This is a genomic window from Bradyrhizobium sp. NBAIM14, from assembly GCF_020193895.1.
GTDB classification, from domain to species: domain Bacteria; phylum Pseudomonadota; class Alphaproteobacteria; order Rhizobiales; family Xanthobacteraceae; genus Bradyrhizobium; species Bradyrhizobium yuanmingense.
In genome coordinates this window covers 112049-167779 of record NZ_JADYVQ010000015.1, presented here as the reverse complement: position 1 = coordinate 167779, position 55731 = coordinate 112049, and the positions used below count along the sequence as shown (strand labels likewise).

Here is a 55731-nt window from a genome sequence, read left to right as displayed (position 1 = left end):
AACGACTACGTCGTGCAGGCCAATGACAAATGCATTTTGAAGGTCGGAAGCCGCCGCAAGGCGGCGCAATTGATCAGCGATGCCACGGACTTGCTGAACGCGCTCACTGTTGTCGAATCCCCTGATATTGCACCGGAAGCGCCATCACTGGCGCGTGAGGCCCCGGAACTTCCTTGACGGACCTTCCCGATTCCCGTATCAGCCGCGGCGGGACACCTCCCCCCAACGGGAGGCTTACTATCTGGAAGGGTAGATCATGACTGTAGCGAAGCCCGCTTCGCGGCCGACCGTGCCGCATTTCTCCTCCGGCCCCTGCGCCAAGCGCCCCGGCTGGAACGCCCAAAATCTCAAGGACGCAGCTCTCGGCCGCTCGCATCGCGCGAAGATCGGCAAGGCCAAGCTCAAGCTAGCGATCGACCTGACGCGCGAAGTGCTTGAGGTCCCCTCCGATTACCGCATTGGCATCGTGCCGGCCTCCGATACCGGCGCGGTCGAGATGGCGCTGTGGTCGCTGCTTGGCGCACGGCCGGTCACCACGCTCGCCTGGGAATCCTTCGGCGAGGGCTGGGTCAGCGACATCGTCAAGGAATTGAAGCTCAAGGACGTCACCAAGCTCAATGCGGGCTACGGTGAGATCCCCGATCTGTCGAAGGTCGATCCCAAGAGCGACGTCGTCTTCACCTGGAACGGCACCACGTCGGGCGTGCGCGTTCCGAACGCGGACTGGATCAGCGCGAGCCGCGAAGGCCTGACCATCTGCGATGCGACCTCCGCCGCATTTGCGCAGGCGCTCGACTGGGCCAAGCTCGACGTCGTCACCTTCTCCTGGCAGAAGGCGCTCGGCGGCGAGGCCGCGCATGGCATGCTGATCCTATCGCCCCGCGCGGTGGAGCGGCTCGAAACCTACAAGCCGGCCTGGCCGCTGCCGAAGATCTTCCGCATGACCAAGGGCGGCAAGCTCAACGAAGGCATCTTCGTCGGCGAGACCATCAACACGCCGTCGATGCTCTGCGTCGAGGATTATCTCGATGCGCTGAACTGGGCCAAGTCGATCGGCGGTCTCAAGGCGCTGATCGCGCGCGCCGATGCCAACACCAAGGTGCTGGCGGACTGGAAGGGGAAGACGCCCTGGATCGACTTCCTCGCCAAGGACGCTTCGATCCGCTCCAACACCTCGGTGTGCCTGAAGTTCACCGATCCCGCGATCACCTCGCTCTCCGAGGACGCGCAGGCGGAGTTCAGCAAGAAGCTGGTGGCCCTCGTCGAGAAGGAAGGCGCGGGCTACGACTTCGCCTATTACCGCGACGCGCCGGCCGGCCTGCGCATCTGGTGCGGCGCCACGGTGGAAGCAAAGGACGTCGAGCTGCTGACGCAGTGGATCGACTGGGCCTTCGCCGAGACCAAGGCCACGCTCGCGAAGGCGGCGTAAGCAAACCTAATCCTCGTCATGGCCGGGCTTGACCCGGCCATCCATCAATCAAGAGAGATGGATCCGCGGGTCAAGACCGCGGATGACGTGCCGTAAATGCAGCACGCACAACGGATCATCCCATGACCAAACCCAAAGTTCTCATTTCCGACGCGCTCTCGCCCGCTGCCGTGCAGATCTTCAGGGATCGCGGCGTCGAGGTCGACTTCCAGCCCAATCTCGGCAAGGACAAGGACAAGCTGGCCGAGATCATCGGCAATTACGACGGCCTTGCGATCCGCTCCGCGACCAAGGCGACCGCCAAGATCCTCGAGAAGGCGGCCAGGCTGAAGGTGATCGGCCGCGCCGGCATCGGCGTCGACAATGTCGAGATCCCGGCCGCGACGGCCAAGGGCATCATCGTGATGAACACGCCGTTCGGCAATTCGATCACGACCGCCGAGCACGCCATCACCCTGATGCTCGCGCTCGCCCGCGAGATCCCGCAGGCCGATGCCTCGACGCAGGCCGGCAAGTGGGAGAAGAACCGCTTCATGGGCGTGGAGATCACCGGCAAGGTGCTGGGCGTCGTCGGCTGCGGCAATATCGGCTCGATCGTCGCCGACCGCGCGCTCGGCCTGCGCATGAAGGTGATCGCGTTCGACCCGTTCCTGTCGCCGGAGCGCGCCAAGGACATCGGCGTCGAGAAGGTCGATCTCGACGATCTGCTCAGGCGCGCCGACTTCATCACGCTGCACACGCCGCTGACCGAGAAGACCAAGAACATCATCGACGCGGCCGCGATCGCCAAGATGAAGAAGGGCGTGCGCCTGATCAATTGCGCCCGCGGCGGTCTCGTCGACGAGCAGGCGGTGGTCGATGCGCTCAACGCCAAGCACATTGCCGGCGCCGCCTTCGACGTCTTCGTCGAGGAGCCCGCGACCAAGAGCGTGCTGTTCGGCCATCCCAACGTGATCTGCACGCCGCATCTCGGCGCCTCCACCACCGAGGCTCAGGAGAACGTCGCGCTGCAGGTTGCCGAGCAGATGTCGGATTACCTGCTCACCGGCGCGATCTCGAACGCGGTCAACTTCCCCTCGATCACGGCGGAAGAAGCGCCGAAGCTGAAACCGTTCATCGCGCTCGCCGAGAAGCTCGGCTCGTTCGCCGGCCAGCTCACCGAGAGCGGCATCCTCAAGGTCGAGATCACCTATGAGGGCCACGTCGCCGAGATGAAGATCAAGGCGATCACCTCCGCGGTGCTGTCGGGCCTGCTGCGGCCCATGCTGGGCGAGGTCAACGTCGTGTCCGCGCCGGTCGTCGCCAAGGAGCGCGGCATGGTGGTGGACGAGATCGTCCGCGCCGCGCAGAGCGATTATGAGAGCCTGATCACCGTCACGGTCACCACCGAGCGGCAGGAGCGGTCGGTCTCGGGCACCGTCTATGCAGACGGCAAGCCGCGCCTCGTCGACATCAAGGGCATCCGCGTCGACGCCGAGTTCGGCAAGTCGATGATCTACGTCACCAACGAGGACAAGCCGGGCTTCATCGGCAAGTTCGCGGGGCTTCTGGGCGACGCCAAGATCAACATCGCGACCTTCCATCTCGGCCGGGTCGCTCCGGGCAGCGATGCCATTGCGCTGGTCGAGGTCGACGGTGTGGTGCCGGCCGACGTGCTCGCCAAGGTGCAGGCCCTGCCGCAGGTCAAGCAGGCCAAGGCGCTGACGTTCTGAGCGGCTCCCACCGGCGTCATGGCCGGGCATAGCAGTCCGAAGGACGGCGTCGCTTCCGCTCGCCTATGACCCGGCCATCCACGTCTTGCCGCTCGGCGCGAAGAACGTGGATGCCCGGCCCTTCGCCGCGCCGAAGCGGCTTCGGCCGCGCAGGCGGGACAAGCCCGGGCATGACGTGTGGATAGAGCGGGCGCGCACGCCCCGGAATGACGATCATCATATCATATATTCCGACACGCGGAACAACGCCGTCTCCATCGCGGGAGGCGGCGTTTTCATTTTCCCCACCCCCAATCTTTGTGTACCAATGGCGTCAGGACGCTCCGTTCCAAATCGTTCGACAAGGGAGAAAACAATGCGTGAAGCCGTCATCGTTTCCTATGCGCGCACGGGCCTGGCGAAATCCGGCCGCGGCGGGTTCAACATCACGCCGCCGATGTCGCTCGCGGCCCACGCCATTCATCACGCGGTGGACCGCGCCGGCGTCGAGAAGGACTATGTCGAGGACTGCTATCTCGGCAATTGCGCCCATGGGGCGCCGAACATCGGCCGCCAGGCCGCGCTGCTCGCGGGGCTGCCGAAGACCACCGCCGGCGTGTCGGTGAACCGCTTCTGCTCGTCGGGCCTGCAGACCATCGCGATGGCCGCCAACTCGATCCGCTCCGACGGCGCCGATTGCATCGTCGCCGGCGGCGTCGAGAGCATCTCGATTCCCGGCGGCGGCACGCCGAAGGAATCGGTCGATCCGGAACTGCTCAAGGTCGCCCCCGACATCTTCATGGCGATGATCGACACCGCCGACATCGTCGCCGAGCGCTACAAGCTCAGCCGTGAATATCAGGACGAGTTCTCGCTGGAATCGCAGCGCCGCATGGCCGCGGCCCAGCAGGCGAACAAGTTCAAGGACGAGATCGTCCCGATGAAGACCAAGATGAAGGTCGTCGACAAGCAGACCAAGGCCGAGTCGATCGTGGACTACACCGTCGATCGCGACGAATGCAATCGTCCCGAAACGACGATGGAAGGATTGGCAAAACTCGAGCCGGTGAAGGGCCCCGGCAAGTTCGTCACCGCCGGCAATGCCAGCCAGCTCTCCGACGGCGCCGCCGCGGTGGTGCTGATGGAAGCCAAGGACGCCGAGAAGCGCGGCCTCAAGCCGCTCGGCCGCTTCGTCGCCTGGGCAACCGCCGGCTGCGAGCCGGACGAGATGGGCATCGGCCCGGTGTTCGCGATTCCGAAGCTCCTGAAGCGCACCGGCCTCAAGATCGACGACATCGATCTGTGGGAGCTCAACGAGGCCTTCGCCAGCCAGTGCCTGTATTGCCGCGACCAGCTCGGCATCGATCCCGCCAAGTACAACGTCAACGGCGGCTCGATCGCGATCGGCCATCCCTTCGGCATGACCGGCGCCCGTCTCACCGGCCACCTCTTGCAGGAAGGCGCCCGCCGCAAGGCCAAGTGGGGCGTGGTGACGATGTGCATCGGCGGCGGCCAGGGCGGCGCCGGCCTGTTCGAGATCTATCACTAAAGGCCCAAGTCTCGCGCAGACAAGGAAGCACGGCGCTGGTGAAGCGCCGTGCTTCTTTTTTGGAACTGTGCCTGTGCACGTCACCGTGCACAGCGGCGAGCATTGTAGCGAAATACACGTATTAATACGTGCCCGCAAATTAACGGAAGCTTTCACCGAATATCGCTTCATCAATGGCATCGCTCACCACCAGCTTGGTTCACGATGCGGCTCCTCTCCCTGCGACTCACTCACAAGATCACCGCGATCGGCGTCATTGGCGTCATCGGCGTCGTCCTGATCGGCGGCATTCACCTCTACGGCGAGCGGAGGATGGGCGTCTATCGCGACGCGGCCGAGGATGCGCGCACCGTGTTCGAGCTGAACAACAGGATCGCGGTCGAGCTGCTCGAGGCGCGCCGCGCCGAGAAGGATTTTCTGCTGCGCAGCGATCCGGCCAGGGCGCAGCGACAGGTCGAGATCAGCCGGCAGGTGGCGCTCGACATCGAGACGCTCCGCGGCAAGATCGCAGCGCTCGGCCAGCCCGAGCTGGCGCACAAGATCGACGCGATGAATGCGTCGCTGAAGACCTATCAGGCCCGCTTCGCCGCGGTGGTCGAGGAACGGCAGCGGCTCGGCCTCGACGAGAAGTCCGGGCTCGAAGGCCGCCTGCGCGCTTCCGTCCACGGCATCGAGAGCCAGGTCGACCAGTTCCAGTATTCCGAGCTCAAGGTCATCATGCTGATGATGCGCCGGCATGAGAAGGATTTCATGCTGCGTCGGAACGCCAGATATGGCGAGGAGATGAAGAAGCGCGCGTCCGAATTTGCCGCAGGCCTCGACGCGGCAGCCATTGCCGACGGCGCCAAGGCCGAGCTGCGCCAGAAGCTCGCCGATTATCAGCGCGACTTCTCCGCCTGGATGGAGACCGCGCTGAAGCTGGCGGCCGAATCGAAGGCGATGTCCGAGGCCTTCGCGTCGGTCGAGCCCGTGATCGAGCAGGTCTCGACATCGGTTGACCGCATCCGCGCCGATGCCGACCGTCTCAACGAGGCCGAGCGCACCAGCATCCAGTTCTGGATTTCGGTGGCGATCGCGTTGATTGCGACGGGCGTGCTCGGCCTCGGCATCTTCATCGGACGTTCGGTCTCGAGGCCTTTGACCGCGATGCGCGCGGCGATGATCGAGCTTGCCAACGGCAATTTCGCCATCGTTCTTCCCGGCCTCGGCCGGCCCGACGAGATCGGCGAGATCGCGCAAGCCGTCGAGACATTCAAGATCAACGCCGAGCGGAAGGCGCAGGAGGAGGCCGAAGAGAAGATCAGGCAGGACAAGCTCGCCGCCGAGCGCCGCCGCGCCGACATGATCAGGATGGCGGACGATTTCGAAGGCGCGATCGGCGAGATCGTCGAGACCGTGTCGTCGGCGGCCAATGAGCTCGAGGCGTCGGCGACGTCGCTGACCACGACCGCCAGCCGCTCGACCGAGCTTGCCACGCTGGTCGAGGCGGCGTCCGAGGAAGCGGCGACCAACGTGCAGTCGGTGGCGTCCGCCGCCGAGGAGCTGACCGCCTCCGTGAACGAGATCAGCCGCCAGGTGCAGGCCTCCGCGCGCATGGCGGGCGAGGCCGTCACCCAGGCCGGGCAGACCAATGACCGCGTCAGCGAATTGTCCAAGGCGGCCGCGCGCATCGGCGACGTGGTCGAGCTCATCAACGCCATCGCCGGCCAGACCAATCTCTTGGCGCTGAACGCCACCATCGAGGCCGCGCGTGCGGGCGAAGCCGGACGCGGCTTTGCCGTGGTGGCCTCGGAAGTGAAGGCGCTGGCCGAGCAGACCGCGAAGGCGACCGGCGACATCGGTCAGCAGATCTCGAGCATCCAGGTCGCGACGCAAGATTCCGTCGGTGCGATCAAGACCATCGGCGGCACCATCGAGCGTCTGTCCGAAATCTCCTCCACCATCGCGGCCGCGGTGGAAGAGCAGGGCGCCGCGACCAGCGAGATCTCGCGCAACGTCCAAAGCGCCGCCGCCGGCACCACGCAGGTCAGCGCCAACATCTCCAGCGTGCGCCAGGGCGCGACCGAGACGGGATCCGCCTCCTCGCAGGTGCTGTCCGCGGCGCAATCGCTGTCGAACGACAGCAGCCGGCTGAAGATCGAGGTGAGCAGGTTCCTGGAGACGGTGCGGGCGGCGTGAGCCCCCGCCGTCGTTCCGGGGCGTCGCGAAGCGACGATCCCGGAATCCATTGCACCACCATTGATGCGGATCGATGGATTCCGGGCTCGCGCCAAGAGGCGCGCCCCGGAATGACGGCTTGAGCGTGCCGCGCCCTACGCCCCCGCCAGCGCTGGCGCGAGCACCACCTCGATCAGCGTGCCGTGGCCGGCGCTCTTGATGTTGAACCGGGCGCGGTTGGCTTCGACCAGCGCTTTGGTCAGCGACAGGCTCAGCGCCGAGCTGTCGGCGGCATCGCCCGGCGGCGGCGTGCGGAACGGCTCCATCGCGGCGGCGACTTCGCGCTCGGAAAGGCCATGGCCGGTGTCGCGGATGCGCAGCGCAATCTCGCCGCGATCGGTCAGCGCGGTCGAGACGATGACCTGGCCGCCGGCGCTGGCGAGCCGGATCGAGTTCGAGATCAGGTTCATGGTGATCTGCCGCATCGCGCGCGCGTCGACGCTCACCTGCGGCAGCGCATGGGCGAGCGAGGTGCGGATGATGATGCGCTCGCGGTTGGCCTGCGGCTGCATCACCGTCACGCAGGCCTCGACCAAATCGTTCAGGTTCAAATTCGCGAAATTCAGGTCGAGCTTGCCGGTCTCGATCCGCGACAGCTCCAGGAGGTCGTCGATGATGGCGATGACACGCTCGCCGGAAGCGCGGATGTCCTTCATGTATTCGCCGTAGCGCTCGTTGCCGAGCGCGCCGAAGCGCTCGGAGATCATCACCTCGGCAAAGCCGATGATGGCGTTGAGCGGCGTGCGGATCTCGTGGCTGATCCGCGCCAGCATGTCGGCCTTGGCGTTCGCCGCGCCGTCGACGAGGCGGCGGGCCTTCGTCAATTCGCTCTCGCCCTTCTTCGCGTGCGAGAGATCGCGGAACACGGCGAAGAAGTTCGGCCCGTCGGGGCGGGTGCGGCCCATGATCATCGCAAGCGGAATGACGCCGCCCTTCTTCTCGCGGCCCAGCACCTCGCGGCCGTGATCGAGCAGGCTGGAGATGTCCTGGCTCTTCAGGCTTTCCAGATAATCCGCGACGATCTGCTGGCTCTCGGGGGCGAACAGCGTCAGCAAATTCTGCTGCAGCAGCGCCTCGCCGTCATAGCCGAACAGCGCCTCCGCGCTGCGGTTACAGGCGTGGATGTTGCCTTCGGCGTCGAACATCACGATGCCCTCGGCCGTGGTGTCGAGGATGGCGGCGAGATCCTCGGCATCGGCATCGCCGGCCGCGGGCTCCGCGTCCGCGGCGTCAGGCTCTGCGGCCACCACGGTCTCTGCGACGGCAGCCGCCGCGATCGGCGCCGCCTGCGGCAGCGCGCAGATCAGCGCATGCGCGCTGTCGCCGTCCCACTCGATCGTGTGCAGATGCGCTTCCGTCGCGGGCGGCGGCGTTTCGCCGTTCGCGATTGTCGCGCTGATCGTCACAGGCGTGCCGCCTTGCGTGGTGCTGCTGGCCGCCGACACGCCCGGCTCGACATAGAGCGCATCCAGCCCGCCGGCATGCTCCAGCGCGTTCAGGCCGTCATAGCCCATGCGCGCGAGGAAGGCGGGATTGGCGTAGAGCAGGCGGTCGAGCCGGTAGATCAGGATGCCCGTCGGCAACAGGTCGAGCAGCGTGCGGTCGCGCGCGCTCATCCCGCGCGGCGGCGGTGCGGGCTCGGTCAGCCATTCGGCGGCGGCCTGCGGCGGCTCCGGCTCCGGTGCTTCGGCGCTGGTCTCCGCCACTGGTCCGGCCGCGTCGGTCGTGATGGTCTCGCGCTCGCGTTCGAGCCGCTCGGACAATTGCCGCGCGAGCTCGTTGAACGCGCTGTTCTCGACCGGCGTCAACGTCGGCGGCCGCGTATCGCCGGCGACGCGGAACGGCACGACATTGGGAGGCGTTTCCACGGGCGTGTCCAGTTGGGTTGGGTGTGAAGTCTCGCTTGTGGGCTCTGGCAGGTCGGGTTCGGCTTGCGGTTCAGGCTCGGCTTGCGGCTCAGGCTCGGATGGCGCGATCGGCGGTGCCTCTGCTTCGCCCTCCGCCTCAGCTTCCGCCGCCGCTTCAGGCTCGGGCTCCGCATCGAACGCGACGGCCTCAGTGGAGCGATCCTGTGCCGGCGGCTCGACGAGCAGCTCGAAGCGCCTGAGCGCCTCGAGCCGGTTGAGCGCGTCGAGATCGCGGCAGACGCCGAAGCCGCGGAAGCCGGCGAATTCACGGTTGTGGTCGTAGACCGGCAGGCCCGCGAGCTCGACCGGAATGTGCTCGCCGCCGTCGGCCGGCCAGTTCACTGTGATGCCGGCCCAGGTATCCTTGCTTTCCAGCGCCTTCGCCACGCGGCCCTCGGGATCGAGCGAGAATTCCGCGGCGATCTCGCGCCAGGGGCGGCCGAAGCCGGCGGCCGTGTGCGTGCCGATCAGGCGGATGAATTCATCGGAGCCGAGCACAAAGCGGCCCTCTTCATCCATCTGCCAGAGGAAGCGCAGCGGATGCTGACGCGGTGCGGGCGGCTCTGGGTGGCTAGAAGAGTCCTGGCCCGAAGTCGGCTCGACCATGCCCGCATTGATCGGCGCGGGCTGCGGCGACACAATGGCTTGCGGCTGGTTTTCAACCGGAGTTTTGGCCGCCGCGGGGACGACCGGCTCCGGCGTCGGCGCAATCGTCTCGGCGGGCGGTTCGGCCGGCTCAGTGAATGCGTCGAACAGCGCAATCGCAGACGGTGCCTCGTCTGGCGCAGGCTGTGCGTCCTCCGGCACCGCGGCCGGAGGCTGCGCGGGCGTGACGTCGGGCGCGGCCTCGTGCGCCGCCGTGGAGGCGGCCGGCTCGATCAGCGCGACCAGGCCGATATCGGCGCCGCTGCCGACCCGCTGCAGAACCATCTGGCCGATGCCGATCGGCGTCGCAGCGCGGCCGGTTGCCAGCGCATCGCTGCGGGCGCGGTCGAGCCCGGCCTCGAGCAGATCGCGGAAGCCGAGCAGGGGGCGCGCGGCCTCGCTCGCGCCGACGAACAGCCCGTCCGGCGCGAACGCCGCCATCGGCACCTTCGCGCCGGCGACCAGCCGATGCAGCCGCTCGACCAGCGGCATGGTGCGCAGCGTCGGGTCCATCGCGATGACCAGCACCGCATGGCCGCCGTCGGCAAAGTCGAGCCGCGCGCAAGCACAGGTCATCAGCGCCCCTAACCGGGCGCCGAAGCCGCGCAGCCGCTGCAGCCGCATTGCGCCGTTCGCCGGCAGCTGGGGGGCGAGCCTGACGATTTGGCGGCGATGGCTGTCGGCGGGGCCGAACACCTTGTCCGCAAGGCCGGCGCTGTTGGCCGCGCCGAACAGTTTTGCGCCGACCGGATTGGCCCACAGCACGCGCGCGCCGTCGGTCGACCATAGCCAGGCCGGCAGGGCAGAGGTCGCATGCACGGCCAGCCGCGGATCGCCCACCCCTCGCAACTGGAAATCCGAACGCGTCATCAGGCCGGCTGCATCTCACGCTTCACGAGTGGCGGCTGCCGGGAATGACAGCCTTAAGAAAGGGTTAGTATCGCCCGGAAGCCGCGACCAGGTCCACGGCCCAAAGCCCGCGATGGATTCCCAAGCGGCGATAACCTTAATCCCGCCAACCCCGCAAGCCGAGCCGACGTTGCATCCAAGGGATTCAAGGCGTGGGCGCTTGCGAAGAGACGCAGGGCTCGCGGCATCTACGGCGCCCATCCTCCCCTGGAGGGCCCGGGACGAGCGTAGCTCGCCCGTGGATCGGTTCGCACGCAGCGAAGCGGAGAGCGAACCGAGGTGGGGTGACAGTCTCTCCCCACAGGCGGTCCCCGAGCGGAGAGATCACCCCACCCGGCTCGCGCTGCGCGCGATCGACCTACGGGCGAGCTACGCTCGTCCCGGACCCCTCGAGGGGAGGGTAAGAGCGCGTGGGTTGCCGGGCGCATCCCACTACCTCACCCCCGGTTCCCCCGCCTGGGAACCTCATCCTCCCCGAGATTAAATTTCGCATCGCACCCCTCTGCCGCGTTGCGATGCACAATGTTGACATGATAGGCAGCCATAATTCTGGCGCTGGGCGAGCCATCACCTTTGTTTCGCGTTTCCAGTCTTCGTACCCGCTCAATGCGCAGGGCCCATGGTCGGGGCCGGCGGGCGCGCCAGAAAGGCTCACTCCATTTTTTCAATTAGCGTGAGGGACCAACATGACAGGTGCGACTGATCCGTTTTCTGCCTCGATCATCCCGTTCGAGGTTCCCGAGCAGGTGCGTGCGTTCGCCGAGAAGGGCGCGGCGCAGGCCCGCGAGAACTACGCCAAGTTCAAGGACGCCGCCGAGACCCACAACGGCACCGTCGAGGCCGTGTTCACCTGCGCTTCCAAGGGCGCGAGCGAGTACACCGCCAAGCTGGTCGAGTTCATGAAGGCCAATTCGAGCGCCCAGCTCGACTTCGCCCAGCAGCTGTTCGGCGCCAAGTCACCGACTGAAGCGATGGAGCTGTGGACCGGCCACGCCCGCAAGCAGCTCGAGACCTACCAGGCCCAGGCCAAGGAGCTGGTCGAGCTCACCCAGCGCGTCGCCAACGAGACCGCCGAGCCGATCAAAGCCAGCGCCTCGAAGTACTATCCGTCCGCCGCCTGAGCGGAGCGGTTCGGTGTGAGATGCGAAACCCGGGCCCGAAAGGCCCGGGTTTTTTCTTCGCCTCTCCCGCTTCCCCATGTGGAAATCCAAGAATGGTCGTCATCCCCGGGCTTGTCCCGCCTGCGCGGCCGAAGCGCTTCGGCGCGGCGAAGGCCCGGGCATCCACGTTCTAGGTGCCCCGGGCAGAAGCCGTGGATGGCCGGGACAAGCCTGGCCATGACGATGTGGAGACGAAGCGCCATAACCGCGTCATATGCGGCCGCGCTAGCGGCACAGGGGAGCGCAACTCTCCGAGCCCGCCACCCCGCCCGATTTCCCCGCACCGACGATGATTTCACCCGGTTTTTCACCCCATTGCGGCCTTGCCAAACCGGGCCGTTGCACCTAGTTTCCGCCCCGTCCAGCCCCCTCAGGCATCAAGCCTTTTCAGGCAGCCCAAGGCGCGGCTCGCAAGGATGCAGTTGTAGCTCAGTTGGTTAGAGCGCCTGTCTGTGGAACAGGAGGTCGGTGGTTCGAGCCCACCCAACTGTACCAGCGCCTGACGTGATAGAGCCAGCCTCCAAGATCATTGGCCATAAGTCCAAGGTATTCCGCTTGGGCAAGGCGCGAACGTCTGTTGTGCGAATTTGAGCATAAGCTCGGGCCGCGGTTTCGCGTGGGCCTAGGCGGTGGCAGCCCTCGTGTTGGGGGCTAATCCAAGCGGACTTTGGTTCTCGCCAGCCTAGCTGAGAGGCTTTTGCAGATACTTGTCTATCTCTGAGCTTGTGGCATCCCCGAGTTGACGAAGTGCCGCGATGACAGCGAACTGATCGTCGGTCAACTTGTAGCCCTTGGCAACGATTTCGGTGTAGGCTTTATAGAGACCGTGTATCCCATCGGTGATCGCAGCTATGCCAGCCGGAGTGCCAACTCCTGCGAAACCCGCGACGAGCTTTGTTACGGTCTTCAATAACGAGAGGAACGTTTCCAAGCTAAGTAATACATCGTTACGGATAACAAATCGCCCGACTAGTGCCGGTTGAAGCTGGCGCGGCAAAACTGCGCCTGATGAACTCTCTTCAACTAAGTTTGCTTTTTTACTCAACGCTGCAATGATTTCATCGGGCAAGTCACTCGCTTTCGAGAGGGTCGCCGCCGCGATGCTCAAAGCCTCGCTTTTAGAATCATAAACAATATCGCTCATCGCAGCCTCGGACGAATAGATTGAAAATTGAGATGGCAAAATTTACCCGTGACAGTTGAAATTAGCAAAAATGGTTCGATTTGCAATAGATAGACAATACTCAAACTCTGATTTCAGCATTTGGTCTATGCGTGTGCGATCAGAACACTGGCAAAGGCCAAATCTGTGCATTGGACTGCACCCCTGAAGTGAGACACGATAATTACAGAGACAGGCATTTCGAGGATGACCTGTGGCAGGACGAGGGAATCCGACGGCTTACAAAATCAAGGCGATCAAGCGGGTCGAGCGGTGAGAAGGCGTGCTCCCCATGGCTCGCGAACGTGGAATCTCCCGCAAGAGTCTCCATTCGCTCCCCTGAACGCTCATATCCAAGCCGCGCGATCGAATTGTGGGCCTGCGTTCGGCTGGACATTCGCCATTAAAGTAGCCTTTTCAGACACAGCAACATGTTAGCGGAGGTTCTCCGTGGAACATCGGGGCGTAAGCTTCTCGGTCGTTCAGATGAGCTACCCGGCTAGTTGGAAGTGGACTGTCGGAAAGGGCCGAACAGTGTCGGTCGGTGTCTGTGCGACGAGGCTCGACGCGATCCGCCAGGCTCAGACCTTCATCGACGCGATCATGGACTGGGCTGCCTAGGCTAAAGTCAAAATGCTCGCCGTCGATTGGTTATGCCGAGCACCGTAAACCCGGCAGCTGAGTTTCTGTCGGCGCGGCGCTACCTCCCCCGGCATTACGGTGACAGTGCACCAAACCCCGATTTCGTAGGGCGTTCATTACACCACTGGCGAAGCACAAATTTTCTGCACTGTCACGTAACTGTAGCTGCCTCACGTCTGGGACAACGTCCCGAGATCAGCCAACATCAGACAACCTTTGGAGCCTGAGAAAATGATCTCAGCCGACTACTGCCGGCTTATGGCCCGCTACAACACTTGGCAGAACGCCTCTTTGGTAGCTGCCGCCGACCGGCTGACCCACGAGGATCGCTGGAAGGATCGGGGGGCGTTCTTCCAGTCGATTGCAGCTACGTTGAACCATCTCTATTGGGCTGATGCCTTGATACTGGAGCGGCTGAAAGGTAACGCGCGTCCGGAGGAAACCATCAAGCACTCCCTCGCAAATCCCTCGGATTGGGAGGCCTTCAAGGCGCTCCGCTTGCAACGGAACGAGGAAATCGAAGCGTGGTCAGCGCGATTGCGCGACGCGGACCTGAACGGGATGCTTTTCTGGTACCCTGGGGACGGTTCAACTCGAATCGAGAAGCCAAAGACGCTCGTTGCTATTCAACTCTTCAATCACCAGACCCACCATCGAGGTCAGGTCCACGCGATGTTGACGGCCGCGGGTGCAGCCCCGGAGCCGACTGACATTCATCTTCTGGCGTAACGCGAGGACGCTTCGATTCATCCCATTGCGCGTCAGGAGATCATCGCCTTGATCTGCGCCGTATCCGCAAACTCGACCAGCTCCGCGATCTTGCCATCCTGAAATGTGAACAGGTCCACGATCTCGGTGCTGACCGCTTTCCCGGTCGGGTGGTAGCGCACGGTGACGCGGGAGTGGACGGCGACGCGATCGCCGTCGACCAGCTCGGCGAGGATCTCGCGGCCTTCGAAGCCGAAGCCTTCGGTGAATTGATGGAAAGCTTCGCGCAGGGTCGGGTGGCCCTGCATGCGTCCTGTCAATTCGAGCGCGCCCTTGTCACCCATCAGGGTGAATGCGCCCTCTGGATGAAAGGCCGTCACCAGACTATCGGTGTCGCCGCCGTCGCGCGCTGCGTAGCCGGCCCTAATCAATGCGAGCATGTCTTCGCGGTTTGCCATGTGCCCCTCCCTGCAAGACGTATCGAGGCAGCCTAGCGACCTTTGCGTGCAAAGGCAAAGTGATTGCAATCGTGCTGCGATTGCTCAGCGTGGCGCGATCTAGGCCCGTTAGCTGGCTGTACAGCGACACCGCCTGAGCGCGCGTTTCGGCCCCTACGACCCCAGCTCGATGATCCGGCGCGCCATCCGCACATTGGCGTAGTCGATCATCTTGCCGTCCAGCGTCACCGCGCCTTGGCCCTGCGCCTCGGCTTGCTCCATGGCTTCGACGATCCGCCGCGCCTGGGCCAGCTCTTCGGCCGAGGGCGTGAACGCGCGCAGCGTCGGCTCGATCTGGTCGGGGTGGATCACCTGCTTGCCGTCAAAGCCCATCGCCGCGGCCTTTTGCGCGCTGGCCTCGGTCAGCCCAGCATCGCGGAACGCGCCGCAGGGGCCGTCGATCGCGCGCAGGCCGCAGGCGCGGGCGGCGACCAGCAGGCGCATCATCGGATAGGCGAACAGGTCGAGCGGCGCTGAGGCGTAGCCGCTTTGCGCGGAGCCGACGTGGCGGTAGCCATCCGGCGAGATGCCGATGTCGGAGGTACGGGCGCCGAGCGAGGCCGCGAGGTCGCCGACGCCGAGATGCAGTGCGGCCACGCTGTCGTGGCACGCGGCGAGGGCGTCGACATTGACGAGGCCGAGCGCGGTCTCGATCAGCAGCTCGAGCGTAACAGGCGCGGCCCGATCGGGCGCGGCCGCGTGCAGCTGACCGGCGATGGCAACGATGTCACTCAACCGCTCCGCCTTCGGCACGATCAAAGCATCCAGCCGGGGCAGGGCCGCCAAGCTGCGGATCTCCTCTGCGATGAACGGGCTGTCGACGGCATTGAGCCTGACCGCGACGTGCTTGCTGCCCCAGTCGAGCGAGGACAGCGCGCGGGCGGCTTCCGTCAGCGCAACGCCCTTCTCCGCGGGCGGCACGGCGTCTTCGAGGTCCATGAACACCGCGTCCGCCGATGATGCCGCCGCCTTGGCGACGACACGGGCGCGATGCGCGGGAACGGCGAGATAAGCCCGCGTCGGGCGCTGCGAGGCCATTCTCACGTTCCCTTAACGAGGCCAAGTTCGCCGAGGATCTTCTCGTTGTGCTCGCCGACATCAGGCACCGGATCCATCCGCGGCGTCACGCCGGGAATGGTGAGCGCGGGCAGGAAGCTCATCACCGGCCCGCACGGCGATCCCACGCTTCTCACCCGCGCGCGGGCATGCAGCTGCTCATGCTGCAGGAACGCCTCGACCGAGTTCAGGTGCGCATTCGCGATCGCGGCTTCGTCCAGCAGCCGCAGCACCTCCTCGCTGGTCATCGAGGCAAAGCGCCGCTCGATATGCGCTTGCAGCTCGTCGCGGTTCTGCATGCGCAGCGGATTGGTGCGGAAGCGCAGGTCGTCGGCGAAGTCGGGGTCGCCCAGCACGATGCGGCACAGCGACCGCCATTCCCGGTCGTTCTGGATGCCGAAGAAAATGGTGTTGCCGTCGCCGACGCGGAACGGGCCGTAAGGCGCGATCGTCGCATGCTTGGCGCCGGTGCGCGGCAGCGGCCGGCCCGTACTCTCGGTGTAGAAGGCGGGATAGCTCATCCAGTCCGTGATGGAATCGAACAGCGAGGCCTGGAACGCCGTGCCCTTGCCGGTCCGTTCGCGCCGATATAGCGCCATCAGCACGCCGTTGAGGATGTACATGCCGGTGGCGATATCGACGACGGAAAGCCCGACCTTGGCCGGCTCGGCCTCCGTGCCGTTGATGGCGAGCACGCCGGCCTCGCACTGCACCAGGAGATCATAGGCCTTCTTGTCGCTGTAGGGGCCATCAGTGCCATAGCCCGAGACGTCGCAGGCAATCAGGCGCGGAAATCTGCGCAGCAGCGAAGCGGCATCGAGGCCGAGTCGCTCCGCCGCGCCCGGCGCGAGGTTCTGGATGAACACGTCCGCCCGCGGCAGCAGGGCGTCGAGCACCTTGCGGCCCTCGGGACTCTTGATGTCGATCGCAAGGCTTTCCTTGGAACGGTTGGTCCAGACGAACTGGCTCGACATGCCGTTCATGACGTGATCGTAGTCGCGGCAGAAATCGCCGCTGCCCGGCCGCTCGATCTTGATCACCCGCGCGCCCCAATCGGCGAGATGCCGGCTCGCCAGCGGCGCCGCGATCGCCTGCTCCAGCGAAACCACCGTCACACCCGACAGCGGCAGCTCCGCTTCATTCCCCGTCATGTGATTGTCCTCCTCGTGTGCGCTTTTCGACCAGCGCAGGAGACAGGCCGGCCACCCCACGCGCATCTTCTTGAGGGTGACATGATGCCCCTGTTTTGCCCGACAAGTCAAATTTGGCTTCGAAAAATCCTAAAATTTGGCGACCTGAGTGTTTGCAATGACTTGGCTACTGTGCATGGGGTTGTTTTCGCACTTTTGGTTTGGGGCCGACAACGGCGCCTTCGTTTCGTTTCCCGGAACTGCCAAGGCCCCTGACCTGTTGCCGAGAGCGCACACGTGCCGGCTTTCGCACTTGCCCTCGGTTGCCAACGAACCGCCGTTCACCCACTATTCGCGCTGACTCGTGATGGGGGGGATCGATGCCGGCGTTTCGCTTCAAGTCCTTTGCAAAGCCCGTGGCCGTTGCAAGCCTCGCGCTTGCCCTGGCCATCCTGGCGCTGCCGCGCGCCGGTTTCGCCTACACCCAGGAGGAGCAGCAGGCCTGCACGCCGGACGCGATGCGGCTGTGCGGTGAGTTCGTCCCGAACGTCGATGCCATCACCGCCTGCATGATCAAGAAGAAGGCGCAGCTCTCGCCGCAATGCGCGGTGTTCTTCCGCCGCGGACCGGCGCCGCGCGAGCAGCGCGCCGGCAAGCCGACCCAGATCGCGCCCAAGGCTGCGAAGAAGACCGCCAAGCCGGCGCCGAAGAAGAAATCCAGCCAAGGCTGAGCGCCCAGCGACCAAAGCCGCGCCATCGCGCGCTTTCCTCGTTCCGGCCCTGACATCGGCTTCGCGACAGATTGCGGACTCGTTTTGTTCGCACGAGGCCGGAAGGCTTGCATCGATTGACGGGCGTGCGCCCCTGAAAAGAAAGCGCGCGGCAGGTTGCGCGGCAAGGTTGCATTCCGCTTTTGTCCCGCGCATTGCTCAAAAAACGCACAGACGCGCGCCCGAGCGGCATTTCGATGCGGCCCGTGTCTCCGTCCTGCGAAGCAGTGTGACTCAAAAGCCAACACGTCTTGTTATTTCGTGGCTGTCGCGCAGCTCCCGACAAATTTTTCTTTCACGAATCAGCGCGCTGATTCATTTTCGCGCCCTGGGGTCAATCTGGAGGCGGAAGGTATGAACGTCATTGTTTTCGCATCACGTAAAGGCGGTTCGGGCAAGAGTACCCTCGCCGCGCATCTCGCCGCGCAGATCAAGGCGAGCAAGCAGGTCATGCTGGTTGACGCCGATCCGCAGGGCTCCCTGACGCTGTGGCACAAGCTCCGCGGCACCAACGAGCCCCCGATCAAGGCTGCCGTCAACTCCGTCAGCGGCATCGTCTCCGCGGCCAAGCGCGACGGTTATGAATGGGTGTTGATCGACACGCCGCCGAACCTGTCGGCCGTCGTCGACGACGCGATCAAGAACGCCACCATGGTGGTCATCCCGGCGCGTCCCGGCGTGTTCGACGTCAACGCCGTGCAGGAAACCATCCAGATGTGTCGCGCCGCGCGCAAGCCCTACGCGGTCGTGCTCAACGGTGCCCCGGCCAAGCGCGACGAAGCCGAAAGCCCGATCGTGACCATCGCCCGCGAAGCACTGGCGAAATTCCGCGCTCCGGTGTGGGGCGGCCAGATCACCAATCGTTCGGATTTGTTGATGGCGCTCAGCCACGGCGAAGGCGCGCGCGAATATCAGGCCGAGAGCCGTGCGGCTCAGGAAATCGCAAGACTGTGGGCGGCGATCGAGCGTTCGGTGAAGGCTATCCGCGGCACCGCGTCGGCCTCCGGCGCAATGCACAAGCAGGCAGCTTAATTTTCATTGATTATGTCGAACGGCGAAAAACGCGCGGAAGTCCGCGCGTTTTGCGTTTCTGATTTCGCTCACGCTACCATCAGCATGTAGAACACGATGACCGGCGACAGAGTCAGGATCACCGACCAGATGCCGACGGCCCAGAGAATGTCCTCGGTGCTGAAGCCCTGCTGTTCGGCGTCGAAATGCGACGCCATTTCATTCTGACTATTCACAAACGCCCCCGCGATTTCTTCGCTTATGGACGTCAGTGATAGCAGCGATGTTTTAAGATCCGGATCGCATCTGCCCGTGCATTTTGAACACAGGTGCTACCACGGATTAACCATCCTGCGCGCGCAGCTTCAGCCGACCAGCCAGACGCGAAACAGCAGCACCGGCATCAGGCCGAGCATCACGGCCCAGAACCCGAACGACGAGACGACGAGAATTCCCTTCAAGAGATCGGCGGGCGCGAACTGGCTCGCGGCCGTAGGCCGGGTGCGATACCCCATGGTCATTTCCCCTTCGGTAACTTTGGACAGAACGATAGGCGCGATTGCGTAAACGAGACGTGGATACGGATTGCAGCAGCTGCGAAGGCCGTTGGGGCGCGGTTAACCCAACGGGCACGCTTCACCCTCTCCTCTTGTGGGAGAGGGTGGCTCGCCGCGGAGCGGCGAGACGGGTGAGGGGTCTGTCTCCACACAAACAGTCTTGCGCTTGGAGAAAACCCCTCATCCGGCGCTTCGCGCCACCTTCTCCCACAAGGGGAGAAGGAAGAGCAGCGTGCACGGAGAGAAAACTACGCCGCGATCGTCATCCGTCGCTCGATCTCGCGATCGATCGTTGCCGCGAGTTCGCTGCTCACTTCCACCATCGGCAGGCGCACCTCCGGGCTGTCGATCAGGCCGGATCGCCACAGCCAGTACTTCGCCGGCGCGGGGCTCGGCTCGGCGAACAACAGCCGCGTCAGCTCGGCGACCTCGTGCCAGCGCGCCAGCGCCGCATCGTGGTTGCCGCGCTTGTGCTCGCTATAGATTGCCGCAAACGTTGCGGTCTCGACATGGGCTGAGAGCACGATGCCGCCGTCGGCGCCGTCACTGAGTGCCTCGAAGAAATTGGCGTCCTCGCCGGTGAGCACGCGAAAGCCCTTCGGCCGGTCGCGCAAGAGCGCGATCGATTGCTCCCGGCTCGCGCCGCAATCCTTCAGGCCGACGATGTTCTTGTGCTCGGCAAGGCGCAGCATGGTCTGGTTGGTGATGTTGACGGCGCAGCGATAGGGAATGTTGTAGAGCGCGATCGGCCATGCGGCGTGGTCGGCGAGCGTCTCGAAATGCGCCAGCAGGCCGCGCTGCGACGGCCGCACATAATAGGGACTGGCGATCAGGTAACCGTCGATCGGCCAGTCCGCGGTCTCGTCGAGGCGCTCTTGCAGACGCGAGGTGTCCGCACCGGACAGTCCGAGGCAGATCGGCAAGTTGCGGCCGGCGGTCGCCATCTCCTCGCGCACCACGGCGACGAGACGTTCGAGCTCGGCCGCGCGCAGTGTCATGCCTTCACCGGAGGTCGCGCCCAGGATGAGGCCGTCGATGCCGTGCGCGCAATAGTGCCGGGTCAGCCGCCGCAGCGACCTCTCGTCCAGCGCGCCGTCCTGGAACGGCGTCACCAGCGGCAACCACAGCCCGTGCAATTGGTCTCGTAGTCCGGTCATGTTTCCATCTCCTTCTCGGGAAAAATGCCTGAGACGGAGGGCACATGAAAAAACCCCGTCCAGGCGGCGGGGTTTTCGGGATTGGCTCGCGATGACGAAGTCAGCTTAGCGCGCGCAATATTCCGAGGCCCCGGGATGGGGGCCCTTTTTCGAAACGATTGCGCACGACTTCGTGATCATGGGCGAATGATGCGGGGTATGCGCGGAACTGTCAACACACGCGGAGAGCGAAGCACATTTTGACGAAAAAAAGCCGGACCCGAGGGCCCGGCTTAGGTATTGGCCACGTGAGGCCGACACAATCACCTTCCAAGAGGGATTACTGAACTCCCGCGCCACTGGAGGAGGGGGACAAATGCGCAACGCGAAGGCTCAGCGTGCAAACATTATGGGCTTGCCGAGTGCCTTGCAGCAACAGCCGAGGCCGCATGTCAGTCATGCGGAAATCAGGACGGCCAGCGTTGCGCCTTGCTCACCACGAAGTCACGGAACACCTGCACGCGCGCGACCGTCTTCAACTCCTCGGGATAGACGAAGTAGGTGTCGAGCTGGATCGAGTCCGACTCGCCGAACAGCTGCACGAGCTTGCTCTGCTCCTCGACCAGGTAATCGGGCAGGGCGGCGATGCCGAGGCCCTGCGCGCAGGCGCGCACGAGACCGAGGATGTTGTTGACCTTGAAATAGGCCTCGCGCGGACCCGAGCCGTTGCGCCCGGCTTCGATCAGCCAGTTGCGGTTCTGCAGGTGCGGCGCGAAGTTGCCGTCCGAGAGCGTGATGATGCGGTGGGAGTCGAGCTCCTCCAGCGTGCGCGGCGTGCCGAAGCGCTTGATGTATTCCGGCGAGCAATAGGCGTGGAAGCCCATCGCGAACAGCTTGCGCTGGATCAGATCCGGCTGCGTCGGCTTGCGGGTGCGGATCGCGACGTCAGCCTCGCGCATCGACAGATCGAGCTCCTCGTCGGTGACGATCAGCGAGATGCGGATCTCCGGATAGAGCGCGGTGAACTCGCCGAGCCGCGGGATCAGCCAGTTGATGCCGACGCCGGGCGTGGTGGTGATCTTGAGATCGCCGCTCGGCCGTTCGCGGCTGTCGGTCAGCTTGGCGCGCGCCGCCTGCAGCTGCATGAACACGTCATGCGCCGTGCGGAACAACAGGTCGCCCTGCTCGGTAAGGATCAGGCCGCGGGCGTGGCGGTGGAACAGCGAGACCGAGAGCTCCTGCTCCAGCGCCGAGACCTGGCGCGACACCGCCGATTGCGACAGGCCAAGCTGCTCGCCCGCATGCGTGAAGCTGCCCGCTTCCGCTGCGGCGTGAAACACCTTCAGCTTGTCCCAGTCCATATCCGTAAATCCGTCGCGTGTTCGGGGCATGATTCTATTCCGCTGCCGCGCGCTCGCTGGCGCGAAGGGCCAAGAAACGTTCGGCTTCGAGTGCGGCCATGCAGCCGAGGCCGGCGGCCGTCACGGCCTGGCGATAGGTTTCGTCGGCGACGTCGCCGGCGGCGAACAGGCCGGGCATCGAGGTCGCGGTCGAGTTCGGGGCGACCTCGATATAGCCGGAGGGTTTCAGCTTGACCTGATCCTTGACCAGCTCGGTCGCGGGCGCATGCCCGATGGCGATGAAGATGCCGTCGGCCTTGACGTCCGTGAGCGCGCCGGTCTTGACGTTCTTGAGCCGGACATGAGTGACCTTGTTGGGGTTCTCGGTGCCGCAGATCTCGTCGACCGCGGCGTCCCAGATCACCTTGATCTTCGGATGCTTGAACAGGCGCTCCTGCAGGATGCGCTCGGCCCGGAAATGATCGCGACGATGCACGATCGTGACCTGCGAGGCATGGTTGGTGAGGTACAGGGCTTCCTCGACTGCGGTGTTACCGCCGCCGACCACGATCACCTCCTTGCCACGGTAGAAGAAGCCGTCGCAGGTGGCGCAGGCCGACACGCCGCCGCCCTGGAACTTGGCTTCCGACGGCAGCCCGAGCCAGCGCGCCTGCGCGCCGGTGGCCAGGATCACGGTCTCGGCGAGATAGACGTCGCCAGAGTCGCAGGTGAGGCGGAACGGCCGCTGCGCCGTCTCCAGCTTGGTCACCAGGTCGGAGACGATCTTGGTGCCGACATGGACCGCCTGCTTCTCCATCTGCTCCATCAGCCAGGGGCCCTGGATCACGTCGGCGAAGCCTGGATAGTTCTCGACGTCGGTCGTGATAGTGAGCTGGCCGCCGGGCTGGATGCCTTGGATCAGGATCGGCTCAAGCATCGCGCGCGCGGCGTAGATCGCGGCGGTGTAGCCAGCCGGGCCGGAGCCGATGATGACGACCTTTGCATGAACAGGAGCGGACATTTCGATGGACGCCTTTCACGGGGGATTTGCAGCGCGAGCGCGGAATGTGCCGGGAGGCCTAGCGGAGGCGCTGAAATATCAGAGCTAATCTAAGCAATCTGGCGAGCCATGCAAGAATTGCATTCCCTATCGGCGGATTTTTCCAACAGGGAACAAAAGTCGATTGCGCTGCACGCGCAATAAAATTGCGCCGGCGGTGCGGATTGGGCTATGAGGATTTCGACAAGTCCACCCAATACCGCCGCAAAGGCCAGGAGTTCCAATCACGTGTCGCGGAGCCTAGACGAGATCGACCTGAAAATTCTCACCGAGATTCAGGCCGACGGTCGAATCACCAATGTCGAACTGGCCAAGCGCGTCGGCATCTCGCCGCCCCCCTGTCTGCGCCGCGTCCGGGCGCTGGAGGAGGAGGGTTACATCCACGGCTATCGCGGCCTCCTGGACGCACGCAAGCTGGGCTTCGACGTGACCGTTTTCGCCTCCGTGCACCTGTCCAGCCAGGCCGAAGCGGATTTGCGCGCGTTCGAGGAGTTCGTCCGCGCCGAGCCCCTGGTGCGGGAATGCTGGATGCTGTCCGGCGAGGTCGATTTCATCCTGAAATGCGTCGCACCCGACATGGCGACCTTCCAGGATTTCGTCACGCATCTGACGGCGGCACCGCATGTCCGCAACGTGCGCACGTCATTGGTGCTGCACAATTCGAAGTACGAGGCGGCCGTGCCGCTCGAGGTGAAGGGACGACGGTAGGGTCTTCTCCCTCTCCCCGTTCTTACGGGGAGAGGTGAAGACCAGTCCACGGTCCTCTCCGTCATTGCGAGCGGAGCGAAGCAATCCAGTGTCTTTCCGCAGAGGCAGTCTGGATTGCTTCGCTCCGCTCGCAATGACGTGTGGTGAGAACGTGTGTCCGCCACAACTCCAGCAACACGCCAAAAAGGCCGCGCACTGCGCGGCCTTTTCGAAACGTCAGCAGACGCAGCGGCAAGTCCTTACCGCCACTCCACCTTGGTGATCTCGTACGCCTTGGCGCCGCCCGGCGTGTTGACCTCGACCGTGGCGCCCTTCTTCTTGCCGATCAATGCGCGCGCGAGCGGCGAGGTGATCGAGATCCGGCCCTTCTTGGCGTCCGCCTCGACCTCGCCGACGATCTGCCACACCGTCTTCTTCTCGGTGTCTTCATCGACCAGCGTCACGGTGGCGCCGAACTTGATGGTGTCGCCGGAGAGCTTGGAGATGTCGATGATGTCGGCGCGCGCGAGCTTGTCCTCGAGCTCGGCGATGCGACCCTCATTGTGCGACTGCTCTTCCTTCGCGGCATGATATTCCGCGTTCTCCGACAGGTCTCCGTGCGAGCGCGCCTCCGCGATATGCTCGATGATCCGCGGACGGTCCACGGACTGGCGCTGCTTCAATTCTTCCCCGAGCGCGACAAAGCCGGCCTGGGTCATCGGAACCTTTTCCATCGTCTCTCTCGTCCTTCGATCGTGCGCCCCAGAATGCGGATGGGCGCCGCAACCTTGATTCGTCAGTCCTCCAGAGCCCAAAGATGGGCTGCCGGACCTTGACAGATATGGGCTTTAGCGCCGGAACAGAACCAACACCTGGCCGGATCGGTTCCTCCGGCCATTGTGGCTTCATTGCCAATCACTTAGCGGAAGCTTCGCTGCCGCTAGCGATCAGGTTTCCGAAAAGTAGCTCTGCAGGGTACGAACCTCAAGGTCCCCACCCAAATAGGCGCGGATGCCCTGCGCGGCCGCCACGGCCCCGGAAAGAGTGGTGTAATATGGCACTTTATGCAAGAGGGCCGCGCGCCGCAGCGAGCGGCTGTCGGCCAGCGCCTGCGGGCCTTCGGTGGTGTTGAAGACGAGCTGGACGTCGCCATTGGTGATGGCATCGACGATGTGCGGCCGCCCCTCCAGCACCTTGTTCACCTTCTCGGTCGGGATGCCTTGATCGGTCAGGAAGCGCGCCGTGCCCGAGGTCGCCAGCACCTTGAAGCCGAGCGAATGCAATTCGCGCACGGCATCCGCGATGCGCGTCTTGTCGCTTTCGCGCACCGAGACGAACACAGTGCCCTTGCGCGGCACCCGCGTGCCGCCGCCGAGCTGACTCTTGGCGAAGGCGACCGCAAACGAGCGGTCGATTCCCATGACCTCGCCGGTCGAGCGCATCTCGGGGCCGAGCACAGTGTCGACGCCGGGGAAGCGTGCGAACGGGAAGACCGATTCCTTGACGCCGACGTGCTTGAGCGCCGCCTTCTTCAGCTTGAAATCGGCAAGCTTCTCGCCGGCCATGATGCGCGCGGCGATCTTGGCGACCGGCGTTCCGACCACCTTGGCGACGAACGGCACGGTGCGCGAGGCACGCGGATTGACCTCGAGCACGTAGATCTCGCCGTCCTTGATGGCGTATTGCACGTTCATCAGGCCAATGACGTCGAGGCCGAGCGCGAGTTCGCGGGTCTGCCGCTCCAGCTCCTCGATCATTTTCTCATCGAGCGAGTGCGGCGGCAGCGAGCAGGCGCTGTCGCCGGAATGGATGCCGGCTTCCTCGATGTGCTCCATGATGCCGACGATGAAAGTGTCCTTGCCGTCGCACAGGCAGTCGACGTCGATTTCCGTGGCGTCCGACAGATAGCGGTCGAACAGCAGCGGGTTCTTGCCGAGCACGGTGTTGATCTGCCCGGTCTTGTCGTTCGGATAGCGCGCCTTGACATCGGCCGGCACCAGCTCCGGCAGCGTGCCGAGCAGATAATCATTGAGCTGGTTCTCCTCGCGGATGATCTGCATCGCACGGCCGCCGAGCACGTAGGACGGGCGCACCACCAGCGGCAGGCCGAGATCGGCGGAGACGAGGCGGGCCTGCTCGACCGAATAGGCGATGCCGTTCTTCGGTTGCTTGAGGCGCAGCTTGTCGAGCACGCGCTTGAAGCGGTCGCGGTCCTCGGCGAGGTCGATGGCGTCGGGTGAGGTGCCGAGAATCGGCACTTCGGCGGCTTCCAGCGCACGCGCCAGCTTCAGCGGGGTCTGGCCGCCGAACTGCACGATCACGCCGTGCAGGGTGCCGTTGCTGCGCTCCTTGGCGATGATCTCCAGCACGTCCTCGGCGGTGAGCGGCTCGAAATAGAGCCGGTCGGCGGTGTCGTAGTCGGTCGACACCGTCTCCGGATTGCAGTTGATCATGATGGATTCGTAGCCGGCGTCATGCAGCGCGAAGCAGGCGTGACAGCAGCAATAGTCGAACTCGATGCCCTGGCCGATGCGGTTGGGACCGCCGCCGAGAATGATGACCTTCTTCTTGTCGGACGGCGCGCTCTCGTCCGCGGGCAGGCCGGCGAACGGCGCCTCATAGGTCGAGTACATGTAGGCGGTCGGCGAGGCGAACTCGGCCGCGCAGGTGTCGATGCGCTTGTACACCGGGTGGACGCCGAGCGCGTGGCGCTTGGCCTTGACTTCGGCCTCCGTCGTCTCGGCCAGCACGGCGAGCCGCGCGTCGGAGAAGCCCATGGCCTTCAGCGTGCGCATGCCGAAGGCATTGCCAGGCAGGCCGTTCTTCCTGACCTTCTCCTCCATCTCGACGATGCCACGCATCTCGGCGAGGAACCACGGATCGATCTTGCAGGAGTTGAAGATGTCCTCGTTCGACCAGCCGAGCCGCATGGCCTGGGCGACCTGGAGGATGCGGTTCGGCGTCGGAGTGCCGAGCGCGGCGCGGATCGCGTTCTTGTCGTCGTCGCGGCCGAGGCCCTCGATCTCGATCTCGTCGAGGCCGGTCAATCCCGTCTCGAGCCCGCGCAGCGCCTTTTGCAGGCTTTCCTGGAAGGTGCGGCCGATCGCCATGACCTCGCCGACCGATTTCATCGAGGTGGTCAGCGTGGTCGAGGCGCCCGGGAATTTCTCGAAGGCAAAACGCGGCACCTTGGTGACGACGTAGTCGATGGTCGGCTCGAATGACGCCGGCGTGGCACCGCCGGTGATGTCATTGGCGATCTCGTCGAGCGTGTAGCCGACCGCGAGCTTGGCGGCGACCTTGGCGATCGGAAAGCCGGTGGCTTTCGAGGCCAGCGCGGAGGAGCGCGACACGCGCGGATTCATCTCGATGACGACCATGCGGCCGTCTTCGGGATTGACGCCGAACTGAACGTTGGAGCCGCCGGTCTCGACCCCGATCTCGCGCAGCACCGCCAGCGAGGCGTCGCGCATGATCTGGTATTCCTTGTCGGTCAGCGTCAGCGCCGGCGCCACCGTGATGGAATCGCCGGTGTGCACGCCCATCGGATCGAGGTTCTCGATCGAGCAGACGATGATGCAATTGTCTTTCTTGTCGCGCACCACCTCCATCTCGTACTCTTTCCAGCCGAGCACGGACTCCTCGATCAGCACTTCGTTGGTGGGAGACGCGTCAAGGCCGCGCTCGATGATGTCGAGGAACTCTTCCTTGTTGTAGGCGATGCCGCCGCCGGTGCCACCCATCGTGAAGGAGGGGCGGATGATCGCGGGCAGGCCGATCTCGGACAGCGCCATCATGGCCTGGCCGAAGGCGTATTCCTGGTAGCGCTTGCGACGCTCGCTCTCGCCGAGCGTCCACTGCCGGTCGAGCTCTTCGAGCGCGGCGCCCGACAGCTTCTCGCGTTCGGCCTGGTACTTCTCGCGGAACGACTTCTTCAGCTCGGAGGCGTTGGCGAGCCGAGACTTCGGCGTCTCGAGCCCGATCTTGGTCATGGCCTCGCGGAAGAGCTGGCGGTCTTCCGCCTTGTCGATGGCATCGGCGGTGGCGCCGATCATCTCGACGTCGAACTTCTCCAGCGTGCCCTGGCGGCGCAGCGACAGCGCGCAGTTCAGCGCGGTCTGGCCACCCATGGTCGGCAGCAGCGCGAAGCCGCCGGGGACGACGTGACGTTCCTTCTCGATGATCTTGGCGACGATCTCGGGCGTGATCGGCTCGATATAGGTCGCATCCGCCAATTCCGGGTCGGTCATGATGGTGGCCGGGTTGGAATTGACGAGGACGATGCGATAGCCCTCTTCCTTCAGCGTCTTCACCGCCTGCGTGCCCGAATAGTCGAACTCGCAGGCCTGGCCGATCACGATGGGACCGGCGCCGATGATCAGGATGGTCGAGATGTCGGTTCGTTTGGGCATCACCGCTCACGGGCTGGGATCTGGGCACAAAAAAAGGGCGCGCTTGCCGCGCGTCCCCATTTGGCGAGAGCGCGGGGTCTCCCTCGCGCGCGGGTGGGTCTTAAACCAGTTTTTGGAGCGGCGAAACCCCGAAAAACGCCCATCAACCGCCAATTTTCAGGGGTTTGACGGTGCGTTGCCGGCATCGTCGGGGCGGGCGGGCAGTCCGTCTCCGCTTCCGCTATGCTCCAGCTACGCCGGACACGCTTCGCCCCTTCGGGTCTTGCGTGGCTGCGCCACGCGTAGCCCCGCAGGGGCGAAGCGTGGAGACCCGGCCTGGATTTGAACCAGGATGAAGAGCGATGCACCGCCCCCGCGTAGACATTTCCGCCACCGGGCCATCAGGATTATTCCCGATCGGCGTGCGCCAGGCCACCTCAGCTGATCGTTATGCTTAACGGACCAGAGGCGGCCTCGCGATGAAGGTCATGCGCCAGCGGTTGTGCCCGATATTGCTGTGGGCGCGCTGGACCGCGAAGCCCGCCGCCTTCAGCTTGGCCGTGATCTCGTCCTCGCTGTAGCGCTGCAGTCCGATCTTCGAGCGCAGCTGGCGATAATCCGACAGCGCGGTGCTGATCAGCCCGATCAGCGCGTCCTTCAGAAATCCGTGACGCAGGCCGAACCCGAGCAGCGCCATCACGTCCCTGACCATGCCGACATTGGGCTGTAGAATGTCGCCCAGCACCAGCTTGCCGGAGGGTTTCAGGATGCGGCGGGTGTTCAATAGCGCCGCATCGAGCTCGTCCGGCGTCATGTATTGTGCGACCGAGTTCATCACGACGAGATCGATCGACTGATCCTGCATCTTGCGGACGTCCTCGAGCGAGCGGACGCGGATCTTGGTGTTTGGGGCAAACCGCGCGATCAGCCGGCCGCGCACGCCCGGCGCGGGCTCGGCCAGGATCAGCATGCCGCAGGCGGCCGCCACCTGGCTCGCCGACAGCGCTTCGCCGCAGGCATAGTCCAGCACCGTCGCATCGGGCGAGGGGATGTAGCCGATGATGTCCCGCGCAATGATCTGGAAGTGCAAGTCGCGATGCAGCTTGCTGACATAGATCGTATGCGTCGAGTCGTAATAATCGATCCAATCGTCCATTGGTATCCCGCCCAGGGGTTCCTATCTAGGAACCGCGCTGCCCACCTTGCGTTAGGGGTGCGGCGGCGCGCCGTCAATGTCCGCGTCCTAACAGGAAGGTCTCCCGTGAGCAAAACCAACAACAAGGTCTCGCCCGAACTCGATACCCCCACGGATCTGTCGCCCGACGGGGTCAAGAAAGTCTCTGAGGCGCTCAACGTGCTTCTGGCCGACGCGTTCGCGCTTTATCTGAAGACCAAGAATTTTCACTGGCACATCAGCGGGCGCCACTTCCGCGATTACCACCTGCTGCTCGACGAGCAGTCCGACCAGATCTTCGCCACCACCGACCAGCTCGCCGAGCGCGTCCGCAAGATCGGCGGCACCACGCTGAGGTCGATCGGCCAGGTCGCAAAGCTCCAGACCATCAAGGACAACAACGAGGACTACGTCCCGCCGCGCGAGATGCTGCGCGAGCTGATGCAGGACAACAAGCACGTCGCTGCCGCGATGCGCAAGGCGCACGACGTCTGCGACGAGGCCGGCGACGTCGCCAGCGCCAGCATTTTGGAGAACTTCATCGACGAGACCGAGCGCCGCACCTGGTTCCTGTTTGAAGCGACGAGGCAGGAGGGCGGCAACGAGGCGTAACGGGATGCGTAGGGTGGGTTAGCCTCACAGAAGCGCGAAGCGCATCTGCAAGGCGTAACCCACCACTGTCTCTGTCCGCGGAAACAGAAGAGGTGGATTACGCCTTTGGCTAACCTACCCTACTGCACCACGCTTGTGGCTACCGCCACAGCCGCATCAGCGCGCCGTCCTTTCCCGTTACGGGATCAGCGGGCGGCAGCGCCACTTGCGGAATCGTCTTCAGCGCTTTCGCATGGTTCTCCGGCGTTGCGCGCGTGATCTCCATTTTTGCGCCTGGCGGATAGGCGCCGATCACGCAAAAATCATCGCTCGCCTTGATGCATTGATGTCCGGTGCCGGCGGGCAGGATCGCAACGTCGCCGGCCTTGATCTGAAGCTCCTGGCCGTGATCGCCGCCGAAACGCACGCGGGCGCTGCCGCGCGCGACGCCGAGCACCTCATGCACCGTCGCATGATAATGCAGATAATCGTAGACGCCGTTGCGCCACGTCCCGCCCCAGCCGTTCGCTTCGAACAGATTCTCGATGGTCTCTTCCGGGCGCTTTGGGTCGAGCTTCACCGCGCCCTGGTAGACCAGGAACGGAAGGATGTTGTTCGGCACGAGCCCGTCATCCTCGAAAACAATGGCGAGCGGCTCGGCCTTGTCGCGGACGACGGACATGGCTGTGCTCCTGCGCAAGAATAGCAGGGATCAACCAAACGCGTGCGGCGACGTTCCTCGTTCCACCGTCATTCCGGGGCGACGCGCAGCGTCGAGCTATGATGCGCAATTGCGCATCAGAGAATCCATCGCGCTGCAAAGTCTGTTGCCAGATGGATTCCGGGCTCGCGCTACGCGCGCCCCGGAATGACGAAAAAGTCCCGGCGAGCCCGGACTTTTGTGGTGAAGTATCCGTGGAGAACGCGCCTTACGCCCTCTTCCTCTGCCGCATCAGGTCGGCGAAGCGCTGGAACAGGTAATGCGAGTCGCGCGGGCCGGGTGAGGCCTCGGGATGGTATTGCACGGAGAATACCGGCTTGCCGTCGAGCTGGATGCCGCAATTGGATCCATCAAACAAGGAAATGTGGGTCTGCGTCGCGCCCTTCGGCAGCGTCGTCTCGTCCACGGCAAAGCCGTGGTTCATCGAGGTGATCTCGACCTTGCCGGTGGTCTCGTCCTTCACGGGGTGATTCGCCCCGTGATGGCCCTGATGCATCTTCTTGGTCTTGGCGCCGACGGCAAGGCCCAGCATCTGGTGGCCGAGGCAGATGCCGAAGGTCGGCGTGCCCGACTTGATCACGTCGCGGATCACGGGCACCGCATATTTGCCGGTCGCAGCCGGATCGCCCGGACCGTTGGACAGGAACACGCCGTCCGGCTTCATTGCCAGGATGTCTTCGGCCGGGGTCGTCGCCGGCACCACCGTCACCTTGCAGCCGACGCCGGCGAGCAGGCGCAGGATGTTGCGCTTGATGCCGTAGTCGATGGCGACGACGTTGAACTCGGGCTTGTCCTGGCGGCCGAAGCCCTTGTCCCAGGCCCAGGGTGTCTCGTCCCAGGTGAAGCGCTGGCCGCTCGTCACCATCGGCACGAGGTCCATGCCTTCGAGCCCCGGCCACTCGCGCGCCTCTTCCTTGAGGCCGTGCAAATCGAACTCGCCAGACTTCGAGTGCGCGATCACGGCGTTGGGCATGCCCTTGGAGCGGATCAGCGCGGTCAGCGCGCGGGTGTCGATGCCGGAGAGGCCGATGATGCCGCGGGCCTTGAGCCAGGCATCGAGATGCTTGGTGGCGCGGTAGTTCGAGGGATTGGTGATCGCGGTGCGCAGGATCACGCCGCGCGCGCCGGGCGTCGCGGCCATGTTCACCGTCTCGATGTCGTCCTCATTGGTGCCGACATTGCCGATATGCGGGAAGGTGAAGGTGATGAGCTGGCCGGCATAGGAGGGATCGGTCAGGATCTCCTCATAGCCGGTCATTGCGGTGTTGAAGCAGACCTCGCCGACGGCGTGGCCCTCGGCGCCGAGACCAAAGCCCTCCAGCACCGTGCCGTCGGCAAGCACGAGGAGCGCGGTCGGTTTGTGGTCCGGCCAGGCGGGATCGTTGTCATGTTGTGTCATGAGCCCGCTTCATAAGCCCCCCGCGTGTGCACGTCAAAGCGAGAGAGGGCCGATTCACATGCGTTTTTGCATATTTGACAGGCCTCCTCCCACCCTTAAGCTCGGACGCACAATTTCCGGCAATTTCCTGGGCTTGCGAGGCAATAATGGACCAGACCACCCCCATTGTGCTGGTTCCGGGGCTGGCGTCCTCGGCCCGGATCTATGCGCCCGTGATCCCTGCGCTCTGGCGTTTCGGGCCGGTGACTGTCGCCAACCACATCCGCGACGACAGCATGGTTGCGATCGCCCGCCGCATCCTCGCCGAGGCGCCGCCGCGCTTCGCCCTCGCCGGCCATTCCATGGGTGGCTACATCGCCTTCGAGATCATGCGCCAGGCCAGCGAGCGCGTGACAAAACTCGCGCTGATCAACACGCAGGCGCGGCCCGACTCGCCGGAGGCCACCGCGCGCCGCCGCGCTCAGATGGAGCGCGCCAGACGCGGCGAGCTGCGCGCCGTGCGCGAGGAGAGTTTTCCGGAGCTCGTGCATCCGTCGCGGCGCGACGATGCCGAGATTCTCAGGCTCGTGCATGCGCAGGACGAGGACGTCGGCGTCGAAGGCTATCTGCGGCAGCAGACCGCGATCATCGCACGGGTGGATTCGCGCTCCTTGCTGGCGACGATCACATGCCCGACGCTGGTGCTGACGGGCGATGCCGACAACACCATCCCCAACGCCTTCTCCAAGGAGATGGCCGAAGGCATCGCCGGCGCCAGGCTCGTGATTCTCGATCGCTGCGGGCACCTGCCGCAAGCCGAACAGCCGGAGGCGACGGTTCAGGCGCTGACCGAATGGCTGGGGAGCTAGGTTGTGCGACGGCCGCAAAGGGCCTAGATCAGGCGTTTATATCGAAGGGATCACGATGATGCTGCGCGACGACATCAACAATGCGGTCAAGGAGGCCATGAAGGCCAAGGACGAGCGCAAGCTGTCCACGCTGCGCATGGTCAACTCGACCATCAAGAACGCCGACATCGACGCGCGCGGCAGCGGCAAGCCGCCGTTGTCGGACGCTGACATACTCGCGGTGCTGCAGAAGATGATCAAGCAGCGTCAGGAGGCGGTCGAGCTCTACGACAAGGGCGGCCGCGCCGAGCTTGCCGCGCAGGAGCGCGAGGAGATCGCGGTGATCTCGGCGTATCTGCCGAAGCAGATGTCCGATGACGACGTGAAGAAGGCGATCGCGGATGCGATTGCCGAGACCGGCGCTGCCGGCATGAAGGACATGGGCAAGGTGATCGCCGTGCTGCGCGCGAAGTACGCAGGGCAAATGGATTTCGGCAAGGCGTCTGGTCTCGTGAAGGCAGCGCTGTCGGGCTAGCTTCTTCCCCTCTCCCCTTGTGGGAGAGGGTGGCTCGCCGCGTAGCGGCGAGACGGGTGAGGGGTCTTTCTCCGCGAGCGATCCTCTCCCAGTAGTTCACGCGGATAGAGACCCCTCATCCGGCGCTTCGCGCCCCCTTCTCCCACAAGGGGAGAAGGGGCACCTTTGATGCCGCATAGGTTCGGTCTACTCTCCCGGCAGAAACAAATCGGGAGCAACCGATGACCGCCATCAATCCATTTCGCATCGCCATCGGCGACGACGTCCTCGCCGACCTGAAGTCACGCCTCGCCCGCACGCGCTGGCCGGAGGCCGAGCTGGTCGACGACTGGAGCCAGGGCGCGCCGCTGAAATGGATCCAGGAGATCTGCACCTATTGGGCCAACGCGTATGACTGGCGCTCGCGCGAGGCAAAGCTCAATCGCTTTGCGCAGTTCACCACCGAGATCGACGGCCTCGACATCCACTTCATTCATGCGCGCTCGAAAGAAGCCAACGCGCTTCCGTTGATCATCACCCATGGCTGGCCCGGGTCGATCGTCGAGTTCCAGAAGGTGATCGCGCCGCTCACCGATCCCGCCGCGCATGGCGGCAATCCCGCCGACGCCTTTCACGTGATCTGCCCCTCGCTGCCGGGCTTCGGCTTCTCGGCCAAGCCAAGGACCACCGGCTGGGGCGTCGATCGCATTGCCGCGACCTGGGGCAAGCTGATGGACCGCCTGGGCTACGCGCGCTACGGCGCGCAAGGCGGCGACTGGGGCTCGGCGGTGACGACCTCGCTCGGCGCGCAGGACGCTGAGCATTGCGCCGGCATCCACATCACGCTCGCCTTCAACGCGGCGCCGAAGATCGAGAGCGAGCCGACGCCAGAGGAGAAGCGGGCGCTGGTCGGCCTCAAGCATTATGTCGATCTCGATTCCGGCTATTCCAAGCAGCAATCGACGCGGCCGCAGACGCTCGGCTATGGCCTGACCGATTCGCCGAGCGGGCAGGCCGCGTGGATCCTGGAAAAATTCTGGGCCTGGACCGATTGCAATGGCCACCCCGAGAACATCTTCAGCAAGGACGAGCTGCTCGACAACGTCATGCTCTATTGGGCGACGCAGACGGCGACCTCGTCGGCGCGGCTCTATTGGGAGAGCTTTGGCAAGCGCCGCACCACGCCGGTGGTGAAGGTGCCGACGGGCGTCGCGGTGTTTCCGAAGGAGATCATCACGCCGGTGCGGCGCTGGATGGAGCCGAACTTCCATGCCATCACACATTGGAGCGAGATGGAGAAGGGCGGTCACTTCGCGGCATTCGAGCAGCCGGAGCTGTTCGTGCAGGATGTCCGGAAGTTTTTTGCGACGGTGCGGTAGCCTCCGCCGTCATTCCGGGGCGACGCGCCAGCGTCGAACCCGGAATCCATCAAGCGGCGTTTCCTGTGGCCCGATGGATTCCGGGCTCGCCCTTCGGGCGCCCCGGAATGACGGCGAGGGACTTGTCCCGTGCGCCCGCGGCCCTAGACTGAACGATAATAAGACACCGGAAACGACCATACCATGCTGACCGAAGCCGCAACCTACGACGAACTCTATCGCAATTTCCGTTGGGATATCCCCGCGCGCTTCAACATCGCGGAAGCGTGCTGCGATCGCCATGCCGACGGCACCGGCCGGCTTGCGCTGATCTATGTCGACGACACCGGCGCCACCAGCCGCACCACCTTCGACGAGATCGCGGAGATGTCGCGCCGCTTCGCCAGTGTGCTGAAGGCGGACGGGCTGGTCCGCGGCGACCGCGTCGCGGTGTTCCTGTCGCAGTCGGTGGAATTGCCGATCGTGCATATGGCGGCGTTTCGCTCGGCCCTGATCTCGATCCCGCTGTTCGCCCTGTTCGGCGAGGACGCGCTGGAATTCCGTCTGTCGAATTCGCAAGCCAAGGCGATCGTCACCGACGAAGCCGGCTGGGAAAAGCTGTCCAAGATCCGCGACCGCCTGCCGGAGCTGAGGAACGTCTACATCGTCGGCGCGCGCGTGCCCGCCGGCACGACATCGTTCTGGGATGCGGTGAAGGCCGCTTCGCCCGACTTTACGCGCGCGGACACCTCGGCCGACGATCCCGCCCTGATCATCTACACCTCCGGCACGACGGGTAACCCGAAGGGCGCGCTGCATGCGCATCGTGTCGTGCTCGGCCATCTGCCGAACGTGGAGATGTGCCACAACTTCTTGCCCAAGCCCAGCGATCTCATGTGGACGCCGGCGGATTGGGCCTGGATCGGCGGGCTCATCAACGGCCTGCTCGCGTTCTGGTACCACGGCATTCCCCTGGTCGGCCATCGCGCGCGGAAATTCGAGCCGCAGGCGGCGATGCAGATGATGGCCGATCTTGCCGTCCGCAACGTCTTCCTGCCGCCGACGGCGCTGAAGCTGATGCGGCAGGCCGGCGTCAAGCATTCCGGCGTCAAGCTGCGCAGCATCTTCACCGGCGGCGAATCGCTCGGGGGTGAATTGCTCGGCTGGGTGCGCGAGACGTTTGGTGTCGACGCGCATGAGGTGTTCGGCCAGACCGAGTGCAACCTCGTGATCGGCAGCAACGCGAACCTGTTTCCGATCCGCCCGGGTTCGATGGGCAAGGCGACGCCGGGCTTCGATGTCCGCATCGTCAACGACAAGGGCGAGGAATTGCCGCGGGGGCAGCGCGGCATCATCGGCGTGCGCCAGCCGTGCCCCGTCACCATGCTCGAATATTGGCGCAATCCGGAGGCGACCGCGAAGAAATATGCCGGCGACTTCCTGCTCACCGGCGATCTCGGAGTGCAGGACGAGGACGGCTATTTCTGGTACGTCAGCCGCGAGGACGACGTCATCACCACCGCCGGCTATCGCGTCGGCCCCTCCGAGATCGAGCACACGCTGATGAAACATCCGTCGGTGGCCATGGCTGCGGTGGTCGGCATTCCCGATCCGATCCGCACCGAATCGATCAAGGCCTGGATCGTGCTGCGTCCGGGCTTTGCCGGCAGCGACACGCTCGCGCGCGAGATTCAGGACTTCGTCAAGGTGCAGCTCGCCGCGCACGAATATCCGCGCTTCGTCGAATTCACGGAGACGCTGCCGATGACGGCAACAGGCAAGGTGCTGCGCCGCGAGCTGCGGGCCAAAGGCTGACTTCTTACAAGGGCTAGCTTCCGACCATGGCAAAGACGTCTCAAGCCGCGGGGCTTCACCGCGCCTCGCTTGCAAAGCTGCACGAGCTCGATACGGCGCTGGAGCTCATGTATTACGGCTGGCGCGGCATGACGCTTGAGGCCGACGCATATCTGGCCAAGCAGGGCCTGTCGCGTCCGCACCATCGCATCCTCTACGTTGTGGCGCGCCGGCCCGACATCGCCATCGGCGCGCTGATCGAGATCCTCGGCATTTCCAAGCAGGCCCTCAACCGGCCGCTCAATCTGCTGCTGGAGCGCAAGCTCCTGACCTCGAAGCGGGCGCCGGAGCAGCACCGCTCGAAATTGCTGCGCCTGACGGAAGCGGGGCGGCGCATCGAGCAACGGGCCTCGGACCACGAGCGCCAGGTCCTGCGCGAGGCGTTCGCGCGCGCCGGGGCGAGCGGTGCGGCCGGATGGATCGGCGTGATGGAGGCGATCGCCGACAACAACTGACCTAAATCTCAAGTCAACATAGTTGACATGAGGCGCGCGCTTTGCCACCTTCCGGGCCACAAGCCGAAGGGAGGATCCGTGTCGTGAGCGGACAGGCAATGGACCGCGCGGCCGCTGCAAGCTTCGTCGCGGCATGGTGCGCGAACTGGTGCAAAGTGGACATCGACGCGGTCGTCGCCCATTTCGCCGACGATGCGCAGATGCGCAGCCCTCTCGCGCTCACCCTGACGGGGTCTCCGACCGTCACCGGCGCTGAGAACATTCGCGCCTACTGGCGGAAAGCCTACGGCCACATCGAAAGTGCCGACCTGAAGATCCTGGATTGGAGCTGGGACGAGGCGATCGCGCGACTGACGGTGTGGTGGCAGTTGGGCGATACGCGCGCCAGCGAGTTCATGGATTTCGACGATGCGGGCCGTGTGGTGCGCAGCGAAGCCTTCTACGGGAAATGACCATGCGATTTTCGGATATCGTCCTGCTTCTCAACACGCTCTGGTTCGTGGGCGCGTTCATCCAGTTCAGCATCGCGCAAACCAACACGTTGAAGATCCTGCTGCCGCGAGAGGAGCGCAGCAATCCGATCGCGCCGACCCTTGCAGCGAGCGTCGCGTTTCTCGGCGGCATGAATCTGCCGATCGGGCTCTTGTCGCTCTATCTTCTGGCCGCCCGTCCGTCCTTCTTCCAACCGGTCGAAGCGCAGCTCGCGCTGTTCCTGTTCTTTGCCGCCTGCCATTTCAGCCAGTTCGCCTATAACGTCCCGGTGCTGATGCGCGGCGGCCGCGTCGGGGTGGCCTATTGGCCGGTGTTGAAGGGCCCGATGCTCCGGATCTTCGTGATCGATGCGGCTCTGTTCGCCGCTAATCTCGCAGTGGCGCTGCAGCTCACCGTCGCGTCCTGATCTAGCGCGGCGGCTCCGAGAGGGCCGCGCGCAGCATCGCGGCGAGCTCCTTGCGCCGGAACGGCTTGGTCAGAATGCGCGCGTCGATCCCGTCGGGCGTCTTGACCGGATCCTGGCTGTAGCCGGACGTGAAGAGCACCTTGAGGCCAGGCCGCAGTTGAACGGCCTGCCTCGCCAGCTCCGGCCCGAACATGCCGCCGGGCATCACGACGTCGGTGAACAGCAGCTGGATGTCCGCGGACTGGCGCAGCACGTCCAGCGCCGCGGGTCCGTTTGCCGTCGTGATGACGCGGTAGCCGAGCGCCTTCAGCTCGTTCTCGACATAGGCGCGCACCATGTCGTCGTCCTCGACGACGAGGATCGTTTCGTATCCCTCGGGTGCGGCGACACGCGCTGCCGGTGACGGCTCCTCGCTCGACGACGTCGGCAGGCGAGGAAAGAACAGCCTGACCACGCTGCCTTGACCCGGTTCGGACTGCATCTGCACGAGTCCGCCGGATTGTTGCGCAAATCCGTAGACCATGCTGAGGCCAAGGCCGGTGCCCTTGCCGACCTCCTTGGTGGTGAAGAACGGCTCGAACGCGCGCTGCAACACCTCGCTGCTCATGCCGGACCCGGTATCCTTCACGGCCAGCATGACGTAGTCGCCGGGCCGCGGCTCGCCGTTGACGTCGAGGTCGGATTCACCGAGCGATGCATTCCGCACCTCGACCATCAGCTTGCCGCCGTCAGGCATCGCGTCGCGCGCGTTGAGCACGAGGTTGAGCACGGCCGTCGCCAATTGGCCGGGATCGACGCTGGCGAGCCAGAGATCCGGCGCGAACGTGAAGCTGGATTCGATGTGCTCGCCCAGGGTCCGCTGCAGAAGCTGCTTCATGCCGGTCACCTGCTCGGCGATGTCGATCTCGCGCGGCCGCAGCGGCTGCTTGCGCGCGAAGGCGAGCAGGCTCCGCGTCAGGTCGGATCCCCGCTCGGCGGCGGTCGCAATGTCGTCGGCGATCCGGTGCAATTCCTCGTTGCCCGCAAGCCTGTCGGCGAGGTGCTCGGAATTGCCGAGAATGACGGTCAGGAGATTGTTGAAATCGTGCGCCACGCCGCCCGTGAGCTGGCCCATGGCTTCCATCTTCTGCGACTGGCTGAGCTTGTGGCTGAGATCGGCGATGGCGGCGCGCTGCTGCTCGAGCGATTCGGCCGTGCTGTTGAGCAGCGTCATCAACCCGCCGAGCTCGCCCCCCGGGTGGGGCTCCGGAATGCGCGCGCTGAGATCGCCGTGCCCCAGGCTCTTCGCCATGGCAGCGAGCCGCCCGACCTGCCGTCCGATGCTCACCGTCGTGAGGATCCAGAGGCCGGCGAGGAGCAGCAGCGAGGCCACCGCCAGGATCGCCATGTCCTCGTAAAGCCGGCGGTTCGCTGCCGCGATCAGTCCGTCCTTGGACCGCCCCACCAAGATATAGAGTCCGGCCTTGCGGATCGCGGGCGAACGGGCAACGCCCCAGATCTGCGTGCGGCCGTCGCGATCGGCGATCTCCCGGAATGGTTCGCCGTCGGGATCTGCCGCGAAGCGGAACAGGTCGGAGCCCGCAATGGAGCCGCCGATGGGTACGCTCCAGCCGCCGCGCTTGGGGGCGGCCAGGACCGTGCCCTTGGCGTCGACGAGCAGGATGTCCTTCTCGGCGAGCAGCCGCTTGTCGTGAAACTCCGCGAACTTGTTCAGGTTGAAGGACGCCAGCAGCACGAATTTCAGCGCGCCTGTATCCGATCGCACCGGATAGGCGATCTGCAGCACCGACAGCCCGGTGAGGCGGCCGAACACCGGTTCCACCGCGACGAGGCCGTGAAGAGTCTGGACCTCTTTGAAATAGCCGCGGTCGTTCAGGTCGAGCGTGCGGTTGGTCCGCAGCGAGTCGCAGAACAGCCTGCCGTCGGGATCGATGGTCAGGATACCCGTGAACTGCGGATATTCCTCGCGGACATCCGACAGAAACGCCGAGCATGCCGCCTTGTCGCGCGTGTCGAGGTCGCGGGCGCGGGCGAGCCCGTAATGAAGCTGGGCAGTCCCCTGGATCTTCTCGCCGAGATCGCTGGCGATGTCGTCGGCGGATGCGGCGAGATTGGCCAGCGCCGCGTCGATCTCGCTCGTCCGGTTCTGCACGAAGCGCAGCCCGACCAGAATCGCCGGCACAAGCATGGCCGCGATGACGAGGATAAGTAACCGGGTACGCAGGCTCATCGGTGGGCGATCGGCTCTCGGGCGACGGTATTCGGAGGTGCAATTTGCGGCACGATCATCTGCCCCGTCCATAGCGGTCGGTGCAAAAATCGCGCGAAAGGCTAACGATTTCGCCGTGCGAGCATCGTCCCTTCGCTGCTACCCTTCGCGCCGGCCGGCTTCAAGTTGCGCCGCCGCGCGGCGGCGCTAATATCGCGGCATGCGCGCGACGAAGATCGCGCCGATGTGCGGAGGAAGCTGATGTCCATCTCGGGCAAGGTCGATCCGGTGGTGCGTCCAGTGGCGGCGGTCGACATCGCCGAGGCGCTGGTCGAGGGCCTCCGCGATTTCCAGGCGCTGCCGCTCTACGGTCTCTGCTTCGGCGCGCTCTATGCCGCCGGCGGCATCGTCATCATGCTCTGTCTCACTGCCTTCGGCATGGTCTACCTGGTCTATCCCCTCGCTGCCGGTTTTGCGCTGATCGGACCGTTCGTTGCGATCGGCCTCTACGAAGTCAGCCGGCGCCGTGAGCGCGGCGAGCCGGTCTCGTTCGCTGCGATCTGGTCCGCGATCCGCTCGCGCAGCGAGATCGGCTGGATGGCCTTCGTGACGTTGTTCGTGTTCGTGGTCTGGATGTACCAGGTGCGGCTCCTGATCGCGCTGCTGCTCGGCCTCAACGCCTCGTTCTCGAGCTTGCAGGAATTCATGACGGTGGTGCTGACGACCAGCGAGGGCCTGCTGTTCCTGGCCATCGGCAATGCGGTCGGGGCCGTGCTGTCGCTGATCCTGTTCTCGCTGACCGTGGTGTCGTTCCCGCTGCTGCTCGATCGCGAGGTCGATTTCGTCACGGCCATGGTGACGAGCGTGCGCGCGGTGGTGACGAGCCCGCTGCCGATGATCGGTTGGGCCGCATTGATCGTGATGCTGCTGATCATCTCGGCGCTGCCCTATTTTCTCGGGCTGGTGGTCACGCTGCCGGTGCTCGGGCATGCGACATGGCACCTGTACCGCCGGTTGGTGGCGCCGGTGTAGGCCGTCGCCCCCGCCTAGTGCGCGGCTGCGCACGGGGGCGGGGGCCCATAACCCCAGGGAGAAGTTGGGGCGCGAAGTCGTAACCACGAGTCTTCGCCAAACTTCATCCTGTGGTTATGGGTCCCGGGCTCGCGCTTCGCGCGCCCCGGGACGACAGCGGAGATTGCCTCGCTCAAGGCACCTTGATCCCCATCGCCTTCAGCGCCTCCAGCAACCGCACCGGCGGGGACATCTCGATATGCGGCGCCTTGCCGGTCTCCAGCAGGCTCTTCAATCCGGAGAGGATCGCGGGCCAGCCGGTGCGGCCGCCGGAAAGGATGTCGTCGCTGAGCTCGCGGTCGTGGCGTTGGCTCAGGGTGAGGCGGACGGCTTCGCCGGCCTGCTCGATCTCGTAGGTGACGATGGTGGTGCCGAGCTTTTCCACGAGGTCCGGCCAATTGACGTTCCAGCTCACCGTGAGCCTCCTCGGCGGATCGTATTCGAACACTTCGCCGCGGATGTGCTCGGAGCCGTCGGGCGCGTGCACGACGAAACTGCCGCCGAGCTTCGGCTCCATCTCCACCGCAAAGCCGGAAAAATATTTCCGGCTGAACTCGGCGGACGTCAGCGCCTCCCACACCTTCTCGGGCGTCGAGGCGATGTAGATGGTGTAGACGGTCAGCGGCTTGAATTGATCGAGGTTCATCGTGCATCAAATCCTTCGTTGAGCGGACTCACTCGTCGCCGTTCTCCAACTGACGTTTCAGCTCGTTGAGCGCGGCGAGCTTGCTGCGTTCGAACTTCCTGATCCAACGTTCGCCGATCTGATGGATCGGCACCGGGTTGAGGTAGTGCAGCTTCTCGCGTCCATGCCTGATGGTGGTGATGAGGTTCGCTTCCTCCAGGATGGCAAGGTGCTTGGTGACGGCCTGTCGTGTCATCGCAAGCCCCTCGCAGAGCTCGTTCAGTGTCTGGCCGTTTCTGGCGTGAAGCCTGTCGAGCAGCGAACGTCGCGAGCTATCCGCGAGCGCCTTGAAGACCTCATCCATGGCGGCGATAATAGGCAACTAAATGGTTGCATGTCAAGGCGGCGTGGAACGGCTCACGCGACTTCCGTTCCAGCTTCGGCCATGCATTAATGCGCCCGAACCGCAGCGAGTCCCTCCCATGATGTCCATGCAAGCCTACCTCGCCTTCGTCGCCGCCTGCATTGCGCTGGCGCTGCTGCCGGGGCCGATCGTCACCCTCGTCATCGCCAATGGCCTGCGCCACGGCACGCGTGCGGCGCTCATCAACGTGGCCGGCGCGCAGGCCGGGCTTGCCATCGTCATCGGCATCGTTGCGATCGGCCTGACCTCGCTGATGGCGACCATGGGCTATTGGTTCGACTGGGTGCGCTTTGCCGGCGCCGCATATCTGATCTGGCTCGGCATCAAGCTGATCTGGGAGCCGGTCGAAGGCGTCGACGTCGACGCGCCGCCTCCGCCGCCGCGCGGCGGCTTCTTCCTGCAGGGATTCCTGGTGCTGCTGTCGAACCCCAAGGTGCTGGTGTTCTTCGGCGCTTTCATCCCGCAGTTCATGGACATGAGCCAGCCGCATTTCCCGCAGGTTGCGCTGCTGGGTGCCACCTTCATGGTGACGGCGGTGATGACCGATGCGCTCTACGCGATTGCCGCGGGGCGCGCCCGAAAATTCTTCTCGGCGCGGCGCACGCGGATGGTGTCGCGCATCTCAGGCGGCTTCATGATCGGCGGCGGCATCTGGCTGGCACTGACGCGGGCGAAGTGACCGCTTAACTCATTCCCTGCTCGCGCAGCGTGGCGTCGATCTCGCGCAGGATCCGCGCCAGCCGCTCGGCCCATTGCTGCTGGCCGCTCTCCTCGGCGATCAGGTCCTGGCGGATCTCGATGCCGGTGTTGACGAGGCCGCGCCCCTCGCCGTGGATTGGAATCGTGTAGTCGGTCATGTCGCTCACCGCATAAGGCTGGTTGTCGCCGACGACGAGCGCGCTCTCGGCCCGCAAATGCTGCAGCATCAGCCGCGGCAGCACGGTGTCGCGGTGATAGAGCGTGCCGATGTGCCAGGGCCGCGGCTGGCCGTAATAGACCGGCGTGAAGCTGTGCAGCGCCACCAGCACTGTCGGCCTGCCCGCCCTGATGCGCGCATCGATCGCAGCGCTAATCCGGCGGTGATAGGGATCGAAGATCTCGCGCCGGCGCATCTCCTTGGCCGCGGCCGACAGATCCTCATTGCCGGGGATGGCGGTCGCCTCGGATATCATGGGAATCGAGCTTGCGACGCCGGGCGGGCGGTTGCAGTCGATCACCAGGCGCGAATAACGCTGCGCGATCAGATGCGCATCGAGCATCGCGGCGAGCCGCTCGGCGACGCCGGCGATGCCGATATCCCAGGCGATGTGCCTGACGAGATCGGTGTCCGCGACGCCGAGATCGCCGAGCGCGCGCGGCAGCACCCGTCCGTAATGGTCCGCGGTGAGCAGGAACGGCGATGTCCCCGCCGCATTCACCTCATGCACGGGCGGAATGTCGCCCTCGCCGAGCAGCTGGTCGGTCAATTCGGCCGTGTCCAAAGCCATCCTGATTTGCCTATGGAATGACAAACTGTGTAAACGGAGTAGCGGTATCGCACCGATGCCGCAACGTTGGAACGGCATGAGCTTGGATAGACTTTTCGTTTACGGCACCCTGACGCGCGGCTTCGACCACCCGATGGCGCGGCTGCTCGCGGCCCATGCGGAATTCATCAGTGAAGCCACCTGCCGCGGCCGGCTCGTTCTGGTGGAGCACTATCCGGGATTGCTGCTCTCCGAGACGCCGTCGGACATCGTCCATGGTGAGCTGTTTCAGCTGCGCGTGCCGGACGAGCTCCTGCGCGAGCTCGACATGTACGAGGCCTGCGGTGAGGGCTATCCGGAGCCGACCGAATATCTGCGGCAGATGGTGGAGGTGACGTTGCCCGACGGCGCCAGCGAAAAGGCGTGGACCTACGTCTACAATTGGCCCGTCACCGATCTGCCGATCATCGAGTCCGGGCGCTTCCTCGATCGCTAGGCCGACAGCACTTCCTTCACCACGCGCACGTCGACCTCGCGCTCGACGTAAGTCCACTCCTCGGTCCGCCGCAGCATCGCCACAAGCTCCTCGAACAGCGAGGCGTGCGCGGGGGCGAATTCGAACCAGGTCAGGAAGTCGAAGGGGCCGCCGAGGTCGCGGCAATGATAGAGCTGGCGCGCGATCGCGGGCAGAAAACGAAGACTGCTCGCAATGTGGTGCGACTTGTCCTCGAAAATCTTGCGGCGCTCTTCCTGGGTCAGCTCCCACCAGGCCTGCGACTTGCGGATCGGGATCAGCGCCGCGCTGGTGGCCTCCAGCCGGCCGAGGCCGGCCTGCACGGCGACGAGCTGCTGCTTCTCGGCCCGCTCGGTGTAGCGCAGGCTGCTGGCGACGCCGACCAGCCGCCAGGCATTGCGCGAGGGCACCAGCGGCAACGAGACGGCCTCGCTGTCGGTCACCGACAGCGCCGGCACGAAGGGCAGGGACTCGCCAGTCACAGGCGAGAGCGAGGTCACCCGCCAACCCCCGGTCTGGCCGCCCCGAAAGGTCCTGAACATGGCGGTATGGAAGCGTGGAACCGGGCGCGGTTCAAGTGGCTCGTCATTCCGGGGCGCGCGAAGCGCGAGCCCGGAATCCATTTCTCCCAGCATTCCAGTGGCTCGATGGATTCCGGGCTCGCCCCTTCGGGGCGCCCCGGAATGACGGAGAGGGCTGTGAACAGCGCGGATAAGCCCGACAAACCTGGCCTTTGACCGGGCCGTCCCTATATCCCTGATCCTTCGCCCGACTCAAACGCTCGGCTAAACTCGCCCCATGCGCTTCACGCCCCAGTTCCTCGACGAGCTTCGTGCCCGGCTTTCGGTCTCCGAGGTCGTGGGCAAGCGCGTCAAGCTGAAGAAGGCCGGGCGCGAGTGGAAGGGGCTGTCGCCGTTCCAGCAGGAGAAGACGCCGTCCTTCTACGTCAACGACCAGAAGGGTTTTTATCACGACTTCTCCTCGGGCAAGCACGGCGACATCATCACCTTCGTGATGGAGACCGACGGCCTGCCGTTCGCGGAAGCCGTGGAGCGGCTCGCCAATATGGCGGGCCTGCCGCTGCCGGCGGTGACGCCCAACGCCGCGCGCGAGGAGCAGCGGCGGCGCTCGCTGCATGACGTGATGGATCTCGCGGCGAAATTCTTCGCCGAGACGCTGGCCTCGCGCGTCGGCGCGAAAGCGCGCGGCTATCTCGCCGATCGCGCCATTTCGCCGGCGACGCAATTGCAGTTCCGCCTCGGCTATGCCCCGCCCGATCGGTTCGCGCTGAAGGAGCATCTCGGCAAGCTCGGAATCTCCGTCGAGGACATGATCGAGACCGGTCTGCTGATCGGCGGCGACGACATCCCCGTTCCTTACGACCGCTTCCGTGATCGCGTGATGTTTCCGATCACCGATCTGCGCGGCCGCGTCATCGCCTTCGGCGGGCGCGCGCTGGAGAAGGACGTTCCGGCCAAATACCTGAATTCGCCGGAGACGCCGCTCTTCCACAAGGGCGACAATCTCTACAACCACCAGACCGCGCGCAAAGCCACCCATGACGGCAGCCCGCTGATCGTGGTCGAAGGCTATGTCGACGTCATCGCCATGGTCACCGCGGGCTTTGCCGGCAGCGTCGCGCCGCTCGGCACCGCGCTCACCGAAAGCCAGCTCGCGCTGCTGTGGAAGATGGCGGACGAGCCGATCCTCTGCTTCGACGGCGACCGCGCGGGGCAGAAGGCGGCCTATCGCGCCGCCGATCTCGCGCTGCCCTTCCTCGCACCCGGCAAGAGTCTTCGCTTCGCGCTGCTGCCGGAAGGGCAGGATCCCGACGATCTCGTGCGCTCGGGCGGGCGCGGCGCGATCGAGGAGGTCATCGGCGCTGCCCGTCCGCTCGCCGACATGATCTGGTCGCGCGAGCTCGAGGGCGGCAATTTCGCCACGCCCGAACGACGCGCCGCGCTGGAGGCGCGCATCAGGGAGCTCACGAACGGCATCCGCGATGAGGTGGTGCGGCGCTATTATCGCGACGAATTCGTCGAGCGCCTGCAGCGCACCTTCGCGCCCGAAGGCGGGCGCGGCTTTGGCGGCCGGGGCAATTTCCGCCCCGGTGGCGGCCGGCCGTTTCAGCCGCGGGGCGGGGCGAATCGATTCGGCGGACAAGGGTTCGGCGGCCGCCGTGGCGCCCCGGGTCCGGCCCCGCTGCCCTCCGGGCCCTACCAGGCCGCGAGCCCGCAGCTGGCGGCAAGCCCGATCCTGCGGGGCCAGCGCAGCGCCATCTCCCGCCGGGAGGCGCTGATCCTGCAATGCCTGATCAACCACCCCTGGCTGCTGCACGAGCATCTGGAGGAGGTCGCCGCTCTGGAGCTTGCCCATCCCGAGGCCCACAAGCTCCGGGCCGGCATCATCGCCGCCTTCGCCAACGACCATCACCACTCGCCGGACCCCGGCGAGCAGGCCGAAAAGATGCGCGGCGACCTCGAAAAGGGCGGATTTTCTCAAACTCTTCAAAGGGTTGAGAATGTCATCACGACCCAGGCGGTGTGGGCCGCCCGCGAGGGCGCGGCGCGGGACGACGTTCTTGCCACCTGGCACCAGCTGGTTGCCTTGCATCGGCAATGGCATTCACTACTTAGAGAGCTGAAAGACGCCGAGCTGGCCTTGGGGGAGGATCCCAGCGAGGCCAATTTGGCGTGGCTGCGTGACGTCAAGGCTCGGATAGGTGAAGTCGACGGTACCGAGGCCCTGATCGAGGGTTTTGGCGAGCTGTCGGGCCGGCTCCAGAAGAGCATGTGATGAAAGAAACATGCGGACGGCCACGGCTGGAACCGCTAAAAGACTCGCCAAATCCTAGGTTTGGCGGCAAAAACAGGGTTAATCGAGGCTTAACGGTCTTGTAGCACTTTGGCCCAGAGGCGGCCGCAGGCATAACAGACGCGTCAGGAATGAATCCGCGCAATCGCTGTTGGCACTACACCTGCATCCGCCGCGACAAAGAGGCTGACGAAGCGTTAGGCAATTCCGGCGAGAGAAAGTTGGGGGTGGCGAGAGGTTTGTGCGCCGCCCTTTCCGTGTCGAGAGCTGCCGAAGCGAGAGCGTCGAGCAACAGGTTCATGTGAATTCACGCGAAGGCGCGGCGCGTCTCGCATGAAGCGCGTTTAGGAGCAATGGATGGCCACCAAGGCAAAGACGCTGCAGGCGAAGGACAAGGAAAAAGACGACAAGGCAGCGGATGCGCCGGAGAAGGATTCCCAGGACGCGCCCTCGCCCTTGCTCGACCTGTCCGACGCGGCCGTGAAGAAGATGATCAAGCAGGCCAAGAAGCGCGGCTTCGTGACCTTCGATCAGCTCAACGAAGTCTTGCCGTCCGACCAGACCTCGCCCGAACAGATCGAGGACATCATGTCGATGCTCTCGGACATGGGCATCAACGTCACCGAAGCCGACGACACCGAAGGCGAGGAAGAGAAGGACGAGGGCGACGACGAGACCGATAACGAGCTCGTCGAGGTCACCCAGAAGGCCGTCACCGAGGTCAAGAAGAGCGAGCCGGGCGAGCGCACCGACGATCCCGTGCGCATGTATCTGCGCGAGATGGGCACGGTCGAGCTGCTCTCCCGCGAAGGCGAAATCGCGATCGCCAAGCGCATCGAGGCCGGCCGCGAGGCGATGATCGCGGGTCTCTGCGAAAGCCCGCTGACCTTCCAGGCCATCATCATCTGGCGCGACGAGCTCAACGAAGGCAAGATCTTCCTCCGCGACATCATCGATCTCGAAGCCACCTATGCCGGCCCGGATGCCAAGGGCGGCATGAACGCCGCGATGATCGCAGGACCCAATGGCGAGGGCGGCGAAGCCTCGGCCGAGGGCGGCGAAGCCACCGCGTCCGCCGCTGCGCCCGCGCATGTCGCGCCGCCTGCCGCGCCCCCGTCGCCGACGCCGTTCCGCGCCGCGCCCGCGGCCGCCCCCGAGGGCGAGGAGAAGGATCCGGGCGAGGCCGCCGCCGAGTCCGACATGGACGACGACGAGTTCGAGAACCAGATGTCGCTCGCGGCGATCGAGGCCGAGCTCAAGCCGAAGGTGGTCGAGATCTTCGATCGCATCGCCGACAGCTACAAGAAGCTGCGCAAGCTTCAGGAGCAGGACATCCAGAACCAGCTCCAGAACGAGTCGCTCTCGCCGCACCAGGAGCGCAAGTACAAGAAGCTGAAGGACGAGATCATCGTCGAGGTGAAGTCGCTGCGCCTCAACCAGGCCCGCATCGACAGCCTTGTCGAGCAGCTCTACGACATCAACAAGCGCCTCGTCTCGCATGAGGGCCGCCTGATGCGCCTTGCCGACAGCCACGGCGTCGCGCGCGAGGATTTCCTGCGCAACTATACCGGCTCGGAGCTCGATCCGCGCTGGCTCAACCGCGTCTCGAAACTCTCGGCCAAGGGCTGGAAGAACTTCGTCCACCACGAGAAGGACCGCATCAAGGACCTCCGCCACGAGGTGCATCAGCTCGCCGCGCTGACTGGCCTTGAGATCGTCGAGTTCCGCAAGATCGTGCACTCCGTGCAGAAGGGCGAGCGCGAGGCCCGCCAGGCCAAGAAGGAGATGGTGGAAGCCAACCTCCGCCTCGTGATCTCGATCGCCAAGAAGTACACCAACCGCGGCCTGCAATTCCTCGACCTGATCCAGGAAGGCAACATCGGCCTGATGAAGGCGGTCGACAAGTTCGAGTACCGCCGCGGCTACAAGTTCTCGACCTACGCCACCTGGTGGATTCGGCAGGCGATCACCCGCTCGATCGCAGACCAGGCGCGCACCATCCGCATCCCCGTGCACATGATCGAGACGATCAACAAGATCGTGCGCACGTCCCGCCAGATGCTCAACGAGATCGGCCGCGAGCCGACCCCGGAGGAGCTCGCCGAAAAGCTCGGCATGCCCTTGGAGAAGGTGCGCAAGGTCCTCAAGATCGCCAAGGAGCCGCTGTCGCTGGAGACGCCCGTCGGTGACGAAGAGGATTCGCATCTCGGCGATTTCATCGAGGACAAGAACGCGATCCTGCCCATCGACGCCGCGATCCAGTCCAACCTCCGCGAGACCACCACGCGCGTGCTCGCCTCGCTCACCCCGCGCGAAGAGCGCGTGCTGCGCATGCGCTTCGGCATCGGCATGAACACCGATCACACGCTGGAAGAGGTGGGTCAGCAGTTCTCGGTGACGCGCGAGCGTATCCGCCAGATCGAGGCGAAGGCGCTGAGGAAGCTGAAGCATCCGTCGAGGAGCCGGAAGCTGCGGAGCTTTTTGGATAATTGATCCGATTTCAATCAGAACGAAAACGGCGGGCCAACAGCCCGCCGTTTTTCTTTGACCCGGCTCTCGCCCCGTCATTGCGAGGAGCGCTTGCGACGAAGCAATCCACCAGGCGATTGCCCTACCCATGTCCGATTCCATTCCAACAGCAACAAAAGTGCGGACGGTGCCCGACTTCCGAGATGGGCCGAAAGCGGAAGTGCCGGTCCGGGGGGCGACTTTCCTTCTTCAAAGTGCGGGATTTCGATGCAGGTAGATCTTCTCGACTACCTTCACGCCAGCTTTGTTCAGCAGGTGGAAGGTTCGAGGCTACGCAGATAACCAGCTCAGTTCGATATGTTCACGTGAGACGTTCGACCGACCCATGGTGTGTCGGCGAGATCGGCTAAGCGGCCACGCTGCTATTTTGTGATCCGCCGGGTTGATGCGACAGTTCTGGTCGGCGCTATCGGCGATATTGAGAACGTCAGCCAAGTGTTCCAGCCAGCCGGCCGATTCTCCGCAGCGAACTCGCCATATCCCTTCAGATTCAAATACCCCTGCATATCGCCTACCGGAAATAGAAAGCCAATCTGCGGACCAACTGCGAAGACTCGGGACCGAAAGCCGCCTAGGGCGGGATGCTGGCCAAAGTCATCAGTTATCTGCTGATAGGCATAACCAACGAGGCCGACGAAAGTTTGCTTTGACAGAAACTGTGAGGCTCCCCAGTCAACGTGAAGATCGATGCCGTTCTGGTACTGCGTATCCGGATTCTTGAAATTGTAGGTGAGGCCCGCCACCGCGGAAAACTCGTGGCCAGTTTGCGGATTGAAGTAGGTGTAGCCGGCGCCGCCGTCGATGGCGCCATGCCCGATGCCGAGATTGGCGAGACGGGACGAACTGTAAGCGCCGACGGGAACATCTCCGGTTACGTAGGTCATGAAGTTATGGACGCCTGCATTCCACTTGAGCGTCGCCTGCGGGTAGAGATCCCCGACTGACGTGATCGAGTCGCCGAAGCTGCCCGTGCGCGTCACGGCCAGGGGGCCGACAGTTGCGGTGAGCGTTCCTGCTAGATCAGCGCTCGATCGTCCGAACAGTCCTGTCACTCCGATGGCCAGTTGCCCGCCCAGCACGGGGGTTGCGAACGTGTATGTAGGATTGAGCAGGACGAGATCCCCCCGCCCATTCAGACGCAAGTTCAGATCGACGTTTACTGTTGCGGGGATTCTGCCGACGTGAATTTCCCTTGCGGCAGCCGCGGTGCCGAATGCACTTACGCTGGTGTGGTAGTAGACCGCTGCCATTGACCAGCCGGGGGCTTGAGGGGTGGCGGCAAGGCTGCTGAAGCGGCCAGGGAGCCAGTAGGAAACGCCACCTTCGTCGGCGTAAGCCGTGGCAGCAGGCACCGACAGCGTCATGACTGCCGAGGCAATGGCTGCATTCCTGAACGCAGAAGAGAGAGACGGCTTTGTCGCGCTCCGTCCAACGCGCTGTTTTCCTTTTCCAAGGTGAAGTGCCGACATCATGGCCTCCTGCATCGCGAATGCCGTGTCATTCGGCCCAGAAAACCCAAAGCGAGTACAGCGTGCTGTGGGGCATCTGGGAGCGGCCTAGCAATCATGCCGGCGCATGCGCGCCGGCATGATTGCCTGCTCTAGGCTCCGACTTTTCTGGCGGCCGGGACCGTCCATGTGCCGTTGATGATCGAGGGGTCCGTCTCCTGGGGCCAGTACATACGCAACATGAGGATGAAATCTCCCTCAGGCGCAGGTAGCCAGTTCGACTCCTTCTCTTTGCCGGGAGAGTCCTTCTGGATGTACAGATCAGTTGATCCGTCCGGATTCTCCTTCAAGTCTTCCCGAGCGCTGACGGAGTACCTGTTGAGCGGGTTCTTCACGAAGAAATAGCCGCTGTCGTACATCGTAAGCGACCAGAATCCCTCCGCTGGAGGCAAGTGACCTTTCGGAAATCGCATCACGTACTTGTTCGCGCCGCTGTACTTGTGACCGTCGGCGTCTTTTTGCGAGGTCGGATAGACGGCATCCTGCGGCCGGTTGGCACCAAGCCCGATCGCGGTTACCAAAGCCCGCATCAAATAGTCGGTGCCGTAGATGCCGGTCTTGGTCGTGAACGCGAACCCATTCTCGTCTTTGATGGCCTTGTTGATTTTGAACTGCAGCATGATCCGGTCGAACGACACCTCCGGCAGGCGCCTCAGAAAGTCTGCCTTCAGCTTACTCTCATCAAAATCCTGCCCTGGGACGATGCCGATGCGGGCAAACTTCGCAAGTTGAGGCGCGTCCGCGGCGTATGGCGGATTAGTCTTCATCAGCTCGCAAAGCAGCTTGAAGTATGAGACCGCGTCCATGCGATTGACCTGCTCGCGGACCGCCGTCTTCATATCGATTGTTGGATCCACCTTCCCGGGGGCGGGCGTGTAGGCTTTGCCATAAGCGCTGAGCGGAACGAGCTTGCATTCGTCTTGCAACTTGTGCACCGCAGCGTAATCGTCCGCCGTGCCGGTGCAATAGATGCGGCCGAGCAGCCACACGATATTGGTGGCCGACTTGTACTCCTTGACACCCGCCGGCAGCGTGCCCTTCCAACCCGGCCCCGTGATCGCGTAGGTCTGCGCCCCGGTGCCGGTGGTGCGCTTACCTGGCACGTGAAACACGGTGGTCCAGCCGTCCAGCATCGGCATCAGGAAATAGCGGCCCTTCATGTCCGGAATGCTGAGTATCCAGGGCTCCTTTCCGACGTCGAAGAAGGATGTCGTGTACAAGGTGTCGGCATTCGGTGCCGTCACATCCCTGAAGGTGGCGTCGGGATACTGGCGCAGCTTGATGATATGTCCCATCGGACCGCGCGTGCCGACGGGCTCGGCGACATTCGTGATGATCCGCCGGGTCATCTCCATCGTCACCAGCGGGTAGCCAAAGATGTAGGCGTCGCTGGCCAGCCAGAAATCCTCCAGGCCTTGTCCCACTCCGAAAAATGAATCCTGGGCAAGAGCCGGTCGTGTGGCGGCGGCTCCCGCGAGCAGCCCCATTCCGCCAAATGCAAGGGATCGACGGGTGATGTTCATCGCTAATCTCCTTCCTATAGAAAACCAGTCACGTGGATTCGCAGTTCACGCCTTTGCAACGGAGCCACTCGGGCGAACGGCTCAATAGCAGGGCGGATAGGGGTAGTAGCCGCAGCGCGGTGAGTAATAGGGATACGCCGCAGCCCCGGCCACAGCAGCGGCTCCTGCCACGGCAGCGCCGCGGTAGAACGCTCCGCGCCAGGCGGTGCGGCGAGCGACGCCGGCGAAAGACAACGGCGTCAACGGACGGCCAATGATATCGATAAAGACAGATGCCGGCCCGTCCGCCCCGGCGAGATCACCTTCGAGGATATCGACGTCGAACGTCAGCTTATCACCTTCAAGCTTGGGGGATTTCAACACGACGACGGCATCCAACACCGACGATCCGTCTTTCTTGAATCCTGACACCGTGGCGTTGGGCGGGTCTTTAGCGAAGTTGTCGCTGCCATGGCCCCAGTCCTCGACAATCCGGGAGGTCAGATCATGCCCGGCGGCACGAACGGGTCGGTCGGCAAACACAATCGCATTCGGAGAAACGCCGCTTAGCACCAGCTTACCCTCTTTCAGGCTCACCCCGCGCGAGTTGAGGACAAAAAGCGATGGGACCACTTCCGGCTTGGCCTGACCAATCGATTTCTCAAGCGGAATGTGCGGCTTGGGTTCGGCCGAAGATTGAGCAAGGAGCTTGTGCGGAATTACCACTAAGCCAGCGGCGCAGACCGCGATCAAGGCCAGGCGGATTGTCATAGCGGTCTTCTCCTTTGCAGGCTGGTTGTTTTCCTCGAGCAGCACGTGAGCAATTCGAAAGCGATAAACCGTCGCTAGTGCCGGCGGCATCTCTGCATTTCGCGCCAAATCACGCGGCGCGTCTTGCCATTTCGCGCCAATCGTCAGGAATCATTCAGCGGCTAGTAGTGCGAGAACGTCGGCGGACAAGCGACCGATCATGCTCGCGGCCACGTTGCTGTCTCCGATAAACGATAGGTTGAATTTTCATCAAACGCACGAAAGCACGGCTGAAGCTGCTCGCGTTCGTGTATCCGAGAAATTCTGCAATATCCGACAAGCGCTTACTCGTATTGGCCAGCAGGCGGCACGCAATCTCTAGTCGGACTTCGTCGAGCATCTTGCTGTGGCTCGTGCCCATGCGTTCGAGATGACGCTGCAATGTGCGCCCACTAATTCTGAGCGCATGCGCTGTGCTATCAAGGGTTGCGTCACCGTGCCGCAGTGATGCAACGATGGCGGCGCGGACCGCCGTGGATGAAGGCAAGCGGACGGCTCTCATCGTTTGGCGGCAGGCCTGAAGCCCATGCTCCCACAGTGAAAAATCAGTCCATGGGACTAGGGGAAGCTGAAAGGCCCATCTGGCCATCGGGCGCCAAAACTTTCGTCGAATGGAATGAGGTGGGACTGAGATCCTCTGGAGGCATTGCCAGACGACAAAAACAAGCAAAGAGCCTTGCAGTCCTGATAATCTAAGCGCGTGACAGGCGTCAGCTCTCCCCGGGTAGGGAGCTGTCGTCCTGCGACGCCGCTCGTGCGCTGAATTTTAGTGATCGAGACGCACCAATGCCAAAGATTCATTTGACGCGTTGTCAGCACCTCAGTCCATTCGCTGACATTTTGAATAATCTCGGCGCGCCAACCGCTTCGTTATTGGAAAAATATCGGTTGCCCGCTTCTCTGGAGGAAAAAGCCGATCATTACGTGCCGATCTTACCTGCGATCGAATTTGCGGAGTTTGCCAGCCGGTCGCAAGGTATCGAGGATTTCGGATTCCACGCTGCCAAGTCGCTCAATTTCGCGCACCTTAGTGAGAAGACCAGGTATCTAATCAGTCATTCCCCGACTTTGCTCGTCGCGCTGCACCAGGCCTGTAGATTGGCTTCGCTCGAAGATTCAAACTTGAGCAACTGGGTGGAGCGCCACGGCGACCATGTTCGCTATTGCAGCAAGCTAGCCGGCACTGCCGGACTTCAGCATCTCGAGCATTCACAATGGCTTCAGAACGTTTTCCCGATTTACATCGTCCGGCAATTCGCCGGTCCGGACTGGGCACCGGCAACTATCGCCTTTGAGGCACGATACACGCCGGGTCCGGCATGTCGGTCTTTCTGGCCGACGTCCCGCTTCCTGTCTGGTCAAGAAGCCTCGTGGATCGACGTACCTGTTTCATTGCTGGGCCTTCCTAACAGATTGGATCAAGCTCCTTCACATCCGAAGAGCGATCTTGTCGAACATTCGAACTTTGACTTCATCCACGCACTTAAGCTGATGCTTCCATCCTACATTGACGAGCGGCCTCCGGCGCTGGCGGAAGTCGCGGAGATGGCGGGGGTCAGCGCACGCAGCCTTCAACGCAAGCTATCTCGCGCCGGGATGACATATTCGCGGCTGTTGGATACCGTGAGGTTTGAAAATGCCAGAAAGCTTTTGCGCGATACGGATTCCAAGATCATCGACATTGCGTTTGCTTCGGGCTACGCAGATCCCGCCCATTTTACCCGTGCATTCCGCCGGGTTGCAGGCGTGACGCCCGGCCAATTCCGCGAGCAATGGAGGCCTCGATAGTCGAGTTGCCATTCGCTGCATCCTGTCCGCTTCGGGTCAATGCGAAGAACTCAAGTTGAGCAAATCAGGTCTGCTCTGCCGCCCATCCCCACAGACGTATCTGGGTTGCTTCGCTGCGCTCGCAATGACGGGGATAGGGCCGAACCCTGCTTCTTCTTCGCCTCCTTTCAATCCGCTCGATCTCCAGCGCCGACCTCCCGCTCTTTTACGCGACTCTTGATGCTGCTCCCAATGAGGTTGCGCCCGGCTCGTCGCCGTCGAGGCTGCCGCGCAATTCGGCGGGCCGAGGTCGGGTCGTCCTTCTTTGTGCCTTTGTATCGGCAGCTTCAGCCGAAGGCGTTCATCTGGCTTTCTCTCGGACTATAATTCCGACGAGAAAGGCTCATTGATGCCACCCCACCTCACCGTCTACTACAACACCCGCTGCCCCGTCTGCGACGCCGGCATTGACTGGCAGCGCAACAAGCTGCTGGCGCTGGTGCGCGCGGGCACCGTCGAGTTCAGGGACATCAACGAGCAGCCTGATGCACTGGCGCACTTTGGCGCTTCGCTCGACGACATCAGGCGGCGCCTACACGCGACGGATGAGGCCGGGCGGCTCGTCGTCGGCGCTGATGTCGCGATTGCGCTGTGGCGGTTGACGCCGGGGCAGGGGTGGCTTGCGGCGCTATCAGGCAATCGCGTGGCGCTGCCGATCACGCGGTTTGCCTATGACCGGTTTGCCGATCTGCTATTTGCCTGGAATAAATGGAGCGGGCGCTGGTGAACGCCCCGCTGTGCCCGCCTACTTCTTCTTCGCTCCCACCCGCTCGATCCGCTTGATCTCCAGCGCCGGGCGGCCGCTCTTTTCCGCGATCTCGCGGTCCTGTTCCATGATGAAGTTGCGGGCGGGTTCGTCGCCGTCGAGGCCGCCGAGCAGTTCGGAAGGGACGCGGCGGTTGGAGCGTTGGGAATCGTCTTCGTAGACGACGTTGAAGAAGGCGAATTCGCCTTTGGGGTTGGTTCCGGGTTTTTTGGCCATGGCGG

General features: G+C 64.0%; 50 protein-coding genes and 1 tRNA gene (1 of these 51 running past the window's edge). 26 read left to right on the top strand and 25 right to left on the bottom strand.

The window, feature by feature from the left end; translation table 11 throughout:
• The 5 genes from I6F28_RS27985 to I6F28_RS27965 form a co-directional block, all read left to right on the top strand.
• Nucleotides 1–177 carry the 3' portion of a hypothetical protein gene (locus I6F28_RS27985; RefSeq protein WP_036009515.1) on the top strand. The gene continues 30 nt to the left of window position 1, outside the view, so only the last 177 of its 207 coding nucleotides appear in the window; the start codon falls outside the window, past its left edge; it ends in the stop codon at nt 175–177.
• A 79-nt stretch (nt 178–256) separates the two neighbouring features.
• Entirely contained in the window at nt 257–1429 is a 1173-nt protein-coding gene (locus tag I6F28_RS27980; protein WP_225142216.1) for a phosphoserine transaminase, read from the top strand.
• A gap of 122 nt (nt 1430–1551) precedes the next feature.
• Entirely contained in the window at nt 1552–3141 is a 1590-nt protein-coding gene (serA, locus tag I6F28_RS27975) for a phosphoglycerate dehydrogenase (RefSeq protein ID WP_036030940.1), read from the top strand.
• A gap of 355 nt (nt 3142–3496) precedes the next feature.
• Nucleotides 3497–4669: a thiolase family protein gene (locus I6F28_RS27970; protein ID WP_036030944.1), complete on the top strand. Its 1173-nt coding sequence runs from the start codon at nt 3497–3499 to the stop codon at nt 4667–4669.
• A 204-nt stretch (nt 4670–4873) separates the two neighbouring features.
• Entirely contained in the window at nt 4874–6847 is a 1974-nt protein-coding gene (locus I6F28_RS27965; RefSeq protein WP_225142214.1) for a methyl-accepting chemotaxis protein, read from the top strand.
• A 134-nt stretch (nt 6848–6981) separates the two neighbouring features.
• On the opposite strand, the gene I6F28_RS27960 is transcribed toward I6F28_RS27965, so the two are convergent.
• Nucleotides 6982–10308 (bottom strand): PAS domain-containing sensor histidine kinase, encoded by a 3327-nt coding sequence (locus I6F28_RS27960; RefSeq protein ID WP_225142212.1) that lies wholly within the window; start codon nt 10306–10308, stop codon nt 6982–6984.
• Between the two features lie 725 nt (nt 10309–11033).
• On the opposite strand from I6F28_RS27960, the gene I6F28_RS27955 reads away from it, so the two are divergent.
• Nucleotides 11034–11468 carry a phasin gene (locus tag I6F28_RS27955; protein ID WP_109145285.1) on the top strand — a complete coding sequence of 145 codons (435 nt, stop codon included), beginning with the start codon at nt 11034–11036 and terminating at the stop codon, nt 11466–11468.
• Between the two features lie 457 nt (nt 11469–11925).
• Nucleotides 11926–12002: transfer RNA gene (locus tag I6F28_RS27950), tRNA-His, on the top strand.
• Nucleotides 12003–12189: 187 nt separating this feature from the next.
• Here the strand turns inward: I6F28_RS27950 and I6F28_RS27945 are convergent.
• Nucleotides 12190–12651, bottom strand: coding sequence for a hypothetical protein (locus tag I6F28_RS27945; protein ID WP_225142211.1), 462 nt, complete (start codon nt 12649–12651; stop codon nt 12190–12192).
• An 891-nt stretch (nt 12652–13542) separates the two neighbouring features.
• On the opposite strand from I6F28_RS27945, the gene I6F28_RS27940 reads away from it, so the two are divergent.
• Nucleotides 13543–14040, top strand: a complete 498-nt coding sequence (locus I6F28_RS27940; RefSeq protein WP_225142210.1) for a DinB family protein — start codon at nt 13543–13545, stop codon at nt 14038–14040.
• A 32-nt stretch (nt 14041–14072) separates the two neighbouring features.
• On the opposite strand, the gene I6F28_RS27935 is transcribed toward I6F28_RS27940, so the two are convergent.
• The 3 genes from I6F28_RS27935 to I6F28_RS27925 all read right to left on the bottom strand — a co-directional run bounded on the left by I6F28_RS27935 (nt 14073) and on the right by I6F28_RS27925 (nt 16723).
• Nucleotides 14073–14477: a nuclear transport factor 2 family protein gene (locus I6F28_RS27935; RefSeq protein WP_225142209.1), complete on the bottom strand. Its 405-nt coding sequence runs from the start codon at nt 14475–14477 to the stop codon at nt 14073–14075.
• Between the two features lie 153 nt (nt 14478–14630).
• The gene (locus I6F28_RS27930; RefSeq protein ID WP_225142208.1) at nt 14631–15554 is read right to left on the bottom strand and encodes an HpcH/HpaI aldolase/citrate lyase family protein; all 924 of its coding nucleotides are present in this window, start codon (nt 15552–15554) and stop codon (nt 14631–14633) included.
• A gap of 2 nt (nt 15555–15556) precedes the next feature.
• Nucleotides 15557–16723, bottom strand: coding sequence for a CaiB/BaiF CoA transferase family protein (locus I6F28_RS27925; protein ID WP_225142201.1), 1167 nt, complete (start codon nt 16721–16723; stop codon nt 15557–15559).
• A 359-nt stretch (nt 16724–17082) separates the two neighbouring features.
• On the opposite strand from I6F28_RS27925, the gene I6F28_RS27920 reads away from it, so the two are divergent.
• Together I6F28_RS27920 and I6F28_RS27915 are read left to right on the top strand one after the other, a co-directional pair.
• Nucleotides 17083–17433, top strand: coding sequence for a hypothetical protein (locus tag I6F28_RS27920; RefSeq protein ID WP_225126779.1), 351 nt, complete (start codon nt 17083–17085; stop codon nt 17431–17433).
• A gap of 393 nt (nt 17434–17826) precedes the next feature.
• Nucleotides 17827–18504: an AAA family ATPase gene (locus I6F28_RS27915; protein WP_025032179.1), complete on the top strand. Its 678-nt coding sequence runs from the start codon at nt 17827–17829 to the stop codon at nt 18502–18504.
• 68 nt (nt 18505–18572) lie between these two features.
• Here the strand turns inward: I6F28_RS27915 and I6F28_RS37545 are convergent, their stop codons facing one another.
• The 5 genes from I6F28_RS37545 to trxB all read right to left on the bottom strand — a co-directional run bounded on the left by I6F28_RS37545 (nt 18573) and on the right by trxB (nt 22537).
• Nucleotides 18573–18701, bottom strand: a complete 129-nt coding sequence (locus tag I6F28_RS37545) for a hypothetical protein (RefSeq protein ID WP_260345777.1) — start codon at nt 18699–18701, stop codon at nt 18573–18575.
• A gap of 147 nt (nt 18702–18848) precedes the next feature.
• Nucleotides 18849–18998, bottom strand: a complete 150-nt coding sequence (locus tag I6F28_RS27910; protein ID WP_167361666.1) for a hypothetical protein — start codon at nt 18996–18998, stop codon at nt 18849–18851.
• Between the two features lie 290 nt (nt 18999–19288).
• Nucleotides 19289–20197, bottom strand: a complete 909-nt coding sequence (locus I6F28_RS27905; protein WP_225142200.1) for a 4-hydroxy-tetrahydrodipicolinate synthase family protein — start codon at nt 20195–20197, stop codon at nt 19289–19291.
• Nucleotides 20198–20643: 446 nt separating this feature from the next.
• Nucleotides 20644–21567 (bottom strand): LysR family transcriptional regulator, encoded by a 924-nt coding sequence (locus tag I6F28_RS27900; protein WP_025032176.1) that lies wholly within the window; start codon nt 21565–21567, stop codon nt 20644–20646.
• Between the two features lie 4 nt (nt 21568–21571).
• On the bottom strand, nt 21572–22537 hold the full coding sequence (gene trxB / locus I6F28_RS27895) for a thioredoxin-disulfide reductase (RefSeq protein ID WP_128264079.1): 966 nt from the start codon (nt 22535–22537) through the stop codon (nt 21572–21574).
• Between the two features lie 267 nt (nt 22538–22804).
• On the opposite strand from trxB, the gene I6F28_RS27890 reads away from it, so the two are divergent.
• Nucleotides 22805–23284, top strand: a complete 480-nt coding sequence (locus I6F28_RS27890) for an Lrp/AsnC family transcriptional regulator (RefSeq protein WP_080135441.1) — start codon at nt 22805–22807, stop codon at nt 23282–23284.
• A gap of 239 nt (nt 23285–23523) precedes the next feature.
• On the opposite strand, the gene greA is transcribed toward I6F28_RS27890, so the two are convergent.
• The 3 genes from greA to I6F28_RS27875 form a co-directional block, all read right to left on the bottom strand.
• Complete coding sequence (gene greA / locus I6F28_RS27885; protein ID WP_036009537.1) at nt 23524–23997, bottom strand: transcription elongation factor GreA; 474 nt, start codon at nt 23995–23997, stop codon at nt 23524–23526.
• Between the two features lie 213 nt (nt 23998–24210).
• Nucleotides 24211–27675 (bottom strand): carbamoyl-phosphate synthase large subunit, encoded by a 3465-nt coding sequence (gene carB / locus I6F28_RS27880; RefSeq protein ID WP_225142199.1) that lies wholly within the window; start codon nt 27673–27675, stop codon nt 24211–24213.
• Between the two features lie 433 nt (nt 27676–28108).
• Nucleotides 28109–28810 (bottom strand): class I SAM-dependent methyltransferase, encoded by a 702-nt coding sequence (locus tag I6F28_RS27875; RefSeq protein ID WP_036009540.1) that lies wholly within the window; start codon nt 28808–28810, stop codon nt 28109–28111.
• Nucleotides 28811–28915: 105 nt separating this feature from the next.
• Here I6F28_RS27875 and I6F28_RS27870 point away from each other — a divergent pair, with 105 nt between their 5' ends.
• Nucleotides 28916–29440, top strand: coding sequence for a Dps family protein (locus I6F28_RS27870; protein WP_057027720.1), 525 nt, complete (start codon nt 28916–28918; stop codon nt 29438–29440).
• Between the two features lie 139 nt (nt 29441–29579).
• Here the strand turns inward: I6F28_RS27870 and I6F28_RS27865 are convergent, their stop codons facing one another.
• Together I6F28_RS27865 and carA are read right to left on the bottom strand one after the other, a co-directional pair.
• Complete coding sequence (locus I6F28_RS27865; RefSeq protein WP_225114077.1) at nt 29580–30101, bottom strand: cupin domain-containing protein; 522 nt, start codon at nt 30099–30101, stop codon at nt 29580–29582.
• A gap of 247 nt (nt 30102–30348) precedes the next feature.
• The gene (gene carA / locus I6F28_RS27860) at nt 30349–31539 is read right to left on the bottom strand and encodes a glutamine-hydrolyzing carbamoyl-phosphate synthase small subunit (RefSeq protein WP_225142198.1); all 1191 of its coding nucleotides are present in this window, start codon (nt 31537–31539) and stop codon (nt 30349–30351) included.
• A 146-nt stretch (nt 31540–31685) separates the two neighbouring features.
• On the opposite strand from carA, the gene I6F28_RS27855 reads away from it, so the two are divergent.
• The 7 genes from I6F28_RS27855 to I6F28_RS27825 all read left to right on the top strand — a co-directional run bounded on the left by I6F28_RS27855 (nt 31686) and on the right by I6F28_RS27825 (nt 37445).
• Nucleotides 31686–32387 carry an alpha/beta fold hydrolase gene (locus I6F28_RS27855; protein ID WP_225114075.1) on the top strand — a complete coding sequence of 234 codons (702 nt, stop codon included), beginning with the start codon at nt 31686–31688 and terminating at the stop codon, nt 32385–32387.
• Between the two features lie 58 nt (nt 32388–32445).
• Entirely contained in the window at nt 32446–32901 is a 456-nt protein-coding gene (locus tag I6F28_RS27850; protein WP_036009550.1) for a GatB/YqeY domain-containing protein, read from the top strand.
• Between the two features lie 221 nt (nt 32902–33122).
• Nucleotides 33123–34259 carry an epoxide hydrolase family protein gene (locus I6F28_RS27845; RefSeq protein ID WP_225142197.1) on the top strand — a complete coding sequence of 379 codons (1137 nt, stop codon included), beginning with the start codon at nt 33123–33125 and terminating at the stop codon, nt 34257–34259.
• 183 nt (nt 34260–34442) lie between these two features.
• Nucleotides 34443–36053 carry an acyl-CoA synthetase gene (locus I6F28_RS27840; protein WP_225142196.1) on the top strand — a complete coding sequence of 537 codons (1611 nt, stop codon included), beginning with the start codon at nt 34443–34445 and terminating at the stop codon, nt 36051–36053.
• A 26-nt stretch (nt 36054–36079) separates the two neighbouring features.
• Nucleotides 36080–36547, top strand: a complete 468-nt coding sequence (locus I6F28_RS27835) for a MarR family transcriptional regulator (protein ID WP_057027726.1) — start codon at nt 36080–36082, stop codon at nt 36545–36547.
• Between the two features lie 98 nt (nt 36548–36645).
• Complete coding sequence (locus I6F28_RS27830) at nt 36646–36999, top strand: nuclear transport factor 2 family protein (RefSeq protein ID WP_036009556.1); 354 nt, start codon at nt 36646–36648, stop codon at nt 36997–36999.
• 2 nt (nt 37000–37001) lie between these two features.
• The gene (locus I6F28_RS27825) at nt 37002–37445 is read left to right on the top strand and encodes a hypothetical protein (RefSeq protein ID WP_225142194.1); all 444 of its coding nucleotides are present in this window, start codon (nt 37002–37004) and stop codon (nt 37443–37445) included.
• Between the two features lies 1 nt (nt 37446).
• On the opposite strand, the gene I6F28_RS27820 is transcribed toward I6F28_RS27825, so the two are convergent.
• Complete coding sequence (locus I6F28_RS27820; protein ID WP_225142192.1) at nt 37447–39675, bottom strand: ATP-binding protein; 2229 nt, start codon at nt 39673–39675, stop codon at nt 37447–37449.
• 240 nt (nt 39676–39915) lie between these two features.
• Here I6F28_RS27820 and I6F28_RS27815 point away from each other — a divergent pair, with 240 nt between their 5' ends.
• Nucleotides 39916–40686, top strand: a complete 771-nt coding sequence (locus tag I6F28_RS27815; RefSeq protein ID WP_225142191.1) for a DUF2189 domain-containing protein — start codon at nt 39916–39918, stop codon at nt 40684–40686.
• 172 nt (nt 40687–40858) lie between these two features.
• On the opposite strand, the gene I6F28_RS27810 is transcribed toward I6F28_RS27815, so the two are convergent.
• A complete protein-coding gene (locus I6F28_RS27810) occupies nt 40859–41371 on the bottom strand; it encodes an SRPBCC family protein (protein ID WP_036009564.1) in 513 nt (170 codons plus the stop codon).
• A 28-nt stretch (nt 41372–41399) separates the two neighbouring features.
• The gene (locus tag I6F28_RS27805; RefSeq protein WP_036009566.1) at nt 41400–41714 is read right to left on the bottom strand and encodes an ArsR/SmtB family transcription factor; all 315 of its coding nucleotides are present in this window, start codon (nt 41712–41714) and stop codon (nt 41400–41402) included.
• A 118-nt stretch (nt 41715–41832) separates the two neighbouring features.
• Here I6F28_RS27805 and I6F28_RS27800 point away from each other — a divergent pair, with 118 nt between their 5' ends.
• Nucleotides 41833–42453 carry a LysE family translocator gene (locus I6F28_RS27800; RefSeq protein WP_081494564.1) on the top strand — a complete coding sequence of 207 codons (621 nt, stop codon included), beginning with the start codon at nt 41833–41835 and terminating at the stop codon, nt 42451–42453.
• A gap of 4 nt (nt 42454–42457) precedes the next feature.
• Here I6F28_RS27800 and I6F28_RS27795 read toward each other — a convergent pair whose 3' ends face one another.
• Nucleotides 42458–43261 (bottom strand): N-formylglutamate amidohydrolase, encoded by an 804-nt coding sequence (locus I6F28_RS27795; protein WP_225142189.1) that lies wholly within the window; start codon nt 43259–43261, stop codon nt 42458–42460.
• A gap of 76 nt (nt 43262–43337) precedes the next feature.
• Between I6F28_RS27795 and I6F28_RS27790 the strand changes: the two genes are divergently transcribed.
• A complete protein-coding gene (locus I6F28_RS27790) occupies nt 43338–43736 on the top strand; it encodes a gamma-glutamylcyclotransferase family protein (RefSeq protein WP_225142187.1) in 399 nt (132 codons plus the stop codon).
• On the opposite strand, the gene I6F28_RS27785 is transcribed toward I6F28_RS27790, so the two are convergent.
• The gene (locus tag I6F28_RS27785) at nt 43733–44296 is read right to left on the bottom strand and encodes a chlorite dismutase family protein (RefSeq protein WP_225142185.1); all 564 of its coding nucleotides are present in this window, start codon (nt 44294–44296) and stop codon (nt 43733–43735) included. The genes I6F28_RS27790 and I6F28_RS27785 overlap by 4 nt on opposite strands.
• A gap of 256 nt (nt 44297–44552) precedes the next feature.
• On the opposite strand from I6F28_RS27785, the gene dnaG reads away from it, so the two are divergent.
• Both dnaG and rpoD read left to right on the top strand, forming a co-directional pair.
• Nucleotides 44553–46550, top strand: coding sequence for a DNA primase (gene dnaG, locus I6F28_RS27780; RefSeq protein ID WP_225142183.1), 1998 nt, complete (start codon nt 44553–44555; stop codon nt 46548–46550).
• Nucleotides 46551–46925: 375 nt separating this feature from the next.
• Nucleotides 46926–49061: an RNA polymerase sigma factor RpoD gene (gene rpoD / locus I6F28_RS27775; protein ID WP_036009578.1), complete on the top strand. Its 2136-nt coding sequence runs from the start codon at nt 46926–46928 to the stop codon at nt 49059–49061.
• 398 nt (nt 49062–49459) lie between these two features.
• Here the strand turns inward: rpoD and I6F28_RS27770 are convergent, their stop codons facing one another.
• The 4 genes from I6F28_RS27770 to I6F28_RS37540 all read right to left on the bottom strand — a co-directional run bounded on the left by I6F28_RS27770 (nt 49460) and on the right by I6F28_RS37540 (nt 53419).
• Complete coding sequence (locus I6F28_RS27770) at nt 49460–50461, bottom strand: SphA family protein (protein WP_225134899.1); 1002 nt, start codon at nt 50459–50461, stop codon at nt 49460–49462.
• Nucleotides 50462–50697: 236 nt separating this feature from the next.
• Nucleotides 50698–52128, bottom strand: coding sequence for a DUF1254 domain-containing protein (locus tag I6F28_RS27765; protein ID WP_036009581.1), 1431 nt, complete (start codon nt 52126–52128; stop codon nt 50698–50700).
• 81 nt (nt 52129–52209) lie between these two features.
• Nucleotides 52210–52878, bottom strand: a complete 669-nt coding sequence (locus I6F28_RS27760; protein ID WP_420887907.1) for a hypothetical protein — start codon at nt 52876–52878, stop codon at nt 52210–52212.
• 154 nt (nt 52879–53032) lie between these two features.
• Entirely contained in the window at nt 53033–53419 is a 387-nt protein-coding gene (locus I6F28_RS37540) for a helix-turn-helix transcriptional regulator (RefSeq protein ID WP_225142181.1), read from the bottom strand.
• Nucleotides 53420–53703: 284 nt separating this feature from the next.
• Here I6F28_RS37540 and I6F28_RS27750 point away from each other — a divergent pair, with 284 nt between their 5' ends.
• Nucleotides 53704–54705, top strand: a complete 1002-nt coding sequence (locus I6F28_RS27750; RefSeq protein ID WP_225142179.1) for a helix-turn-helix transcriptional regulator — start codon at nt 53704–53706, stop codon at nt 54703–54705.
• A gap of 388 nt (nt 54706–55093) precedes the next feature.
• Entirely contained in the window at nt 55094–55471 is a 378-nt protein-coding gene (locus I6F28_RS27745) for a thiol-disulfide oxidoreductase DCC family protein (RefSeq protein WP_225142178.1), read from the top strand.
• An 18-nt stretch (nt 55472–55489) separates the two neighbouring features.
• Here I6F28_RS27745 and I6F28_RS27740 read toward each other — a convergent pair whose 3' ends face one another.
• Nucleotides 55490–55726: a hypothetical protein gene (locus I6F28_RS27740; protein WP_036009587.1), complete on the bottom strand. Its 237-nt coding sequence runs from the start codon at nt 55724–55726 to the stop codon at nt 55490–55492.
• Nucleotides 55727–55731: the final 5 nt, after the last annotated feature.

What these genes read in the sequence shown, in the direction of transcription:
- I6F28_RS27980 (WP_225142216.1), top strand. Translation starts at nt 257, where the DNA reads ATGACTGTAGCGAAGCCCGCTTCGCGGCCGACCGTGCCGCATTTCTCC.
- I6F28_RS27915 (WP_025032179.1), top strand. Translation starts at nt 17,827, where the DNA reads ATGAACGTCATTGTTTTCGCATCACGTAAAGGCGGTTCGGGCAAGAGT.
- I6F28_RS27845 (WP_225142197.1), top strand. Translation starts at nt 33,123, where the DNA reads ATGACCGCCATCAATCCATTTCGCATCGCCATCGGCGACGACGTCCTC.
- I6F28_RS27970 (WP_036030944.1), top strand. Translation starts at nt 3,497, where the DNA reads ATGCGTGAAGCCGTCATCGTTTCCTATGCGCGCACGGGCCTGGCGAAA.
- I6F28_RS27810 (WP_036009564.1), bottom strand. Translation starts at nt 41,371, where the DNA reads ATGAACCTCGATCAATTCAAGCCGCTGACCGTCTACACCATCTACATC.
- I6F28_RS27935 (WP_225142209.1), bottom strand. Translation starts at nt 14,477, where the DNA reads ATGGCAAACCGCGAAGACATGCTCGCATTGATTAGGGCCGGCTACGCA.
- I6F28_RS27820 (WP_225142192.1), bottom strand. Translation starts at nt 39,675, where the DNA reads ATGAGCCTGCGTACCCGGTTACTTATCCTCGTCATCGCGGCCATGCTT.
- serA (WP_036030940.1), top strand. Translation starts at nt 1,552, where the DNA reads ATGACCAAACCCAAAGTTCTCATTTCCGACGCGCTCTCGCCCGCTGCC.
- greA (WP_036009537.1), bottom strand. Translation starts at nt 23,997, where the DNA reads ATGGAAAAGGTTCCGATGACCCAGGCCGGCTTTGTCGCGCTCGGGGAA.
- I6F28_RS27760 (WP_420887907.1), bottom strand. Translation starts at nt 52,878, where the DNA reads ATGACAATCCGCCTGGCCTTGATCGCGGTCTGCGCCGCTGGCTTAGTG.
- I6F28_RS27960 (WP_225142212.1), bottom strand. Translation starts at nt 10,308, where the DNA reads ATGACGCGTTCGGATTTCCAGTTGCGAGGGGTGGGCGATCCGCGGCTG.
- I6F28_RS27750 (WP_225142179.1), top strand. Translation starts at nt 53,704, where the DNA reads ATGCCAAAGATTCATTTGACGCGTTGTCAGCACCTCAGTCCATTCGCT.
- I6F28_RS27920 (WP_225126779.1), top strand. Translation starts at nt 17,083, where the DNA reads ATGCCGGCGTTTCGCTTCAAGTCCTTTGCAAAGCCCGTGGCCGTTGCA.
- I6F28_RS27800 (WP_081494564.1), top strand. Translation starts at nt 41,833, where the DNA reads ATGATGTCCATGCAAGCCTACCTCGCCTTCGTCGCCGCCTGCATTGCG.
- I6F28_RS27905 (WP_225142200.1), bottom strand. Translation starts at nt 20,197, where the DNA reads ATGACCGGACTACGAGACCAATTGCACGGGCTGTGGTTGCCGCTGGTG.
- I6F28_RS27900 (WP_025032176.1), bottom strand. Translation starts at nt 21,567, where the DNA reads ATGCCCCGAACACGCGACGGATTTACGGATATGGACTGGGACAAGCTG.
- I6F28_RS37545 (WP_260345777.1), bottom strand. Translation starts at nt 18,701, where the DNA reads ATGGCGTCGCATTTCGACGCCGAACAGCAGGGCTTCAGCACCGAGGAC.
- I6F28_RS27940 (WP_225142210.1), top strand. Translation starts at nt 13,543, where the DNA reads ATGATCTCAGCCGACTACTGCCGGCTTATGGCCCGCTACAACACTTGG.
- trxB (WP_128264079.1), bottom strand. Translation starts at nt 22,537, where the DNA reads ATGTCCGCTCCTGTTCATGCAAAGGTCGTCATCATCGGCTCCGGCCCG.
- I6F28_RS27815 (WP_225142191.1), top strand. Translation starts at nt 39,916, where the DNA reads ATGTCCATCTCGGGCAAGGTCGATCCGGTGGTGCGTCCAGTGGCGGCG.
- rpoD (WP_036009578.1), top strand. Translation starts at nt 46,926, where the DNA reads ATGGCCACCAAGGCAAAGACGCTGCAGGCGAAGGACAAGGAAAAAGAC.
- I6F28_RS27865 (WP_225114077.1), bottom strand. Translation starts at nt 30,101, where the DNA reads ATGTCCGTCGTCCGCGACAAGGCCGAGCCGCTCGCCATTGTTTTCGAG.
- carB (WP_225142199.1), bottom strand. Translation starts at nt 27,675, where the DNA reads ATGCCCAAACGAACCGACATCTCGACCATCCTGATCATCGGCGCCGGT.
- I6F28_RS27955 (WP_109145285.1), top strand. Translation starts at nt 11,034, where the DNA reads ATGACAGGTGCGACTGATCCGTTTTCTGCCTCGATCATCCCGTTCGAG.
- I6F28_RS27795 (WP_225142189.1), bottom strand. Translation starts at nt 43,261, where the DNA reads ATGGCTTTGGACACGGCCGAATTGACCGACCAGCTGCTCGGCGAGGGC.
- I6F28_RS27790 (WP_225142187.1), top strand. Translation starts at nt 43,338, where the DNA reads ATGAGCTTGGATAGACTTTTCGTTTACGGCACCCTGACGCGCGGCTTC.
- I6F28_RS27930 (WP_225142208.1), bottom strand. Translation starts at nt 15,554, where the DNA reads ATGGCCTCGCAGCGCCCGACGCGGGCTTATCTCGCCGTTCCCGCGCAT.
- I6F28_RS27830 (WP_036009556.1), top strand. Translation starts at nt 36,646, where the DNA reads ATGGACCGCGCGGCCGCTGCAAGCTTCGTCGCGGCATGGTGCGCGAAC.
- I6F28_RS27785 (WP_225142185.1), bottom strand. Translation starts at nt 44,296, where the DNA reads ATGTTCAGGACCTTTCGGGGCGGCCAGACCGGGGGTTGGCGGGTGACC.
- I6F28_RS27765 (WP_036009581.1), bottom strand. Translation starts at nt 52,128, where the DNA reads ATGAACATCACCCGTCGATCCCTTGCATTTGGCGGAATGGGGCTGCTC.
- dnaG (WP_225142183.1), top strand. Translation starts at nt 44,553, where the DNA reads ATGCGCTTCACGCCCCAGTTCCTCGACGAGCTTCGTGCCCGGCTTTCG.
- I6F28_RS27740 (WP_036009587.1), bottom strand. Translation starts at nt 55,726, where the DNA reads ATGGCCAAAAAACCCGGAACCAACCCCAAAGGCGAATTCGCCTTCTTC.
- I6F28_RS27745 (WP_225142178.1), top strand. Translation starts at nt 55,094, where the DNA reads ATGCCACCCCACCTCACCGTCTACTACAACACCCGCTGCCCCGTCTGC.
- I6F28_RS27945 (WP_225142211.1), bottom strand. Translation starts at nt 12,651, where the DNA reads ATGAGCGATATTGTTTATGATTCTAAAAGCGAGGCTTTGAGCATCGCG.
- I6F28_RS27925 (WP_225142201.1), bottom strand. Translation starts at nt 16,723, where the DNA reads ATGACGGGGAATGAAGCGGAGCTGCCGCTGTCGGGTGTGACGGTGGTT.
- I6F28_RS27840 (WP_225142196.1), top strand. Translation starts at nt 34,443, where the DNA reads ATGCTGACCGAAGCCGCAACCTACGACGAACTCTATCGCAATTTCCGT.
- I6F28_RS27965 (WP_225142214.1), top strand. Translation starts at nt 4,874, where the DNA reads ATGCGGCTCCTCTCCCTGCGACTCACTCACAAGATCACCGCGATCGGC.
- I6F28_RS27875 (WP_036009540.1), bottom strand. Translation starts at nt 28,810, where the DNA reads ATGGACGATTGGATCGATTATTACGACTCGACGCATACGATCTATGTC.
- I6F28_RS27910 (WP_167361666.1), bottom strand. Translation starts at nt 18,998, where the DNA reads ATGGGGTATCGCACCCGGCCTACGGCCGCGAGCCAGTTCGCGCCCGCC.
- I6F28_RS27855 (WP_225114075.1), top strand. Translation starts at nt 31,686, where the DNA reads ATGGACCAGACCACCCCCATTGTGCTGGTTCCGGGGCTGGCGTCCTCG.
- I6F28_RS27805 (WP_036009566.1), bottom strand. Translation starts at nt 41,714, where the DNA reads ATGGATGAGGTCTTCAAGGCGCTCGCGGATAGCTCGCGACGTTCGCTG.
- carA (WP_225142198.1), bottom strand. Translation starts at nt 31,539, where the DNA reads ATGACACAACATGACAACGATCCCGCCTGGCCGGACCACAAACCGACC.
- I6F28_RS27825 (WP_225142194.1), top strand. Translation starts at nt 37,002, where the DNA reads ATGCGATTTTCGGATATCGTCCTGCTTCTCAACACGCTCTGGTTCGTG.
- I6F28_RS37540 (WP_225142181.1), bottom strand. Translation starts at nt 53,419, where the DNA reads ATGAGAGCCGTCCGCTTGCCTTCATCCACGGCGGTCCGCGCCGCCATC.
- I6F28_RS27850 (WP_036009550.1), top strand. Translation starts at nt 32,446, where the DNA reads ATGCTGCGCGACGACATCAACAATGCGGTCAAGGAGGCCATGAAGGCC.
- I6F28_RS27770 (WP_225134899.1), bottom strand. Translation starts at nt 50,461, where the DNA reads ATGACGCTGTCGGTGCCTGCTGCCACGGCTTACGCCGACGAAGGTGGC.
- I6F28_RS27835 (WP_057027726.1), top strand. Translation starts at nt 36,080, where the DNA reads ATGGCAAAGACGTCTCAAGCCGCGGGGCTTCACCGCGCCTCGCTTGCA.